This window comes from Pseudomonas sp. S4_EA_1b (assembly GCF_016307435.1).
In the GTDB taxonomy this organism is placed as follows: domain Bacteria; phylum Pseudomonadota; class Gammaproteobacteria; order Pseudomonadales; family Pseudomonadaceae; genus Aquipseudomonas; species Aquipseudomonas rhodesiae.
On the sequence record NZ_JAEILC010000016.1, the window covers coordinates 1 to 47003 of the forward strand.

50 protein-coding genes, 1 tRNA gene and 1 pseudogene are annotated in these 47003 nt (G+C 59.5%); 24 read left to right on the forward strand and 28 right to left on the reverse strand.

Translation table 11 applies throughout. The features are described 5' to 3' along the window. The first annotated feature begins 360 nt into the window (after nt 1–360). Nucleotides 361–1164: an IclR family transcriptional regulator gene (locus YA0848_RS06150; RefSeq protein WP_034099772.1), complete on the forward strand. Its 804-nt coding sequence runs from the start codon at nt 361–363 to the stop codon at nt 1162–1164. Here the strand turns inward: YA0848_RS06150 and YA0848_RS06155 are convergent, their stop codons facing one another. Further along, entirely contained in the window at nt 1165–2217 is a 1053-nt protein-coding gene (locus YA0848_RS06155) for an NAD(P)-dependent alcohol dehydrogenase (RefSeq protein ID WP_034099771.1), read from the reverse strand. 221 nt (nt 2218–2438) lie between these two features. Between YA0848_RS06155 and YA0848_RS06160 the strand changes: the two genes are divergently transcribed. Beyond that, nucleotides 2439–3332: an AraC family transcriptional regulator gene (locus YA0848_RS06160; protein WP_034099770.1), complete on the forward strand. Its 894-nt coding sequence runs from the start codon at nt 2439–2441 to the stop codon at nt 3330–3332. A 108-nt stretch (nt 3333–3440) separates the two neighbouring features. On the opposite strand, the gene YA0848_RS06165 is transcribed toward YA0848_RS06160, so the two are convergent. Then, nucleotides 3441–5105, reverse strand: coding sequence for an electron transfer flavoprotein-ubiquinone oxidoreductase (locus tag YA0848_RS06165; protein WP_034114854.1), 1665 nt, complete (start codon nt 5103–5105; stop codon nt 3441–3443). Between the two features lie 515 nt (nt 5106–5620). On the opposite strand from YA0848_RS06165, the gene YA0848_RS06170 reads away from it, so the two are divergent. From YA0848_RS06170 to YA0848_RS06235, 14 genes are all read left to right on the forward strand, one after another. Continuing rightward, nucleotides 5621–6370 carry an electron transfer flavoprotein subunit beta/FixA family protein gene (locus tag YA0848_RS06170; RefSeq protein WP_034099768.1) on the forward strand — a complete coding sequence of 250 codons (750 nt, stop codon included), beginning with the start codon at nt 5621–5623 and terminating at the stop codon, nt 6368–6370. Between the two features lie 2 nt (nt 6371–6372). After that, nucleotides 6373–7302 (forward strand): electron transfer flavoprotein subunit alpha/FixB family protein, encoded by a 930-nt coding sequence (locus YA0848_RS06175; protein ID WP_078825740.1) that lies wholly within the window; start codon nt 6373–6375, stop codon nt 7300–7302. 84 nt (nt 7303–7386) lie between these two features. Further along, nucleotides 7387–8205, forward strand: coding sequence for a substrate-binding periplasmic protein (locus YA0848_RS06180; protein ID WP_184315811.1), 819 nt, complete (start codon nt 7387–7389; stop codon nt 8203–8205). A 9-nt stretch (nt 8206–8214) separates the two neighbouring features. Next, nucleotides 8215–8577 carry a DUF4398 domain-containing protein gene (locus YA0848_RS06185; protein ID WP_034099765.1) on the forward strand — a complete coding sequence of 121 codons (363 nt, stop codon included), beginning with the start codon at nt 8215–8217 and terminating at the stop codon, nt 8575–8577. Continuing rightward, nucleotides 8574–9389, forward strand: a complete 816-nt coding sequence (locus YA0848_RS06190) for an OmpA family protein (RefSeq protein ID WP_034099764.1) — start codon at nt 8574–8576, stop codon at nt 9387–9389. The genes YA0848_RS06185 and YA0848_RS06190 overlap by 4 nt, the downstream gene beginning before the upstream one ends. 211 nt (nt 9390–9600) lie before the next feature. Then, nucleotides 9601–11040 (forward strand): aminotransferase-like domain-containing protein, encoded by a 1440-nt coding sequence (locus YA0848_RS06195; protein WP_034099763.1) that lies wholly within the window; start codon nt 9601–9603, stop codon nt 11038–11040. A gap of 115 nt (nt 11041–11155) precedes the next feature. Then, entirely contained in the window at nt 11156–11626 is a 471-nt protein-coding gene (locus tag YA0848_RS06200; protein ID WP_034099762.1) for a hypothetical protein, read from the forward strand. Nucleotides 11627–11786: 160 nt separating this feature from the next. Continuing rightward, a complete protein-coding gene (locus YA0848_RS06205; protein ID WP_034099761.1) occupies nt 11787–12041 on the forward strand; it encodes a YkgJ family cysteine cluster protein in 255 nt (84 codons plus the stop codon). Nucleotides 12042–12082: 41 nt separating this feature from the next. Beyond that, entirely contained in the window at nt 12083–12688 is a 606-nt protein-coding gene (locus tag YA0848_RS06210; RefSeq protein WP_034114851.1) for an START domain-containing protein, read from the forward strand. A 103-nt stretch (nt 12689–12791) separates the two neighbouring features. After that, nucleotides 12792–13028: a hypothetical protein gene (locus YA0848_RS06215; RefSeq protein WP_034099759.1), complete on the forward strand. Its 237-nt coding sequence runs from the start codon at nt 12792–12794 to the stop codon at nt 13026–13028. A 213-nt stretch (nt 13029–13241) separates the two neighbouring features. Further along, nucleotides 13242–13583 (forward strand): ribonuclease E inhibitor RraB, encoded by a 342-nt coding sequence (locus tag YA0848_RS06220; protein WP_034099758.1) that lies wholly within the window; start codon nt 13242–13244, stop codon nt 13581–13583. Between the two features lie 410 nt (nt 13584–13993). Next, entirely contained in the window at nt 13994–15403 is a 1410-nt protein-coding gene (locus YA0848_RS06225) for a circularly permuted type 2 ATP-grasp protein (protein WP_034114850.1), read from the forward strand. Nucleotides 15404–15407: 4 nt separating this feature from the next. Next, on the forward strand, nt 15408–16358 hold the full coding sequence (locus tag YA0848_RS06230) for an alpha-E domain-containing protein (protein ID WP_034099756.1): 951 nt from the start codon (nt 15408–15410) through the stop codon (nt 16356–16358). Then, on the forward strand, nt 16355–17158 hold the full coding sequence (locus YA0848_RS06235) for a transglutaminase family protein (RefSeq protein WP_034099755.1): 804 nt from the start codon (nt 16355–16357) through the stop codon (nt 17156–17158). The genes YA0848_RS06230 and YA0848_RS06235 overlap by 4 nt, the downstream gene beginning before the upstream one ends. A 50-nt stretch (nt 17159–17208) precedes the next feature. Here the strand turns inward: YA0848_RS06235 and YA0848_RS06240 are convergent, their stop codons facing one another. Then, entirely contained in the window at nt 17209–18012 is an 804-nt protein-coding gene (locus YA0848_RS06240; protein WP_169902509.1) for a c-type cytochrome, read from the reverse strand. 651 nt (nt 18013–18663) lie between these two features. On the opposite strand from YA0848_RS06240, the gene YA0848_RS06245 reads away from it, so the two are divergent. The 3 genes from YA0848_RS06245 to YA0848_RS06255 all read left to right on the forward strand — a co-directional run bounded on the left by YA0848_RS06245 (nt 18664) and on the right by YA0848_RS06255 (nt 22861). Continuing rightward, complete coding sequence (locus tag YA0848_RS06245; protein ID WP_034099754.1) at nt 18664–19869, forward strand: acetyl-CoA C-acetyltransferase; 1206 nt, start codon at nt 18664–18666, stop codon at nt 19867–19869. Between the two features lie 16 nt (nt 19870–19885). Beyond that, on the forward strand, nt 19886–22033 hold the full coding sequence (locus YA0848_RS06250; protein WP_169902499.1) for a 3-hydroxyacyl-CoA dehydrogenase NAD-binding domain-containing protein: 2148 nt from the start codon (nt 19886–19888) through the stop codon (nt 22031–22033). A gap of 84 nt (nt 22034–22117) precedes the next feature. Then, nucleotides 22118–22861, forward strand: a complete 744-nt coding sequence (locus YA0848_RS06255; RefSeq protein WP_040269192.1) for an amidotransferase — start codon at nt 22118–22120, stop codon at nt 22859–22861. Here YA0848_RS06255 and YA0848_RS06260 read toward each other — a convergent pair. From YA0848_RS06260 to YA0848_RS06270, 3 genes are all read right to left on the reverse strand, one after another. Then, a complete protein-coding gene (locus YA0848_RS06260) occupies nt 22839–23810 on the reverse strand; it encodes a magnesium and cobalt transport protein CorA (RefSeq protein WP_034099751.1) in 972 nt (323 codons plus the stop codon). The genes YA0848_RS06255 and YA0848_RS06260 overlap by 23 nt on opposite strands. Before the next feature lie 104 nt (nt 23811–23914). Continuing rightward, complete coding sequence (locus YA0848_RS06265) at nt 23915–24637, reverse strand: 1-acylglycerol-3-phosphate O-acyltransferase (RefSeq protein ID WP_169902498.1); 723 nt, start codon at nt 24635–24637, stop codon at nt 23915–23917. Nucleotides 24638–24849: 212 nt separating this feature from the next. Then, nucleotides 24850–25542, reverse strand: a complete 693-nt coding sequence (locus YA0848_RS06270; RefSeq protein WP_034099749.1) for a crotonase/enoyl-CoA hydratase family protein — start codon at nt 25540–25542, stop codon at nt 24850–24852. A 320-nt stretch (nt 25543–25862) separates the two neighbouring features. Between YA0848_RS06270 and YA0848_RS06275 the strand changes: the two genes are divergently transcribed. Beyond that, nucleotides 25863–25952: transfer RNA gene (locus YA0848_RS06275), tRNA-Ser, on the forward strand. A 318-nt stretch (nt 25953–26270) separates the two neighbouring features. Next, nucleotides 26271–26924 (forward strand): hypothetical protein, encoded by a 654-nt coding sequence (locus YA0848_RS06280; RefSeq protein ID WP_198712379.1) that lies wholly within the window; start codon nt 26271–26273, stop codon nt 26922–26924. Between the two features lie 104 nt (nt 26925–27028). On the opposite strand, the gene YA0848_RS06285 is transcribed toward YA0848_RS06280, so the two are convergent. From YA0848_RS06285 to YA0848_RS06350, 14 genes are all read right to left on the reverse strand, one after another. Next, nucleotides 27029–28195: an Arm DNA-binding domain-containing protein gene (locus tag YA0848_RS06285; RefSeq protein WP_102604815.1), complete on the reverse strand. Its 1167-nt coding sequence runs from the start codon at nt 28193–28195 to the stop codon at nt 27029–27031. A gap of 94 nt (nt 28196–28289) precedes the next feature. Then, nucleotides 28290–28499 (reverse strand): hypothetical protein, encoded by a 210-nt coding sequence (locus YA0848_RS06290; protein WP_198712381.1) that lies wholly within the window; start codon nt 28497–28499, stop codon nt 28290–28292. A 406-nt stretch (nt 28500–28905) separates the two neighbouring features. Then, nucleotides 28906–30897: a DNA cytosine methyltransferase gene (locus tag YA0848_RS06295; protein ID WP_198712378.1), complete on the reverse strand. Its 1992-nt coding sequence runs from the start codon at nt 30895–30897 to the stop codon at nt 28906–28908. Then, nucleotides 30890–31492 (reverse strand): hypothetical protein, encoded by a 603-nt coding sequence (locus tag YA0848_RS06300; protein ID WP_198712377.1) that lies wholly within the window; start codon nt 31490–31492, stop codon nt 30890–30892. The genes YA0848_RS06295 and YA0848_RS06300 overlap by 8 nt, the downstream gene beginning before the upstream one ends. A gap of 2 nt (nt 31493–31494) precedes the next feature. Beyond that, entirely contained in the window at nt 31495–31758 is a 264-nt protein-coding gene (locus YA0848_RS06305; protein WP_198712376.1) for a hypothetical protein, read from the reverse strand. A gap of 57 nt (nt 31759–31815) precedes the next feature. Beyond that, the gene (locus YA0848_RS06310) at nt 31816–32022 is read right to left on the reverse strand and encodes a hypothetical protein (protein WP_198712375.1); all 207 of its coding nucleotides are present in this window, start codon (nt 32020–32022) and stop codon (nt 31816–31818) included. Next, nucleotides 32019–32366: a DUF7673 family protein gene (locus YA0848_RS06315; RefSeq protein ID WP_198712374.1), complete on the reverse strand. Its 348-nt coding sequence runs from the start codon at nt 32364–32366 to the stop codon at nt 32019–32021. The genes YA0848_RS06310 and YA0848_RS06315 overlap by 4 nt, the downstream gene beginning before the upstream one ends. Nucleotides 32367–32391: 25 nt before the next feature. Next, nucleotides 32392–33210 (reverse strand): DUF5906 domain-containing protein, encoded by an 819-nt coding sequence (locus YA0848_RS06320; RefSeq protein ID WP_198712373.1) that lies wholly within the window; start codon nt 33208–33210, stop codon nt 32392–32394. A 25-nt stretch (nt 33211–33235) separates the two neighbouring features. Next, entirely contained in the window at nt 33236–35953 is a 2718-nt protein-coding gene (locus YA0848_RS06325; RefSeq protein WP_040269180.1) for a toprim domain-containing protein, read from the reverse strand. Nucleotides 35954–35965: 12 nt separating this feature from the next. Further along, nucleotides 35966–36199 carry a hypothetical protein gene (locus YA0848_RS06330; protein WP_040269179.1) on the reverse strand — a complete coding sequence of 78 codons (234 nt, stop codon included), beginning with the start codon at nt 36197–36199 and terminating at the stop codon, nt 35966–35968. A gap of 71 nt (nt 36200–36270) precedes the next feature. Next, a complete protein-coding gene (locus YA0848_RS06335; protein WP_040269178.1) occupies nt 36271–36642 on the reverse strand; it encodes a hypothetical protein in 372 nt (123 codons plus the stop codon). Then, nucleotides 36642–36929, reverse strand: a complete 288-nt coding sequence (locus tag YA0848_RS06340; protein WP_198712372.1) for an ogr/Delta-like zinc finger family protein — start codon at nt 36927–36929, stop codon at nt 36642–36644. Before YA0848_RS06340 ends, YA0848_RS06335 begins: the two co-directional genes overlap by 1 nt. After that, entirely contained in the window at nt 36926–37399 is a 474-nt protein-coding gene (locus tag YA0848_RS06345) for a YmfL family putative regulatory protein (RefSeq protein ID WP_198712371.1), read from the reverse strand. Before YA0848_RS06345 ends, YA0848_RS06340 begins: the two co-directional genes overlap by 4 nt. A gap of 29 nt (nt 37400–37428) precedes the next feature. Beyond that, the gene (locus YA0848_RS06350; RefSeq protein ID WP_082036869.1) at nt 37429–37629 is read right to left on the reverse strand and encodes a DNA-binding protein; all 201 of its coding nucleotides are present in this window, start codon (nt 37627–37629) and stop codon (nt 37429–37431) included. A 21-nt stretch (nt 37630–37650) separates the two neighbouring features. On the opposite strand from YA0848_RS06350, the gene YA0848_RS06355 reads away from it, so the two are divergent. From YA0848_RS06355 to YA0848_RS06365, 3 genes are all read left to right on the forward strand, one after another. Continuing rightward, nucleotides 37651–38073 (forward strand): XRE family transcriptional regulator, encoded by a 423-nt coding sequence (locus YA0848_RS06355; protein WP_416146527.1) that lies wholly within the window; start codon nt 37651–37653, stop codon nt 38071–38073. An 81-nt stretch (nt 38074–38154) separates the two neighbouring features. Beyond that, the gene (locus YA0848_RS06360) at nt 38155–38949 is read left to right on the forward strand and encodes a zinc ribbon domain-containing protein (protein WP_198712370.1); all 795 of its coding nucleotides are present in this window, start codon (nt 38155–38157) and stop codon (nt 38947–38949) included. Between the two features lie 136 nt (nt 38950–39085). Beyond that, on the forward strand, nt 39086–39250 hold the full coding sequence (locus tag YA0848_RS06365; RefSeq protein ID WP_198712369.1) for a hypothetical protein: 165 nt from the start codon (nt 39086–39088) through the stop codon (nt 39248–39250). Nucleotides 39251–39281: 31 nt separating this feature from the next. Here the strand turns inward: YA0848_RS06365 and YA0848_RS06370 are convergent, their stop codons facing one another. From YA0848_RS06370 to YA0848_RS35905, 8 genes and pseudogenes are all read right to left on the reverse strand, one after another. Continuing rightward, entirely contained in the window at nt 39282–40553 is a 1272-nt protein-coding gene (locus YA0848_RS06370; RefSeq protein ID WP_198712368.1) for a phage late control D family protein, read from the reverse strand. Beyond that, on the reverse strand, nt 40550–40990 hold the full coding sequence (locus tag YA0848_RS06375; RefSeq protein ID WP_198712367.1) for a phage tail protein: 441 nt from the start codon (nt 40988–40990) through the stop codon (nt 40550–40552). Before YA0848_RS06375 ends, YA0848_RS06370 begins: the two co-directional genes overlap by 4 nt. Nucleotides 40991–40995: 5 nt before the next feature. Further along, complete coding sequence (locus tag YA0848_RS06380; protein WP_198712366.1) at nt 40996–44433, reverse strand: phage tail tape measure protein; 3438 nt, start codon at nt 44431–44433, stop codon at nt 40996–40998. Next, the gene (locus tag YA0848_RS06385; RefSeq protein ID WP_198712365.1) at nt 44423–44542 is read right to left on the reverse strand and encodes a GpE family phage tail protein; all 120 of its coding nucleotides are present in this window, start codon (nt 44540–44542) and stop codon (nt 44423–44425) included. Before YA0848_RS06385 ends, YA0848_RS06380 begins: the two co-directional genes overlap by 11 nt. Nucleotides 44543–44550: 8 nt before the next feature. Further along, a complete protein-coding gene (locus tag YA0848_RS06390) occupies nt 44551–44886 on the reverse strand; it encodes a phage tail assembly protein (protein ID WP_198712364.1) in 336 nt (111 codons plus the stop codon). A gap of 49 nt (nt 44887–44935) precedes the next feature. Continuing rightward, nucleotides 44936–45451 (reverse strand): phage major tail tube protein, encoded by a 516-nt coding sequence (locus tag YA0848_RS06395; RefSeq protein ID WP_040269167.1) that lies wholly within the window; start codon nt 45449–45451, stop codon nt 44936–44938. Between the two features lie 57 nt (nt 45452–45508). Further along, nucleotides 45509–46602, reverse strand: a pseudogene (locus tag YA0848_RS06400) (phage tail sheath protein). 111 nt (nt 46603–46713) lie between these two features. Then, the coding region (locus YA0848_RS35905) for a hypothetical protein (RefSeq protein WP_232925049.1) at nt 46714–47003 on the reverse strand (290 nt) is incomplete at its 5' end.

Consider the following 47003-nt stretch of genomic DNA (forward strand, 5'->3'; position numbering starts at 1 on the left):
GACTCAATGTGGGAGGGGGCAAGCCCCCTCCCACAGTAAAGCGGTTCGATGTTGTTGCTGGCAGCGGTGATCGAGCCCATGAAACAGCGATGAGCCCTGGTCATGTGAAATCAAAAGCTGGGAGGGGGATCGATGCTGGTGCTGGCAGCGGTGACTGAGCCCATGAAACAACGCTGAGCCTTGGTCATGTGAAATCAAAAGGTGGGAGGGGGCTTGCCCCCGATAGCGGTGTGTCAGACCCGGATGTTCAAACTGACCCACAGCTATCGGGCAAAGCCCCCTACATAGATATCCGCACTGTGTTGCCCTCGGGTATTTGCCATAATGGCGCCCGTTTTCGTACTTCCCAATAGGCCCGATATGCAGGAAAACGCCCACACCCCCGTCAAAGACGCCGCCCCCACCGGCACCCAGACCCTGTTGCGTGGCCTGGGGGTGGTGCAGGCGGTGGCGGCGGGTGCGCGGGATCTGAAAGAGATCGCCAAGCGCATCGGCACCACTCGCAGCACCACCCACCGCCTGGCCAGTTGCCTGGTGGACGAGCGTTACCTGCGTGTGGTGCCGCAAGTCGGTTACCTGCTGGGGCCGAAGTTGATCGAGTTGGGGTTCCAGGCGCGCGAAGAGTTGCCGCTGGTCACCCTGGCGGTGCCGTACCTGGACGAACTATCGGCGCTGACCGGCGACACCATCCACTTGGCCATCCGCGAACACGATGATGTGCTCTACCTGCACAAGAACCCTGGCCGCTACGGCCCGGAAATGCGCTCGCGGGTCGGCCATCGCATGCCGTTGGCGCGTACCGGGGTGGGCAAGGCGATGTTGCTGGATGATTCGGTACAGGAATGGCAACGCTTGTACGACGCCAGCCTGCCAGCAGGCGGGAAGAATCTGCAGTGGCCCCACCATCCTGAGCAATCCTGGGCGCAGTTCGAGCAACGCATGCACGAGTACGTGGCGGGTGGTTATGCGTTCGATCTGGAAGACAACGAACCGTCGATCCGTTGCGTGGCCGCACCGGTGCGCGATGCCAGCCGGCGGATCGTCGCCGGCATCAGCATCGCCAGTACCGTGCCCTACATGCCGCTGGAAAAAATGGCCGAGCTGATCCCTGTAATCAAACAGGTCGCAGCACGGCTGTCGGCGGAGTTGGGCGCGAAGGCCTGATCAGACCTTGAGGGTCGCCATGTCGATGACAAAGCGGTACTTCACATCGCCGGCGATCATGCGGGTGTAAGCCTCGTTGATTTGGCGGATGTCGAGCATTTCGATATCGCAGGTGATGCCATGCTCGGCACAGAAATCCAGGACTTCCTGGGTTTCAGCAATACCGCCGATCAACGAACCGGCCAGCACTTTGCGCCCCAGCACCAGTTTGGCGGCATTGACGGGCGGGTCCACCGGCTCGATCAGGCCCACCAGAATATGCACGCCGTCAAAACGCAGGGTATCGAGGTAGGGGTTCAGGTCGTGCTGCACCGGGATGGTGTCCAGCAGGAAGTCGAAGTGCCCGGCGGCGGCTTTCATTTGCTCGGCGTCGGTGGACACGATCACATGATCGGCGCCCTGGCGACGGCCTTCTTCGGCCTTGCTCGCGGAACGGGTAAACAGCGTCACTTCCGCGCCCATGGCCTTGGCGAACTTGATGCCCATGTGGCCCAGGCCACCCATGCCGAGAATCCCGACTTTGTCGCCAGCCTTGACGCCGTAGTGTTTGAGCGGCGAGTAGGTGGTGATGCCCGCGCACAGGATCGGCGCAGCGCTGGCGAGGTCGAGCTTGGCCGGGATCTTCACCACAAAATGTTCGCTGACCACGATGCTGTCGGAGTAGCCGCCCATGGTGTTGCTACCGTCCACACGGTCGGGGGTGGCGTAGGTCATGGTCGGGCCTTCAAGGCAGTATTGCTCGAGGTCCGACTGGCAAGCCTGGCACTGGCGGCACGAATCGACCATGCAGCCCACGCCCACCAGGTCGCCGACTTTGTGCGCGGTGACGCTGGCGCCCACGGCGGTGACTTTGCCGACGATCTCGTGGCCGGGCATCAGCGGGTAGACGGCGATGCCCCACTCGTTGCGCGCCTGGTGAATGTCAGAGTGGCACACGCCGCAGTACAGAATCTCGATGGCCACGTCGTCGGCCCGTGGGCTGCGACGTTGGAAACTCATGGGGGCGAGGGGAGTGGTGGCCGACTGGGCGGCGTAACCGATGGCGGTGTACATGCAGAGAACCTCGCAAAAACAATGACAAGTGAGGCGGGCCATTGTCCCCATCGACTTGGTTGGCGGCCATGGCGATTGCTCCGAGTCTTATGCCTAAAGCTCCGGGGGAGCAGCTAAAAGCAGCAAGCTACAAGCCGCAAGCTATAAACTGCGCGCTCTCTTGCAGCTTGAGGTTGAAGCTTGCTGATGCTCAGATCTGAAAACTCCCGAGAACTGCTTTTATGCTATTGACCCGCCATCTCGACGCCAACGCCACGTTGGTTTCCTTGATCGAGGGCCTCACGACCCGTGACGGTTTCTCCCCGACCCACTTGCCTGGCGTACAGGTTTTGCGTGCCAGTTGTGATGTGGCACGCGGCCCGCAGATCTACGAGCCGAGCCTGATGTTCGTGGCCCAGGGCAGCAAAGTCGCGTACCTGGGCCCGCGTACGCTGGAGTACGGCGCCGGGCATTACTTGATCCAGGCGATGCCGGTGCCGTTCGAGTGCGAGACCTTTGCAATGGCGCCCGGCGCGCCGTTGCTGGGGGTGACGGTGGGGATCGACCGCGTGGTGCTCGGCGAGCTGGTCATGGCCATGGGTATTCAGGCCGGACCACCGCCCACTGCGCAGACATTGGCGTCGATGAGTTCGGTGGTGCTCGACGACGCGATGCGAGGTTGCGTCGAGCGACTGTTGCAGTGCCTGCACGATCCGCTGGAAAGCCGGATCATCGGCCCGTCGCGGGTGCGCGAATTGCTGTTCACCGCCTTGCGCGGGCCTCAGGCCGATGTGCTGCGTGCACTGGTGGAGCAGCAGGGGCAATTCTCGCGCATCGCCACCTCGCTAAATCATCTGCATGCCCATTACGCCGAGCCGCTGAATATCGAGACGTTGGCCGGCTTTGCGCACATGAGCGCGTCGACCTTTCACGAGCACTTCAAGCGCTGCACGTTGTTGTCGCCCGTGCAGTACCTCAAGCGTTTGCGGTTGTTGAAGGCGCAGCAGTTGCTGCTGGTGGACGGCATGGGCGTGGCGCAGGCAGCGCACAGCGTGGGATATCAGAGTACGTCGCAGTTCAGCCGGGAATATAAGCGCTACTTTTTGCGCAATCCGGGTGAAGAACGAGCTGCGTAGTGAGTTCAGGCGAAGACACAATCCAAAGGTGGTAGGCGGGCTTGCTCCCTTCCACACAGGACTGATGTTGACTATAAAAAAGGCTCCCATGTGGGAGCCTTCTCTGGCTTACATATTCGGGTAAGTCGGCCCGCCCGCGCCTTCCGGCGTGACCCAGGTGATGTTCTGCGAAGGGTCCTTGATGTCGCAGGTCTTGCAGTGCACGCAGTTCTGGGCGTTGATCTGGAAGCGCTTCTCGCCGTCTTCCTGGGTGATCACTTCATACACGCCGGCCGGGCAGTAGCGTTGCGCCGGTTCATCGTAGAGCGGCAGGTTGGTGCCGATCGGGATGCTTGGGTCTTTGAGCTTCAAGTGGCACGGCTGTTCTTCTTCGTGGTTGGTACCGGAGATGAACACCGAGCTGAGTTTATCGAAGCTCAGTTTGCCGTCGGGCTTGGGGTAGTCGATCTTCTGGCAGTCCTTGGCCAGCTTAAGGCAGGCGTAGTCCGGCTTGGTGTCGTGCAGGGTGAACGGCATTTTGCCGCCCAGGATGTTCTGGTCGAACCAGTTGAAGCCGGCACCGATGATCGGGCCGAACTTGTGCATCGCCGGGCCGAAGTTGCGGCTGGCGAACAGTTCTTCGTACAGCCAGCTGGCTTTGAAACTGTCGACGTAGTTGGTCAACTCGTCACCGCCTTCGGACTCGGCGAACAGACGCTCGGCCACGGCGTCAGCGGCAAGCATGCCGGACTTCATGGCGGTGTGGCTGCCTTTGATCTTGGCCACGTTCATCGTGCCCAGGTCGCAGCCGATCAGCGCGCCACCCTTGAAGACCATTTTCGGCAGCGAATTAATGCCGCCCTTGGCCAGTGCACGAGCACCGTAGCTGATGCGCTTGCCGCCTTCCAGGTACTGGGCCAGCACCGGGTGGTGCTTGAGGCGCTGGAACTCATCGAACGGCGACAGGAAGGTGTTGCTGTAGGACAGGTCAACGATCAGGCCGACGACCACCTGGTTGTTTTCCAAGTGATAAAGGAACGAGCCACCGGTGTTCTCGTTGCTCATGATATCCAGCGGCCAACCGGCGGTGTGCACCACAAGGCCTGGCTGATGCTTGGCCGGGTCGATTTCCCAGATTTCCTTGAGACCGATACCGTAGTGCTGGGCGTCGGCATCGCTGTCCAGCTTGAAGCGCTGGATCAGTTGCTTGCCGATATGGCCACGGCAGCCCTCGGCGAACAGTGTGTACTTGCCGCGCAGTTCCATACCGGGGGTATAGACGCCGTCTTTCGGCTTGCCTTCTCGGTCGACGCCGAGGTCGCCGGTGATGATCCCGCGCACCACGCCGTTTTCGTCGAACAGCGCTTCCTGGGCGGCGAAGCCTGGGTAGACTTCCACGCCGAGGTTCTCGGCCTGCTGGGCCAGCCAGCGGCATAGATTGCCCAGGGAAATAATGTAGTTGCCTTCGTTGTGCATGGTCTTGGGCACAAAGAAGTCAGGCACCTTGGTCGAGGTATCGCTGCTGCGCAGTACATAGATGTCGTCGCGCACCACGGGGGTGTTGAGTGGGGCGCCGAGTTCTTTCCAGTCCGGGAACAGTTCGTTCAGGGCGCGTGGTTCGAACACGGCACCGGAGAGGATATGGGCGCCGACTTCAGAGCCTTTCTCGACCACGCAGACGCTGATTTCCTTACCGGCTTCGGCGGCCTTCTGCTTCAGTCGGCAGGCGGCGGACAGGCCAGCCGGGCCAGCGCCGACGATGACCACGTCGAATTCCATGTATTCGCGTTCCACAGGCTATCTCCTACTCAAGGCTCAACAGGCTTTTTTTCTAATGGATGGAGGTTCGGCATCGTCTTACAGCAACGGTAAGACCCACCGTTCTCTCTAGGTGGCGCATTATATATAGACCACTGTCAGCGTCCAATACAAACGTTTGTTTGAATTGCCCGCAGGCTAGGTAAATCAAAGCAACGCGGCTTATGACTGACCATTTTGCCGTATTGACCAGAATAGGCGTTCCGGTCAAGATACGGTCGGTTTTGCGCTTACCGTAGGCAGACAGCGGGTTTCAAGAGCACGTCCAAAAGCAACGCAACGGTATAAACGGCAGGTATGCGTGCAAAGAATGGCACGCAGTCTACACGCCGCGATTAAGAATGACCTCCCAGTCACCCCTGACGAACGGTCGTCACTTGCGTCGGTTTGCCGCTGCTGAGGTTTTTGGAGGTGCCCTTGTGTGCCGATGAGCATCAACCGCCAGGTTCGCCTAGGCGACTTTCTTTTCACCGGAGAGTAACGAGGAATCCATGAAGGTTCTTGTAGCTGTCAAACGCGTTGTCGATTACAACGTGAAAGTTCGCGTCAAGGCGGACAATTCCGGCGTCGATCTTGCTAACGTCAAAATGTCGATGAACCCTTTCTGCGAGATCGCTGTTGAAGAAGCAGTGCGTCTGAAAGAGAAAGGCGTTGCGACTGAAATCGTCGTGGTGTCCATCGGCCCAACCACCGCTCAAGAGCAGTTGCGCACTGCCCTGGCCCTGGGCGCGGACCGCGCCATCCTGGTCGAGTCTGCCGAGGACCTTACCTCCCTGGCCGTGGCCAAGTTGCTCAAAGCCGTTGTCGATAAGGAACAGCCTCAGCTGGTGATCCTCGGCAAACAAGCTATCGACAGCGACAACAACCAGACCGGCCAGATGCTGGCTGCACTGACCGGTTACGGCCAGGGCACCTTCGCTTCCAAGGTCGAAGTAAGCGGCGACAGCGTTGCCGTGACCCGCGAAATCGACGGCGGCGCTCAGACGGTTTCCCTGAAACTGCCGGCCATCGTCACCACCGACCTGCGTTTGAACGAGCCGCGCTACGCGTCCCTGCCAAACATTATGAAAGCCAAGAAAAAGCCGCTTGAGTCGCTGACTCCGGATGCCTTGGGCGTTTCCACCGCCTCCACCAACAAGACCGTCAAAGTCGAAGCGCCGGCTGCACGCAGCGCGGGCATCAAGGTCAAGTCGGTGGCCGAACTGGTCGAGAAACTGAAAAACGAAGCGAAGGTAATCTGAACATGACTATCTTGGTAATCGCCGAACACGACAACAAGGTGCTGGCTCCGGCCACCCTGAACACCGTGGCTGCCGCCGCTAAGATCGGTGGCGACATTCACGTACTGGTCGCCGGCCAGGGCGCGGGCGCCGTGGCTGAAGCCGCTGCAAAAATCGCCGGTGTGAGCAAGGTTCTGAACGCTGACAACGCCGCCTACGCGCACCAGCTGCCAGAAAACGTTGCGCCGCTGGTCGCCGAGTTGGGCAAGGGCTACAGCCACATCCTGGCCGCCGCCACCTCCAACGGCAAAAACATCCTGCCACGGGTTGCCGCGCAGCTGGACGTTGACCAGATCTCCGAGATCATCTCGGTCGAAAGCGCTGACACCTTCAAGCGCCCAATCTATGCCGGTAACGCCATTGCCACCGTGCAATCGAGCGCTGCGATCAAAGTGATCACCGTGCGTGCCACCGGTTTCGACCCGGTCGCCGCCGAAGGTGGTTCGGCCGCTGTTGAAGCGGTTGCGGCTGCCCACGACGCCGGCACTTCCAGCTTCGTTGGTGAAGAACTGGCCAAGTCCGATCGTCCTGAACTGACCGCTGCCAAGATCGTCGTTTCCGGCGGCCGCGGCATGCAGAACGGCGATAACTTCAAGCACCTGTACGCCCTGGCCGACAAGCTGGGCGCTGCGGTTGGCGCTTCCCGCGCGGCCGTCGACGCAGGTTTCGTACCCAACGACATGCAGGTCGGCCAGACCGGCAAGATCGTTGCGCCACAGCTGTACATCGCCGTCGGTATCTCCGGCGCGATCCAGCATTTGGCCGGTATGAAGGACTCCAAAGTGATCGTCGCGATCAACAAGGACGAAGAAGCACCGATCTTCCAGGTAGCCGATTACGGTCTGGTAGCGGACTTGTTCGAAGCCGTACCTGAGTTGGAGAAGCTGGTCTAATCCAGTCGCTTCACTTATAAAGGGCCCGGTCGTATGACCGGGCTTTTTTATGCCCGGCTTTTTTGAAAATTGGAGAACCGTGCCATGGACCTGCGCCCTTGGACCGCACTGCTGGGTATCACACTGTTGCTGCCGACCCTGTCGCTGGCTGCCGGTAAATGTGATCGTCTGGTGATTACCGGCAGCCCGGATGCACCGCCGCTCTTATGGCGCGACCCGCAGGACCCCACGCACCTGATCGGTGCCACTGCCGATGTGTTGCAGCAAGTCGCCAGTGACCTGGGGCTGAAAATCGACCTGCTCTACGGCGGCAAGCGCACCCTGGCTTCGGATGAAGCACGCAGCGGACGCATGGATATGCTGGCCGATGCACCGCTTAATCTGGCGGAGCTGGACCACTTCGACTATATCCATCCGGCCCTGATGCAGACCGATTATCTGGTCTGGACGCGCAAGGATTCGGCGCTGGCCTATGCCACGGCCGCCGATCTTCACGGTCATAAAGGCGCCATTTCCGAGCGTGCGCGCCTAAGCCGTGAATTTGAAACCTTCGCCAATCAGCAACTGACCCTGCAACGCTTTCCCACGTTGACGCCTGCGTTTCAAAAGTTGTTGCTGGGGGAGGTGGAATATGTGCTGGCCGGTCGCTATTCCGGCACCGCCATGGCGCAGTCGCTGGGTATGAGCAGCGACCTGGTCGCCCGTGATGTGCCCGTCGATCAACCTGGCCTGTACCTGGCGATTTCCCACAACTCGGCCTGCAATGATCCATGGCTGCGCGGACAGCTGGCCAAAAAGATGACAGAATTGGCCGGGTCCGATGGGGTACAAGCCGTTCTGCAGCGCAATATCGAGCGCTGGAAGGCGCAACTGCAACAATCTGTCGGCACCCCAACAAAGTAGGGATTTTCAGTGACTCTTCGACCTCTTTTCGCGGCCCTCGCCGTTGTCGCTCTGGCGGGATGTGCAGCCGATCCTGCGCCGAATGAACAAATACGCCTCACCCAGCAAGCCCTGGAACAGGCCAGTGCCGTCGGCGCCAATGCCGATGAATCCCCCGAGTTGAAGCTGGCCGAGGACAAATTCGCCCAGGCCAAGGCCGATATGGCCGAGCAATCCTTCAAGGATGCGCGCATGCAAGCCGAACAGGCCGAGCTGGATGCGCGGCTGGCCGAAGCCAAAGTGCTGACTCGCAAGAGCCAGGAACAACTGAACGTGCTCAATACCCGTATCACGCGCCTGCGCAAGCAATTGCAATTGGGAGACGCCCAATGAGCCCGATGATCCGAGGTGTGAGCTGCGCAGTGCTGCTGGGCAGCGCGTTGCTGGGCGGATGTGCCAGCCACCCGAGTGGCGAGCAGGCCTTGCAACAGGCGGGGAGCGACTTTCAGAAGGTCAAGGAAGACGCCAATGTGTTGCGCATCGCGCCCAAGGACGTGATTCGCGCGGGTGAATCCCTGGCCCGCGCCGATCGCTTGTCCAGCTACTGGGGCAGCGGCGCCGACGTCGTGCACTACGCCTACTTGAGCCAGCGCTACAGCGCCATCGCCCGCGAACACACCGAACAGGCACTCAATGAAGAACGCGGCGCCAAGCTCGAACTGGAACGTCAGCGCCTGCAACTAGCCCTACGCGAAAGCAAACTGAGCAGCGTGCAGCAACAGGGCAAATGGCTCGAAGAGCAGATCGCCAGCCTGGCTACCACCCAGACCGATCGGGGCCTGGTGATGACCCTGGGCGATGTGCTGTTCGACACCGGCGAGGCGGAACTGAAAAACTCGGCCAACCGCACCGTGCTCAAGATCGTGCAATTTCTGCAACTGAACCCCAAGCGCGTGGTGCGCATCGAGGGTTACACCGACAGTACCGGTGGCGAGCAGGAAAACCTCAAACTGTCCCGTGACCGCGCGCAATCGGTAGCTGATGTGCTGGTAGACCTGGGCATCGACGAAAAGCGCATTCAGGTCGAAGGCTATGGCGACCAGTACCCGGTGGAAGCTAACGCTTCCGAGCGCGGCCGCGCGCAGAACCGTCGCGTAGAAATCGTGTTTTCCGATGCCAAGGGCCAACTGGGCGCCGCCCGCTAAAGCCTTACGCTGGTTAAAAATGTGGGATGGGGGCAACCCCCTACCCACATTTTTTTTGCACGAGCCTGAATATCCTCAGCACCACCCTTACAGTTTTTGCTATCACTGCCCGTCGTGCTCGACTATTGTGGCAACTGTCCCCGTACACTTCTAAACTGTGCCGGTATGTTTCACACAAAAATAAAATGCCCGTGAAATCGAGTGCTGCGACATGACCAATCTCTTGCTGTACCAACGTATCGCTCAGCAACTGGCTGAGGATATCCGGCGTGGTGTTTATCAACCGGGCGAACGCGTGCCTTCGGTACGTAAGATGAGTTCCCAGCTCAATGTGAGCCACGCCACGGTATTGCAAGCCTATGCCAACCTGGAGGACCAGGGGCTGATCAGGGCGCGACCGCAGTCCGGTTACTACGTGCATCAAACCCCCGCGCTCACCGCGCCCACGCCGGATATCGCACGGGTGGAGCGCCCGGGGCTGGTCACGCGCAGCAGCATTATCCAGCAGGTTTTGGGTGAGTCGCGCCGCGAAGGTGTGTTCCCGTTGGGCGCTGCGGTGCCGAGCGTCGACTACCTGCCGGTGCGCGCCCTGCATCAGCAATTGGCCAAGGTCACGCGTTTCCAGAGTCCGCGGGCATTCAGCTATATGTTCAGCCCCGGCTTCGAGCCGCTGCGCCGCCAGGTGGCGATCCGCATGCGCGATGCCGGCGTGGTGGTAGACCCTTCCGAAGTGGTGATCACCCACGGGTGCGTCGATGCGTTGCAGATGTCACTGCGTGTGCTGACCCGCCCCGGCGACCTGATCGCGGCGGAATCCCCCACTTATTACGGCCTGCTGCAACTGGCGGACCTGCTGGGCCTGAAGGTCATTGAGATCCCCAGCGACCCGGCCACCGGCATGAGCCTGGAAGCCCTGCAACTGGCGGCCAACCAATGGTCGATCAAGGCGCTGGTGCTCACCACGCGGCTGAGTAATCCCTTGGGTGGCACCATGCCTGAGGAGCGGCAGAAACACCTGCTGCGGTTGGCTTCGGATTTCGATATCCAGATCGTCGAGGACGATATCTACGGCGAGCTGATGTTCGAGCTGGGCCGCACCAAGGCCCTCAAAGCCTATGACCGCCTGGACCGGGTGATCTATTGCTCCAGCTTCTCCAAAACCTTATCCCCCGGCGTGCGTATCGGTTGGATGATTGCCGGCAAGTACCAGCAGGAGATCCAACGTTTGCAGATGTTCAGCACCCATTCGGCCTGTAGCGTGACCCAAATGGGCGTGGCGGCATACCTGGAGAACGGCGGTTATGACAGGCATTTGCGCTACATCCGCCAGGAATACCGCAAGAACCTCAGCGCCTTCCAGCTGGCGGTGCAGCAGTATTTTCCGGAAGGCACACAGATGACTCGTCCCACCGGCGGTTTTATCCTGTGGGTCAGTTTGCCCGGGCGGGTCAATACCCAGGAACTGCATGTGCGTGCCTTGCAGCAGGGCATCAGCATCGCGCCCGGGTTGATCTTCAGTAACACCGAGCAGTTCAACCACTGCATCCGGCTCAACTGCGGTACGCCGTGGAACCGCGAGGCAGAGCGGGCGTTGATGACCTTGGGAATGCTGGCCAGTCAGTTGTGCCAGGAGACCGCCGCCGGATTTTAAGGCACGGCCGACATACACAATGGGCACATTGCCGATAGCTGGCTAATCACCGAGCTTGTCATGTTGCCCTCAACAGGCGAGCATGTGGCCTTCTGCCGTTAATGCTGTAGGCGATATGACCTCGATGTTCCGAGCTGTTTTGGTGATTGGCCTGTTAAGCCTGTGTAACGTCCCCACGCTGCTGGCGGCGACTCCCGTGAGCGAAAGCAAGCCCGCGGCGAGCGCACAGAACACTAAGCCGGCGCCGGCTAAGACGGCCGCTTCTGTGAAGAAAAACGCCGCCAAGAAACGCGCGGCGGCCAAAAAGGCCAAGTCTGCCCACGAAGTGGCCGAGACCAAACTGCCGCCGGCCCAGTTGGACCTGTCATTGCCTTCGGACATGGTCAGGCACTTGCAGCCGCTGGGCACCATGCCCCAGCCCAAGAGCGTGCCGTTGCTGCCGCCGATGTTCGCTGAGAAGCCCACCGACAATAGCGCTTTCCAGATTAACGGTCGCCTGCTCAGCAACGAAATGCGCCTGCAATTGCGCAACGAAGAGCGGCGTGATGTTGAGGGCGCGGCGCTGGATTTCGAATTCAAGCAGTAAACTTTTCCTACCAAGTGACTCGACGTTTCGACCATCTGTCGCAGACTGGTCAGTCACTTTCGTTTTGTGTGAAAAACCGCTGTTGGACCATTTTAAAACGGCTGTTTAAGGGCGTACTCTAGCCCGGCCATCCTATTGAGTCGTCGAGGACCTGCTGGTCATGAAATGCCGTGAAGGCTGTGGCGCTTGCTGCATCGCCCCCTCCATCAGTTCGCCGTTGCCCGGCATGCCCAATGGCAAGCCGGCGGGTGAACGCTGTATGCACCTGTCTGTCGAATTGCTGTGTCAACTGTTCGGCCAGCCGGAACGGCCGGCGGTGTGCAGTGATTTCAAGGCTGATATCGAGGTGTGCGGCACCGACCAGGCCGATGCGATCCGTTTGATCGGCTGGTGGGAACATATGACGGCGGCTTGATGGGCTTTACTCTCGGAACTTGAACAATAAGGAATACAACAATGGGTTCGCTGAAACGAATGGCTGTGGTGTGCGGCTTTACCGTGTTATTTGCGGCCACCGCCCAGGCTGAAGAATGGGTGACCGCCAAAGACGACGACGGCATCAAGGTATCCCTGAGCGAAGTTGCAGGCTCCAAATACAAGGCGTATCGCGGTGTAACGGTGATCAAGGCGCCCGTGGCCAAGATCGTCGCTATCCAAGAGGACGTGGTTGGCGCATGTGCCTGGATTCATGAGTGCAAGTCGCAAAAGCTGATTGACAGCAAAGGCGACGAGGCCTGGACCTACACCCAGTTCAACACGCCATGGCCTGTGACGCCGCGTGACTCTTATACCCACGTCACCTCCACCAAAGCGGCTGACGGTAGCGTGACCCGCAAGCTGGAAGGCGTGCCGACTTACAAGCCTGAGGAAAAAGGCTTCGTACGTGTGGCCCAGGTCGAAGGTTTCTGGAAACTGGTGCCAAAGGGCGCTAACGAAACCGAAGTGACCTACCAGGTGCACACCGAGCCAGGCGGCAGCGTGCCTTCGTGGCTGGCCAACAAGTTCGTGGTCGACGCGCCGTTCAACACCCTCAAGGCGCTCAAAGCCCGCGCGGAAAAATAAGCGCGATTGATCGGGTGCTTCCTGCCTTGGGTGGAACGTTTGGCGAACCCCCAAGGTCCAGATAAAGGTGAGCCCACACACGGGTTTTATCGAGGAGGCACCGATGCAAACGTGGCAAATTACCTTCGTTGATGATCACGGCGAAAAATCCGTAGAGCAGTTCACCTGCGAACAAAAGCCCAGCCTCGAAGACGCTGCGCATATGATTCGCAGCAAACTGGTGCCGGTCGCCGCCGAACTCGACCTCAATGACCTTGAGGGGCGCAAGCCAGAGCCGACGGTCAAGATCCTCAAAGACCAGAACAGTATCCAGATTCTCGACATTTCTCCCGCCGCCTGAATATTCCCTGTCCTCCACCCAAGCGCCTCTGGTGGAGGCGATTGCTTCGCGCTACTCTGCAAACGAGATCAGCGAATGAATCGCTAAGGTCTGGTCTTGTCAGCTACATGCTTGTTTTCCAGCGGTGAAACCATTGCCGTAGTTCCCGTGCCAGTAAGGCGCGGGCTTCGGGAAGCACGGAAAGTCTATCCATCGTATTGAGGAGCACTTTTCATGAGCACAGCCTATCAAGAAGACATCAGCACCCACGTTCTGCGCCGCATGAAAGAAGGCGGTTTCGATTTTTCACGGTTTCATCCCATTGAGTTCTACGCGATTTTCCCGGACGAAGAACGGGCGCGCAGAGCAGCGGGCGAATTTCGTGGCGAATCCCTGAACGCTCAGGTCAGCGCGCGCGATGATGGCGCCTGGTACTTGGAACTGAGCAAGATCATGTCTGCAACCTACGACGGCATAGGAGACTTCGAGCAAGACTTTGAAGCAGTGGTCGAGCCCTTGGGCGGCATTATCGAGGGCTGGGGCGTCAAGCAGGAGGTGCGGGGCCGGCCGATGTAATTGTGCGTCTTCCACATCGTTAGCAACGCAGCGTATCGGCTGACCTTCGGGTCGGCCGATTTTGTTTGCGCCGGCGCGAACCCCGGCGGAACTTGCGGGCTCTTTTCATGCACCAAAAAAAAGCCACCCGAGTAGGGTGGCCGAAGGGAAGAGCGGAGCGCTGAAGGTCTGTTCAGCAGATGGTGGCGATTATCCGCAGCTATGGCGGGCCAGTGAAATCAACTCTGACTATGCTCTTGATAGTCAAAGCCCGCATTACGATGAAGCGCGCCACGACACACCAGGCATTCGACGCACCAGGAAGGTGCGATTAACTGCCTGGATCTATTCAACTCACTGATTTTTAAGTGTTTATGCCGATGGCACGGGCCTTGCGATGGTTCTTGCGTCCGGGTGACAAGGAGTACGGCATGATCCGCACTTATTACGACGAAATGTACGACGGGGCAGGGCAGGTCCGCCCCCATTACCGCGAGTTCGCCCGCTGGTTGGCCCAAACCCCTGATGAACTGCTGGCCCAGCGCCGGCGCGAAGCCGATTTGCTGTTTCACCGCGCCGGGATCACCTTCACCCTGTACGGGGACGAACAGGGCACCGAGCGCCTGATCCCTTTCGACACCATCCCCCGCAGCATACCGGCCAGTGAATGGCGGACTATCGAGCGTGGCTGTATTCAGCGGGTCAAGGCGTTGAATATGTTTCTCGCTGACCTTTACCACGAGCAACGCATCATCAAAGCGGGGATCATTCCCGCCGAACAGGTGCTGGCCAACGAGCAATACCAATTGGCAATGCAGGGCCTGAACTTGCACGGCAATCTGTATGCCCACATCGCCGGGGTCGATCTCGTACGCGATGGCGACGGCACTTACTACGTGCTGGAAGACAACCTGCGTACACCCAGCGGTGTCAGCTACATGCTTGAAGACCGCAAGATGATGATGCGCCTGTTCCCCGAACTGTTCGCCGCCCAGCGCATTGCGCCGATCGATCATTACCCCAACCTGCTGCTCGATACCCTAAAAAGCGCCAGCCCCCTGGATAACCCCAGCGTGGTGGTGCTGACCCCGGGCCGATTCAACAGCGCGTTTTTCGAACATGCGTTTCTCGCCCGGGAAATGGGCGTGGAACTGGTTGAAGGCGCCGACCTGTTCGTGCGCGATGACCGTGTATTTATGCGCACCACCGACGGCCCCAAAGCGGTGGATGTGATTTATCGCCGTCTCGACGACGCGTTCCTCGACCCCTTGGCCTTCAACCCGGAGTCCATGCTCGGAGTGCCCGGCCTGTTGGCTGCCTATCGTTCGGGCAATGTGGTGCTGGCCAATGCCATCGGTACAGGCGTCGCGGATGACAAGTCGGTGTACCCCTTCGTCACCGAGATGATCCGCTTTTACCTGGATGAAGAGCCGATCCTGCAGAACGTTCCGACCTTTCAATGCCGTAAGCCTGACGAGTTATCCCACGTACTGGCTAACCTGCCGCAGTTGGTGGTCAAGGAGACCCAAGGCTCCGGCGGCTACGGCATGCTGGTCGGCCCGGCCTCCACGGCGGCGCAGATCGAGGCCTTTCGCGCGCGCATCATGGCCAAGCCCCATGCCTATATCGCCCAGCCCACGCTGTGTCTATCCACGTGCCCGACCTTTGTGGAAAACGGTATTGCCCCGCGCCATATCGACCTGCGCCCGTTTGTGCTGTCCGGCAAGGAGACGCGTGTGGTCCCCGGCGGCCTGACTCGTGTGGCCCTGCGCGAAGGCTCGCTGGTGGTCAACTCGTCCCAGGGCGGCGGCACCAAAGACACCTGGGTGGTGGAGGACTGATGCCATGTTGAGTCGAACTGCTTCGGATCTGTATTGGATGTCGCGCTACCTGGAGCGTGCGGAAAACCTCGCGCGCATGCTCGACGTGAGTTATTCGCTGTCGCTGATGCCCCAGGACGGACGCGGCGATGGCCTGCATGAACTGGCGATGCCGTTGTTGATCACCGGCACCCTGGAGGATTACCACGAGCGCCACGGCCAGTTGCACGCCGAGCGCCTGCTGCACTTCTTTGCCCTGGACGCAGCAAACCCCGCCAGTATCTACAGTTGCCTGGGCGCAGCGCGGGCCAGCGCCCATGCGGTGCGTGGGCGAATCACCGCAGACATGTGGGAAAACATCAATGCCACTTGGCTGGACATTCGCGATATCGCCCAGCAAGGCCTGAGCCGTTATGGCATGAGCCGTTTCTGCGAGTGGGTCAAGGAGCGCTCCCACCTGTTCCGTGGCGCGACCTACGGCACCATCATGCGTAATGACGCATTTCGTTTCATTCGCTTGGGGACCTTTATCGAGCGCGCCGACAACACGCTTCGTCTATTGGATGCGCGCTATGAAATGGCCGGCGACCACGCCGACGCGGTCACCGATGGTACGGCTCACGCCTACTACCAGTGGAGCGCGTTGCTGCGTGCTTTGTCCTCGTTCGAGGCTTACACCGAAATCTATCGCGACGCCCCCGGTGCCCGGCAAGTGGCGCAGTTGCTGCTGTTGCGCGCCGATGTACCGCGCTCGCTGCGTGCGTGCAGCGAAGAGATCGACCAGATCCTCGCCAGCCTACCGGGCCTCAATGGCCGCCCGGCGCAGCGCCTGGCCGCCGAGATGGATGCGCGCCTGCGCTTCACCGCCATCGATGAAATCCTTGAAGAAGGCCTGCATGCCTGGCTGACCGACTTTATCCCCCTGGTCCGCCAATTGGGCGATGCCATCTACCATTCCTACTTGGAGGCGGCATGAGACTTTCCATCAGCCACGAAACCACCTACCACTATGAAGACCAAGTGCGCGCCAGCATCCAGTACCTGCGCCTCACGCCCCACGACAGCGAGCGCCAGCATGTGCTCAGCTGGCAACTGGATCTGCCGCGCCCGGTGCGCGCGCAGGTCGACCCGTTCGGCAATATCCTGCATGTGCTGACCCTGGATGAGCCCCACGACGCCATCATCATCGGCGCCCGTGGTCAGGTGGATATCGATGAGTTGCGCGAGGCCGAGCACGAGCAACAGTCGGCCTATCCATTCCTGCGCGGCACTCGCCTGACCGAGGCCGATGAAGCCCTGCGCGGGTTCGCCCAGCAGCAGTGCGGCCAACGGCGCGACCGCAGCGCCCTGATTGATTTGATGCACGCACTCAACGAAACCATGGTCTACACGCCTGGCGCCACTGAAGTCGACACCTGCGCCGCTCATGCTTTCGCTGGCCGTGCGGGGGTATGCCAGGACCATGCCCATGTGTTCCTGGCTTGCGCGCGCAGCCTGGGGATTCCTGCGCGATATGTGTCGGGGTATTTGTACAGCGAAGACAGCACTCACTTGGCCAGCCACGCCTGGGCCGAAGCCTGGCTTGACGACGCCTGGTACAGCTTCGACGTGACCAACCGTCTGGCACGTCCGGAACGCCACTTGAAACTGGCCGTGGGCCTGGATTATCTCGATGCCTGCCCGGTACGCGGCATGCGCCGGGGTGGCGGGCATGAACAGATGCACGCCAAAGTGTCCGTGGCGCCGATGCCGGTCATTTCAGTCCAGCAGCAATAACCAGCCTCCACCGTGAAGCTCACCCGCCAAACGAAGGTGAGCGCTGAGCTTTACGGCTGCTTACGCCCCGCCATGTGCTTCAGATAGCCCACCAGCAGGTCCAGTTCATGGTCCGGCAACACGCTGGCGGTGAACGCGGGCATTTTTGCCTGTGGCCAATGCCGTAGGCTTTGCGGATCACGGATGTAGCGCTTGAGGAAATCGGCGGCGAAATATTCCGTAGGGTTGAAGGGAATATTCAGGTCCGGTCCCACCTGCGCATCCCCCGCGCCATTGAGGCGATGGCACGCCAGGCAGTTTTTCTGGAACAGTGCAAAACCCTGATTGATCGGGTCATCGGCTGCGAGTTTCGGGTCGGGTAGGAGGGCGGGAAAGCGCTCCGCCACGGTTTTCAACTGTTTGATGCTGGAAATTTGGAATGGCCACTGTTCGGGGCTGATAGGCCCGGCCTGTGGGTCGGTCCACACCAGATAGAACGGACCTGCGCTAGGCTTGCCGTCGGCCAGTGCCGGCCATGGCTGCGCGGGGTCTTCCACGGCCAGCCAGGCGCGGGCACCGTGGGTTTGCAGCAGTGGGTCAGCGCTCAGCTCGGCGGCGAAGCCATCCAGTGCAACGGCTTGCACATGGTGTTCCGGCTTAAGACCCGGCAGGAGTAGCGCCAGCGGCACTGCGCGATACGTCATGGTGCGCTTGTAGGAAACGTCATCAACGATATGCACAGTTTGCGCAGCCGGATGCTTGAGCAGGTCGGCGCTCTGCCAGGTCTTGCTGGCGTGGTCGAGTTCGATGGTCAGGGACGCCGCCGTGACCGGCAGGGCAAACAGCACGAGGAGAAGGGCGAAGATCGGTTTCAAGAGGAAGGCCCGGTAATAAGAAATGGCGAAAGCGCTCACGATACCGGAAAACCGCGCGTAAAAAGACAGCCCCTGCCATAGGATCGCGCACGGCGAAGTCCCGGCAGGTGCTGCCAAAAGCTGCAATCCTGATGCGATAAATGCCCAGAATTCGGGGGCTGAAGGGTCACCCAATCACCTTGGTGAGGTTGGGTAGGATCAGTATCAATGTGGTGGCGAAGAGAATAAGTCCCGCCTGACGTACTTTCGAATGCTTGAACATGGCTGACTGCCTTTTGTTGTTATTCCTGAGCGTCAAATGCGTGCCGTGGTCGTCCAGTATGGCGCTATGACGTGTCGCTTTTCTTACAGCCGCTCCGGCAAAACCCGGCAGCAACGTCTTACTGATTGAACCTTAGAGCCCTCGTTCTTCGTGGCTTAGATCCATTTCGTATCAGCTAATACGAATTCGCGCTTAAAACGACATGAGGCATAACGCCATCTTGGCGCCAATGCCTTGGCTAGACAGCTAAAACGATTAATCCGGCAATTAGCTTAGGCACCTACCGTTCGTCCGAGCATGAGGGTCAAAGGCAATGAGCGCATCCGTCATTGAAACCGTGTCAATCGGGCTTAAGGTAAGGGCACACACGCACGCGGTTCGAGGACGTCATGACCCAAGCTTTGATCTTTGATGCCATACGCACACCCAGGGGCAAGGGCAAGGCCGACGGCGCCTTGCACAGTGTCAAACCGGTCAACCTGGCCGCCGGGTTGCTTACGGCGCTGGCGCAACGCAACGACCTCGACACCCAGCAGGTGGATGACATCGTGCTCGGCTGCGTCACCCCGATCGGTGACCAAGGCGCGGATATCGCCAAGACTGCCGCACTGGTCGCCGACTGGGCCATCAGCGTCGCCGGCGTGCAGATCAACCGCTTCTGCGCCTCAGGCCTGGAGGCGGTCAACCTGGGCGCGATGAAAGTGCGCTCCGGCTTCGAAGACTTGGTGGTGGTGGGCGGCGTCGAGTCCATGTCCCGCGTGCCCATGGGCAGCGACGGCGGCGCCTGGGTTCTGGACCCGCAGACCAATCTGCACAGCCATTTCACCCCCCAGGGTATTGGCGCGGACTTGATCGCAACGTTGGAAGGTTTCACCCGCGAGGACGTCGATACCTTTGCCTTACACTCCCAACAGAAAGCAGCCAGGGCCCGCGCGGACGGTTCCTTCAATAAGTCGTTGATCGCAGTGCAGGACCAAAATGGCATTGTGCTGCTGGATCACGACGAATTTATCCGCGCCGAGTCCACCCTCCAAGGGCTCGGCCAGCTCAAGCCCAGTTTCGAGATGATCGGGCAGATGGGCTTCGACGCCACCGCGTTGCGGGTCTACAGCCATGTGGAGCGGATCCAGCATGTGCACACACCGGGCAACAGTTCCGGCATCGTCGACGGTGCCGCGTTGATGCTGATCGGCTCAGAGGCCAAGGGCCGTGAGCTGGGCTTGCACCCACGGGCGCGGATTGTTGCCACTGCGGTGACCAGCACCGACCCCACCATTATGCTCACCGGTCCCGCGCCGGCCACCCGCAAAGCCTTGGTCAAGGCCGGTTTGCGCGTGGAAGACATCGACTTGTTCGAAGTCAACGAAGCCTTCGCCTCGGTGGTGCTCAAGTTCATCAAGGACATGGGTATCGACCCCGCGCGGGTCAACGTCAATGGCGGTTCGATCGCCATGGGCCACCCGTTGGGCGCCACCGGCTGTGCGATTCTCGGTACTTTGCTCGACGAATTAGAGGCACGCCAGCTGCGCTATGGCCTGGCCACCCTGTGTGTCGGCGGTGGCATGGGCATCGCCACTGTGATCGAACGTCTCTGAGCCCAAGGAATTAGTTATGACCGATGCCATTCGTTACGAAAAAGGCCAGGACCAGATCGTGGTGCTGACCCTTGACCTGCCTGGCCAGAGTGCCAACACCATGAATGCCGTATACCGCGAGGCCATGGCCGCCACCGTCGCACGTCTTGAAGAGGAAAAGGACCACATCGCCGGTGTGGTTATCACGTCGGCCAAGAAGACTTTTTTCGCCGGTGGAGACCTCAACGAGTTGATCGCCGTCGACAAGGCCGATGCCAAGGCGTTCTACGACGGCGTGCGAGTGCTCAAGGCGCAGTTGCGTCGCCTGGAGGCCCTTGGCAGGCCGGTGGTGGCCGCCATCAATGGTGCGGCGCTGGGCGGTGGCTGGGAGATTTGCCTGGCCTGCCATTACCGTATCGCGCTGGACGAGCCATCGGTGCAACTGGGGTTGCCGGAAGTCACCTTGGGTCTGCTGCCCGGAGGCGGGGGCGTGGTGCGTATGGTGCGTTTATTGGGCTTGGAAAAAGCCCTGCCGTATTTGCTGGAAGGTAAAAAAGTACGCCCGCAACAAGCATTGCAAGCCGGTTTGATCCATGCGCTGGCCACGGACCGCGACGCGATGCTGGCCCAGGCCCGCGCCTGGATTCTTGCCAACCCCGAGGCCAGACAACCCTGGGACAACAAGGGTTATCAGATCCCCGGCGGCACGCCGTCGCACCCCAAGGTCGCGCAGATGCTGGCGATTGCGCCGTCGATCCTGCGCAGCAAAACCCAGGGCTGTTTCCCGGCGCCGGAGAAAATCCTCTGTGCCGCTGTGGAAGGCGCTCAGGTGGATGTCGACATGGCTCACCTGATCGAAACCCGCTATTTCACTGAATTGGTCACCGGACAAGTGGCCAAGAACATGATCGGCACCTTTTGGTTCCAGCTCAATGACATCAATGCCGGGCGTTCGCGCCCCGCAGGTATTGCACCTTATGTGACACGCAAGCTCGGTGTACTCGGCGCGGGCATGATGGGGGCGGGTATCGCTTATGTCAGCGCCTGCGCGGGGATCGACGTGGTGCTCAAAGACATCAACCTGGCGGCGGCCGAGAGGGGTAAAGCGCACGCGGCGGCGCTGCTGGACAAAAAGCTTGGCCGTGGGCAAGTGAGCGCCGAACAGCGCGAAAGCATCCTTGCGCGGATTTTTCCCACCCAGGACGACGGCGACCTGGCCGGCTGTGACCTGATCATCGAAGCAGTGTTCGAAGACCGTGAACTCAAGGCCAAGGTGTCGGCCGCCGCCCAGCGCGTGGTGAGTGCCGATGCGGTGATCGCGTCCAATACTTCCACCTTGCCCATCACCGGCCTGGCCACGGCGGTGCCGGACCCCGCCAAATTTATCGGTCTGCATTTCTTCAGCCCGGTGGACAAGATGGCCTTGGTGGAAATCATCAAGGGCGCACATACCTCGGACGAAACCCTGGCCCGTGGTTTCGATTTCGTACTGCAGATCAAGAAAACCCCCATCGTGGTCAACGACAGCCGTGGATTCTTCACCTCACGGGTGTTCGCCACCTTCACCAATGAAGGTATCGCCATGCTTGGCGAGGGCGTGGCCGCGCCGTTGATCGAGACTGAGGCGCGTAAGGCCGGGATGCCGGTGGGGCCGCTGGCTGTGTCCGATGAAGTCTCACTCAGCCTGATGAGCCATATCCGACAGCAAACCGCCAAGGATCTGCTGGCCGAAGGTCAGGCGGTGCTGGCTCATCCAGCCACGGCGGTGATCGAGCGGCTCGTCAATGAATTCAAACGGCTGGGCAAAGCAGCTGGCGGCGGTTTTTATGAGTACCCCAGTGGCGGGCAGAAATACCTGTGGCCAGAGCTGAAACAGCGCTTCGAGCGGCCCGAACAACGGATCTCGGCGCAGGACGTGCGCGACCGGTTGCTGTTTATCCAAGCCATCGAAACCGTGCGCTGTGTGGAGGAGGGGGTGTTGATGTCCACGGCGGACGCCAACGTGGGCTCGATCTTCGGCATCGGTTTTGCGGCATGGAGTGGCGGCGCATTGCAATTTATCAATCAATACGGCCTGAACGACTTTATCGCTCGCGCCCGCTATTTGGCCGAACAGTACGGCGAGCGGTTCACGCCGCCGGCACTGTTGTTGCAAAAAGCCGCGCGAGGGGAGAGTTTCGTATAGGTGTGGCGGGGGCTTGCTTTGCAGGTAGGTTTGCAGGCAGGCTTGAGGTGTTCGATATTCCCATCGCCGTGTCAGGTATTTTTTATGTCGCTACGCGTCTGCATCCTGGAAACCGATATCCTGCGTCCAGGCTTGATCGATCAGTACCAAGGTTACGGGCAGATGTTCAAGCGCCTGTTCGCCAAGCAGCCGATCCCTGCCGAGTTTGTGGTGTACAACGTGGTGAACGGGGAGTACCCGCCGGACGATGAGCAGTTTGACGCCTATCTGGTCACCGGCAGCAAGGCAGACTCCTTCGGCACCGACCCGTGGATCCAGACGCTCAAAACCTACTTGCTCGAACGTTACCAACGCGGCGATAAACTGCTGGGCATCTGCTTTGGCCATCAGTTGCTGGCGCTGTTGCTGGGTGGTAAAGCCGAGCGCGCTACTCAAGGTTGGGGCATGGGCATTCATGATTACACACTGGATGCCCAGGCGCCGTGGATGAGCCCCGAGGTGCCTGAACTGACGCTGCTGATCAGCCATCAGGATCAGGTGACCACCTTGCCGGAGGGCGCCAAAGTCATTGCCTCCAGCGCGTTTTGCCCGTTCGCCGCGTACCACATCGGCGATCAGGTACTGTGCTTCCAGGGCCACCCGGAATTTGTTCAGGATTATTCGCGCGAGTTGCTGGAGATTCTTCAGACAACCTTGGGCGAAAAAGTCTACTCAAACGGTGTAGCCAGCCTGGCACGCGAACACCATGGCGTCACCGTAGCGGAATGGATGATGCGCTTTGTGGCGCACAAGCCCGAAGCCGAGGTTAAAGCCATCCCGACCGCTTGAAGCTGGCCCACAGGCTGGTGCACCCCACCGCGATCAGCCCGAGCACCGCAAAATAGCCGTAGTGCCATTGCAGCTCGGGCATGTTCTGGAAGTTCATCCCATAAATCCCCGCCACTGCGGTGGGGAACGCCAGGATCGCTGCCCAGGCGGCGAATTTGCGCTGCACTACACTCTGGCGCGACGCCTCCAGCAACACCCCGATTTCAATGGTCTGGCTGGCAATGTCGCGCAGGGTGGTGAGGTCTTCCATCTGCCGTGTGACGTGGATCTGCACATCGCGGAAATACGGACGCATGTTCTTGTCGATAAACGGAAAGCTCAGTTTCTGCAGCTCCTGGCTGATCTCTACCATTGGCGCCACATGACGCTTGAGCCGCAGCACGTCGCGGCGCAGGCTGTGGAGGTTCTGGATATCGCGTTCGCTCAACGAACTGCACAGCACATTGCGCTCCAGCTCATCGATCTCGGCATGGATTGCCTCACTGACCGGCTGGTAGTTTTCCGTGACGAAATCCAGCAGCGCATAGAGTACGAAATCTTCCCCATGCTCCAATAACAATGGTCGCGCCTCACAGCGCTGACGTACAAAACCGTAGGACGCCGAGTGACCGTTGCGTGCGGTAATCACGTAGCCGTTGCCGGCGAAGATATGGGTTTCGATAAACACCAGTTTGCCGTTCTCGCGCACCGGCGAATACGTGACGATAAACAGCGCGTCGCCAAAGGTTTCCAGCTTGGGGCGGCTGTGTTTTTCCAGGGCGTCTTCGATGGCCAGTTCATGCAGGTTGAACTGGCGTTGCAGGTTGGCCAATTCCAGGGCGTTGGGCTCTTCCAGGCCGATCCACACAAAATGCCCAGGTTTGGCGGCCCAGGCCGCGCCTTCGTCGAGGGTGATATCGGTGACTTTCTTTCCGGCGCTATACACGGCGGCCGCAACAACTCTACCCATGATGCTGATCACTTCTTATAAGAGGAGACAGATGTTGGGCAGCTTAGCGTGAATGGCGTTCCGTAGTAGGAGCGAGCACCCTCGCTCCTATAAGGAAAAGGGAATCAGGCCCTCTTGAGCTGCGCATCCATGCCCTCGATGCAGGCATCCATTTGTGCCTGACATGCCTGCATCAAGGCGGGGATATCATCCGACGTCATGCCGCAGGTAGGAATCGGCGGCAGAGAGCGTATAAGCACATCACCGCTGTTCCAGCGATTGAGCTGCATATGGGTGACGTAATTGCTGACGCACACCTGCACGATGGGCACCCCGGCGGCGATGGCCATATGAAAGGCGCCTTTCTTGAATGGCAGCAGACCCTTGCCCAGGTTGCGCGTGCCTTCGGGGAACACCCAGATCGAGGTGTCTTTATGTTGCAACGTATCGGTGGTCGTAAGCATGGCGCGGCGCGCTTTATGGGCATTGCCGCGGTCGATCAACACATTGCCCGCCAGCCAGAACAACTGGCCGAACAGCGGCACCCACTTGAGGCTCTTCTTGGCGATGCACACGGTGCGGTGGGGCACCACGGTACCGAACACGAACAAGTCATAGTTGGACTGATGGTTGGCGATAATCACGCAAGTGCCCGGCTTATGCCGCAGCGAGTCGACATCGGCTTTCACATTCAGCCCCAACAACCACATGGCGGGCACGGCGTATAGGCGGGCGCACAAGCGACTGTTATCCGGGTTGAACGGACGGCAAACGCCAATCAGCACACCCAACACACCAGCCACTATAAAGTGCAGGCCCATCAACACCATACGTAACAGAAAATGCATCCACCTGGCCTATCGAAACAAAAGGTGGCGCAGTGTACGGTTGTGCACTGTATTCGGCAATTGGCGCTATAGAGGTAGGAGATGGGCGATGTTTAAGCGCATATTTCGGTATTTGCCAGAGCCCCCAGCCTAGAGCGACTAAGGCTTCTTCAGATATGGCTGTAAGAAAAAGCCCGGCGCAAGGTCGGGCTTTGGCACAAGCAAGGTTGGGCTTAACTAAGAATATGGCCCTGATCCTGGATGATTGCCTCGTCCAGAGCTTCCAGCAGCGCTTTGCGCACTTTCAATTTGGTGTGCTTGTGGGCGTTCATATTGATCTTCTTCAATTGCCGCGCCGCCTCCAGAGCTGCTGCGTGCAGTTCTTCCGGGGCGACCACTTTATCGAGGAAGCCGGCCTGCAATGCACCCTGAGGGTCGAACATCTCGGCATTGATCACCGAGCGATGAAACGCCGACTTGCGCAGACGATCCCGTGCCAGCTCGATCCCGGCGTGGTGCATGGTCATGCCGATCATCACTTCGTTCAGGCCGATGCTGAACGGGCCTTCCACCCCGATCCGATAATCCGCCGACAACAACAGAAAGGCGCCCTTAGCCACCGCATGCCCAGGGCACGCCACAATCACCGGGAACGGGTGCGACAACAGCCGCCGCGCCAATGTCGAGCCCGACGTCACCAGGCCGATTGCTTCTTTGGGGCCGGCGGTCATCACCTTCAAATCGTAACCCCCGGACAGAATCCCCGGCGTGCCGGTAATCACTACTACCGCCCGATCCTTCTCGGCCTGGTCCAGCGCTTCGTTAAACGCACTGACCACCGCCGGGGAAATGGCGTTGACCTTGCCGTTGCTCAAGGTCAGGGTGGCGATACCGTCTTCGAGGTGGTAGGCAATCAACTCACTCATGACGCGGTTCCTTGTAGGGCTTGTTATAGAAGAATGCAGCAGACGTTACCCACCACGCCCGGCTCGGTAAAGCGCTATGACTGACTACCCAGTCAGCCTTTTCCCCCATGCCCAAGCCTAGACGGCCTGCGGCGTGGCGCGACAAAGCCTTGAGACAGGCGCCAGCGGTGCCTGAGAATGGCACAATCACCACCCCTCGCCGGACATGCTCAGGCATAACCGGCTAACCGCATGAATATTCTGAAAAAAACCTTTGCCATCAGAAAGGCTTTCGACTACATTAGCGCGCCTCGACAGACTGAACTGGTTTGACGAGATACGGTGAAGTGTCCGAGTGGCTTAAGGAGCACGCCTGGAAAGTGTGTATACAAGAAATTGTATCGAGAGTTCGAATCTCTCCTTCACCGCCAAATTTGAAACGACTAAACCCCTGAAAACGTTAAAGTTTTCAGGGGTTTTGTGTTTTCAGAGGGGCAAAAAAGGCCCATATGGGAACATCTATGGGAATGCGGGCATCGTCCCAGTAAGCTTTGTCGCCGCTTAGTGCAGGTGTGGTGTCTTTTTGTGAGGCCGAATTTCTACCGACGGAACTCTCTTGAATTCGAAGGCTTTTCCCGCAGCGTAGAAAATGCCGATGCTCAGCTGACAACCTGTCAAGGGAACCGCTTTTTAGTATCGAATCTGTGTCTAGAATACCTGCACGATCTTAATTAAGCGGAGAGCAAGTCATGGAGCCTGCCCATGTTTCAGCCATTATTTCAGCTATCGCGGGCATCACTGGGGTTCTACTCGGCAACGGTCTCGTCGCTTTTAAGGAACGGCGCGCGAACCATTCGAGAGAAATTCAAGAAACTACGTACCTGGGCGCTATCGTTGTTTCTCATTTGGACCGATTTGCCAGCGGATGTTGGGAGGTCGCCATGGACGATGGCACTGAGCAAGGTAGACCTGCAGGGGTGGGGGGTGAATATGTCACTGTTGCAAAACCGCCAGAGTTCAGGCCTTTAGATATCAACGTCAGTTGGAAGCTCCTGCCGAAAGACTTGATGTATTCGATTCTCAGACTTCCCGATGAGCAAGATCAGCTAAACGGGAACCTTGCTGGAATAAATGAATTCAATCCTGATCCACCAGATCATATCGAGTTCTTCCAAGCACGGCAGCGGGGATATGCTGTGCTAGGGCTCCACGCTTCTGATTTAGCGGAGAAACTTCGTTTATATGCTGGATTTCTGGCACCAGTGCTCGATCCCGGAGAGTGGAGTCGAGACAAGAGCATGAAAGAAGTAATTGAAGACATCGACGCGAAACGAGCTGCATACCAGCTCCGCCAAGCGGCTCGTAGCCAACTTTTCGATGCTGCCGATAACGAAAACGAATAGGTCTGCCTGCCTGGCCGATCTTGATCAGCTTATCCAGTATTCAGGCTCTGACTTCAACACCTTTGGGCAGGCCCGCGGCCTGCCTGCTGGAGTGCCCTTACGCGTCATAATTTAAGCGCTATCTGCAGCAAACCGATTACGTCCGGACCGTCTTCATTGATCCACATGCCGTAGTGCTGCCGGATCATGTTAGCGCTGGTGTGCCCCATCTGCTCCGCGATCCAGTCAACCGAAGCCACGCCGGTGGTGAGCAACTGGCTGGCGTAGGTGTGACGACACTGGCCAGGTCCGCGATAACGAACGCCGGCCGCTTTCAAGTGCGCTTTGAAGAACCTGTCTCTCACGACAAAGTCGCTCACGTGCGGCAGGCCGCTCTTGGTGTTCAGGAATACAAAGTGCAGCTTGTGCTTGCGGACGGTTTTATTGTCCCGCTCGACGACGTCGACAGTGTCCACAGTCTTGAGCTGGTTGATGGCGTCCAGTTTGCGCAGTGCATCCCACGCTGGCTCAAGCAGACGCACCTTGCGCGTAGAGCGCCGGGTTTTCGTCACTCGGTAGGCACCGCGCACCTTGGACCGGCGGAAAGTCACTGTCCCCTGTTTCAGATCGACGTCCTCCCAGGCCAGCGCAATGGTCTCCGACACACGTGGGCCTGCCCAAATCATGAACTGCACCATCAGCAGCTCTTGGGTCCGGCTGGTGGGTGTTTCGAGGATCTGCTTGATTTCCGCCCTGGTGAATGGGTCGGGCGCCTCGGGATCGGGTAGTCGGACGAATAACCCCTCGGTTGGGTCGTGCGCGACCTTCTTACGGGTGCGGTACAACCGGAACACCTGGCGCACATTACTGATGATGTCGCGGATGGTCTTGTTCTTCAGCCGCTTCGACAGCGGCCCCTGAATCCATTCCTGCAGGTCCAGGTGGTCAATTTGATCGATCTGAACATCACCCCAGCGCGGCCGCACATGAACCTCGGCCTTGTTCTTATATCCACGAAAAGAGGTAGCGGCCACGCTGTTGCTCTTGATCGTGAGCCAAAGGTCCAGGTAATGCCCGAAAGTGTTCTCGGCCAGCTTGGTCGACTCGGGAAAATGCCGGCGGTAATCGAAGGTGCCGGCCTGGATTTCGTACTCGATCACTGTGACCAGACGCTTTGCATGCTCCCGGTTTTCTGGTGTATTACCGCCGGGCACCAGCTCCCGGCACAGCTCGCCATTGAAACGAAAATAGACCCGTACCGAATTGCCACGGGCCTCTACGCCATCTGCCATATGCGTCCCCACGCGATGTATCGAAAGATTCTTCCAACAGGAAGAAAAAAGGCCCGTCGCCGGGCCAGATGTATTGCGGGTTTAGTGTTGCCGATCACTGCTGGCGAAGTAACCAGAACAGGCTGGCACTTTTTCTAGGTGCCGGTGTGACCCCGGCTTGGGCCTCCTCGGCCCGGCGCTTGGCATTGGCCGCTTGGCGCGCCTTGCTGCATTTCTGGTGGTTGCCGTGGGCGCGGGATTTACCGCATTGGTCACAGACGCCCGTCAGGTCGAGATTCCAGGGAAAGGATCTACCGTTATTCATCGATCCCTCCAAACAATGACAGGCGGTTCAACTGACTGTGGCAATGCGGGTTTATCCATATGCGTTCGGTTCGGGTTGCAGACCCGCGCGCCGCGCTGATCCGGGCGGACGTTCCGTAACTGGCCCAACCGGGCAGCAGGTCGGCGTACAGATCGCTGGGGTAACCGAAATGACTGATGAATGAGCTCTGGCTGAGCCTTATGTGCTGCGGGTTTCGCGCCGTCATCTTGGATCTCGCAGACGAACCGATGCAGCTCTCGGTTGGGGGCAGTCAGTGCTTTAGTGAGTCCAGGCACGGCGCCAATGCACCGCTCATAGGCACCTGCTCCGCTCCAGCTATCAACCTTCACAACGTGACAATCAGTTCGTGTTGCATCTACGCAAAGGTAAAGCAGCAGGGATACGCTCATGCGTTGATCTCCTGCTGCGAGACGCTCAGCGCAACCGCCACTGGCTGCACCCAAATCGACACATTGCTGAGCATGAAAGTCTCCCCAGCCTCGGATAGCAGCAGCGTCATGCCGAACACGTCGGCCATCGCTCTCGCTGCCGCGCGCGGTACAGCGTTCCCGATCCGTTCGCGGTGGTTGCCGTCGTTAATACCGTCAAGCCGGAAAACACCCGCCTGTTCAATCTTGCGTACGCGCTGCATCCGCTCGATTTCATGGGCCGTCTGGGGATCGGTTGACCAGTATTCTTCTGGATCAAAAAGCGATTGCAGCGCGGCCAGCTCCAGGGTGGTGAACGGGCGGTGCCAGGTGCCGTCGAGGCTGGTGATCATGCAGGTCAGTCGGTCGTTGGGCGCCGGCATACGCTGATCGGCAACCGACCAGCGGCCGTTGTCGTGGCAGGCACTGGCGGACACGGCAACGGCCGGCGTGTTGTAGTCGACGACTCCGTAATGCCCACCGGTCAGGTAGGCATCGCCCTTGGTGCGCGACATGCCTGGGCGCGGATCTGCGATCGATAAAGCCCCGCTCGCAACCTGCTGTGAGCCGGTCACGGTGTTGGCGCTCTCGCGCCAGGGCGTGATGCGCAGCTTTTGTGTGCTGGCTTTCGGGTGCCAGTTTTTGAAAGCGGGATCTGCCACGGCAAAAGCGCCTTGACCGGTGGTGCTGCCGGCAATGACGGTGCCGGCTGGCTTGCTGTAGTCGGTGACCAGGTACTTGCCGAACCCCTTGGACGGTTGCCGAGGATCTGCAACCGCCTGCCCGCCGGAGCTGGGACCGTGGCCTGCGGTAACCGTGCCGGCGGCTTGGTCATTACGTACCACGCGGAACACATTATTGTGGCGTTCGCCGCCCATGCGCGGGTCAGCAACGCTAAATGTCCCTTGTCCTGGGCTGCGCTGACCGGTGACCACACCGCAGTGGCGGTCAAAGGGCAGCACTCCGTACTGGGTGTATTCGAATTTGCTGGTCGGGCGCGGATCTGCCACGGAAAACTTGCCGTTCATGGGCCGGCTCGCACCTGCAACCACGCCGGCTGTATCGTCCCAATCGACAACCCCGAGCACGCCGTTGTGGTATTCCGGCACGATCACGAAGTCACGAAGATGACCGTCCTCAATCGCAAACCGACTCAGGCTGCGCCAATCCTTGCCCGCCTCAACAAGAGCCAGGCGTACCCAAGTTTTCCACTGCAATGCCGGCACCCGGTGCATCGGCCCCGCCTGATCGATATCGCCGGCCAGCGGCATGCGGCTTAGTACATCACCGACAGCGCGCAGGCTCCGCTTTTCAGGTTCATACAAGAACGCCGGGACCTGCTCGACGTGCCTGGCCACCAGCAAGAAACGCTTGCGGCTCTGTGCCAGCCCGCCAATTTCGCCACAGTCGTGGGTGCTTTCCGCCACCGCATAGCCGTAATGGCGGAGCAACTTGGTGATCTGATCCAGCAGGTAGCGGCCACGGGTTGCCAGGCGCGGCACGTTTTCGAACACGATCAGCTTCACCGGTTGGTGCTTCCAGGCTTCGCACATCAGCCACACACACCGCAACGTCAGCTCGTTGAGCGCTCGGTATTTGGGAGTCTGGCTCATTGTCTCCGAAAGGAGGCCCGATGCGCCCTTGCAGGGACTGCTGATGAATACCGCGTCCGGGTCTTCGTTGCCGGCGGCGCGGCGCAGATCCTCGGCGGTGGCCTCGACCCAACCGGCTGGTGGCTGCTGGCCGTGGAACGCTGTGTATTGTTCGCGTGTGAACAGGTCCATTAGCGTGCCAGGCACGCCGGTCATCATCTGGAAGTCGCGCAAGCCGGCGGGGTCGACATCGACGCCGCCCAGGCAGCGCCATTCAGCTTGCACGGGGCCCAGGACGGGTTTGGAGTCGCTGAAGCCAGCGGCGCCGCTGCCGAGGCCGCAGCAGAGGTGGAAGTGCGTGAGGGAGCGTTTAAGCATTGGACACCTCCATTGCCTTCAACTTCGCCACGCGTGCGGACTCGTATTCGCTCGCCAGGATCTCCACAGCGCCCTCGATCCACCCGCAGGATGGTTTTCCATCGGCTACATTGGCCCGGTGTTCGGCTTCATTGATTTGAAAGCCCAGGTGAAAGTACGCGGTGCCGTCGAGTTCAAACTTGACCCCGCCACTCATGAGCAAATTGCCCGTGTTTACCCCCAACCGCTGCCAATATTCATGAGTGCTGAGGCGTTTTGGGCAGTGCTCTGCCCACAAGGCAACGAGGCGCGCATGCTCCGCCCTGATTGCTGCGCGATCTTCCTTTGACATGCCTTTTGCAAGCTTGGCGGTGCTGCGCAGTGAGCGGTAGCCATAGTCGTCAGGGCGGCACCAGTGCGCATCCAGCTCAGCACCGCCTGTAAGTTTCACTCCACCAGCAAAGTGAGAAGTGATGTCCAGCATTGGCGCGACCGTGCCGCCGAACTTCGAGCCCAGCACCGCCAGCTGGGCTCTGTGCATGTCCTTCTGAATGTAAAAGTCGCGAACTATCGCTACGGTCGCTGGCTCGCTGGATTTGTAAAAGAAGTCAGACATGGTCACTGCCCTCCCATGAGCATGCGTGTGAGTGCGTTGGGCTGGCCGTCTGGTGTCAACTTGCTCAGCGGTTGCTTGGTGGTGCGGCCATTGGCGCTACGCAAGGTGGCGACGTTGCCGTCGATTGCCTGGATCACGGCTTTTCGCGCGCTGAACCGGTAGTTGCGACCGCCACCACTGATTGCGACGTAGCTGACCTTGTCGCCGACGGCGAGGGGGGTTGTGATAGCCTCTGCGGTGCTGCTCTGGGGTTGATTCGCTTGCATGGTGCGTCTCCTTTGGGTGGTAGGTGTCGGGGAGTTGGCGCTCCTCGACACCATCTTTCAGGCCGGTTTGGCCTGGTCTTGCTCAATGATCGCTATGACTTCGTCTCGGTCTTTCGCATAAGCGAAGGGCAGTTCGCCCCCTGGGCGAGTGATGGGGTAGCGCGACTCCGGCAACCGGCACAACGCGACGGTGTAGCCGCTGTCGGTAACCCAGCAGTTCTGCTGGACTTGCCCGTCCCTATTGCTTTTCGGCGCCCATTTCATGCCCACGTCCCTATCAGTTCTTCCCAAATGGCATCGCCATTGGGGATGTACGTGTGCACCTCTTGCTCTGGCGAGTAGTCCAGTTGCAGCACCGCCAGGCAGTCGTCGAACAGTGCGGTGTCGAGGCCGCGCAGACTGGTCAGGACAAAGGGGTAGTCGTGGCCGTTGTAGAGCCCGAGCAGGAAGCGACCGATCACCGCGCTCTGGCCTGTATCGCGCTGGGCGACAGGGACCAGCCGGGCCAACGCTTCAATACCGGCCTTACGGATGGCAGGGCGCTTGGCTTCGAACTCCCGCAGTTGCTGGAACCAGTTGGGCTGCTGTTTTTGGGCAGGCGTAGTCATGCGGATTCTCCTTTCGAAGGCCGGGTCAGTAGGGGATGGTGTCGAGGAAAGCGATGTCGTGAATCACCTTCCTGGTCTCAAGGCGGAGTCCTTCAGGAATCGAAAGAAGTAGGCAAAGCAGGTCAAGTAGAGCGAGCATTTGCGCGCAGTTGAGGGCAGTGCGCGAGTTCAAGCCCTGCCCATATTTACGCGTCAGTTGCCCCCGGAAGGCAGGTACGAGATTCATGAGGTTGCTGGCAATCCAGTCTTCGGACTGAGTCACCTTGATGGCGAACGTACTCGCATCGTCTGCGTTGATATCGACGATGGCCTCCGGCCGGACTCTGGGCCTGTGAGCGCCGTCAGCTGAGAGATCGAGCGTAACCATTCGGCTGACGACCGCGTCACTGCAGTCCAGCGGTTGGTTTGCGGTTATCACCAGAGCACCGCGGAATGTCACTTCTTCACTCCGACCGTCCCCCGAGCGCATACTCACGCTGCCCGAGCTAAAGAGCGGCTTCAATTCATCCCAATCAATGGACTGGCCTAACTCGCCTTGTTCCTCGCAAATGACAATCCGCTGCCCTGCGCTGGCAAACGTGCGCGCTCGCCCGGCTGGAGTGGAGTGCCCCAGAAAATTGGAATACGGCGTTTGCCCGTTCAGCTTTTGGAGGTAGTCCAGCAGCAGACTCTTGCCACTGCCGGCGGCGCCGACGATCTGCAGGAACGGGAAGCTGGTCTGTTCCTCACGAATTCGGCCTGCGTGCACAGCCCCCATCCACCAGGCCATAGCCAGTACTCCCCGAGCGCCGAAGTAGGCGACAAAGTCGTTAAAGCGAATGGCCGATTTGAGTTCGTTTTGCATGTTGCTGCTCCTGTTGTTGCGGTGGTTACACGCCCTGGAATACCCAGCAGCGAATGGTTTTAGGTTTGTCGAAGGCGTCGACCTGCCGCGCCGAGTTGACGGGCTTGTTCGATTCCAGAAATTTGGGTGACTTACTGGTCTTGAGTAGGCGTTTCAGGTCACTCAGCGGCGGTACCTGCTGGCGTTTATTGGCAGCCATTTCCACAAACTCGTTGAGGTTCACGGCGATCAGTCCATCGCGACGCGCATGGTTCAGCGCGGCTTTCTCGTCCATGCCATTCAGGAACTCGTACAGATCCCAAAACTCGCGCACGGTCGGGTGGTCGGCGTTGATTGCCTGCTGACGCTCGAGGGCCATGCGGCTGATTTCGGCGTGTGCGAGGGCTTTGCGCCGATCACCGAGCGGGACAACCCCGGCCAGTGCATCCACCAGACTGCGTAACTGGGCGTGGTTCTTGGCGATACGCACCGTGCGGATGCCGGGCTGGGCCAGCAGCTCCTGCTCGTAGCGGGAGGTATTTTCCTCCATCAGTCGCATCGTGTTGGCTTCGCGCTGCAGCGCCTTGACCAGGAAGCCGCTGATGTTTTCCATCGGCATGCGTTCCAGTTGCTCGGCAAAATGCTTGGTTTCCGGGGTGTGATGCTCCCGCGTCAAATGGACATGGCAGAGCCGCTGGAGGATGGGTTCGGAAGCGTTCACGGGATTGTTCTGTGCGATCAGCAGCGCCGCGCGGAACGGCGGTTCGTGAGTGTCGTTGCCGTTGTTCTTAACGCCGGTGGAGCGAACGCTGCGGCCGTTGTAGGCCGTTTTCAGTTCGTCCCAGTCGAAGTGCTTCACCGGCTGGCCTTCCTTTTGCTCGCGCTCCGATTCGATCAGTACCACCGGCAAGTTGGCGACCTGCGAAAAGTTTCGCGCACGGCTTGCGGCGGTCGCCTTGGATGGGTCGAAGCCTTCGTAGTCAGTGCGCCCGACCAGTTTCCAAAGCAGCTCTACCAATGTGGTTTTGCCCGAGCCGGCTTCACCCACGAGTTCTAGGAACATCAGCGACTTGTGAATCTGGCGGATCTGCTCGGCGTGCAAGGCGCCCAGCCACCAAGCGAGCACCACCAGGCCCTGCACGCCGAAGCAGCGCCAGTAGATGTCGAACCACCCTTCGTTGTAGGCGTTGAGGTCGGTGTTGATCTGCAGCACCGGTGACTGGCTCTGCGACTTAATGCTCAGCTTGCCGAGGTCGAAAAAGTCTTCCTTGTTGCGCTTCTGTACAGCTCCGCCGTAGAACGCCAGGTCATTGAAGACATACGCGCCATGCTCACGGCTGTAGCCGATCCATTCGATGGTGTTGACGGTCTTCAGGCAGTCCAGCTGGGGCGCCAGAATCCGCTTCAGTTGTTGGGCACTGCCCTCGAACATTGCGCCGTTGGAGACGTTGAGCAGGCGATTCGCGAACTCAGGCGCCGAGGTGAGTTGCTTGGCTGTAAACGTGCTTTTGATGGCCGGCCCTTGAGGGCGCTCAATGCGGAAGTAGTACCAGGCCTCGTCGGTCAGGTCGTTGCGCATGTAGTACAGCGCCTGGAAATTGCAATTGGCAATGCTCGTCACTGAGCCGGACTGACGCAGGGCCTTGTAGCGGCGCTGTTCCTCTGTGAGCAACTGGTCTTCATGTCGCTCAGAGCTTTCCAGATCGGTCATCGCGCGGTCGTACTTTTCAAGGTCCAACCGAAACCAATACAGGCGCTTGCGAAACGAGAAGTGGAACTCCTTGCGCTCGTTGCGCACGTAGATCAGGAACGCCTTTTCCTCCGCCGAATCAGCCAGCAACAAATCACCCTGGTGGCGCGCCTCGTCAAGGTCTTGCTCAATCCGTTCCGCGCGCTTGTCATCACCCTCGATCGATTTCCAACGCAGGTGTAGGTCATTCCAGTCGACCTTTTTTCCACTGGGTTGGGGGATCACGGCGGCTTTGCAGGTGAAGCCCAGGTCGCGTGCTTCCTTTGCCCAGCGGCGCATGTTGGCCTTGGCAACTGGTTCGTTGTCCAGTGCCCATACCAGGTGGGGCAGGCGCTTGCCGGCGTCCTGGCGCAACTTGACCAGGGCCTTGAGCGAGTCGATTGGGCAGGGGGCACTAGACATCATCGACACGGCTGGCACTTCGTTGTGCAGTAGTGCAATGGCGTCGAAAATCCCCTCAACTATGAACAGTTCGTCGACTTCCAGCAGGTCCAGGCTCGGTGGGCACCACCAGACGCCTTTGTAACCTGGCAGGCCTTCACCGGTGGGGCGAAAGCGTGCCTTCATCTTGCCGAACCGATCCGGCCTATCGATGAGGCGCTCCCAGTACCCGCCCTTTTCAAGCGGGAAACGCACCGTGGCGCTGCCGATGCTCAGTCGACTATCCCAGTAGTTATCCTGGGTAAACCAACCTGCGATCAGCTCAAATTTGAAGCCGCGCGCAAACTCAAAATAAGCGCGTGCCGTGGCGAGAGGGTTTTCCGGCGTTGACGGAGCGGTCTTGCTCCAGTCATTGAACAGATCGTCGTAGACGTCTTTCACGTAAACGCGGTGGTCGCACTTTTCCGGGCGCCCGCAAACCAACGTCCACGGCGACTCGGAAGAGGTGTAGAGCGTCTTCTGATTGCAGGCTGGGCATACGCCCTTACGCATGTATTTGGTGCCAGGCATTTGTTTGAGCTGGTAGTCCCGCTCAATGCGTTGGATGACATCGGCGCGCAGCCTTTCTTCCATTTCCATCGTGGCTTACTTCGCTTCGTCGAGACTGTGTTTAAGGGCGCCTATCAGGCTTTTTCGTGCGGCCAGCGCGGGGAAGGCCACCAGCAACGAGCCATGCCGCAAACCCTCGGGGATTCTGCGAAAGCGGTCGTCATACCAATGCTCGTTGAACAGCGCCGCGTACTGCGCGCGCAAGTCTTGGAGCAGTGCCTCGGCCTGGTCGCGGGGCAGTTTTGCGGTGATGGCGATGTCGATTTCCATGGTCCACCTCGGATTGCGGGCAAAGCTCACCCAAACCCATTGGAAATGGGGAGGGCGGGGTTAGTCGGGAGTTACTGAGTTACGAGACGCAGTCGGCGGTTTTCCGGTGCGTTGATGATGCGTTGATAGATCAGGCTGACCGGGACAGCCCAGGTCATGCCGCTGGCAGGGTCGGTGATGACGGCCACCATGCTGGAGCTGGCGTCGACGTCGAGCTGGTGGCGGTCATTGTTGGATTTCAGTTCGCCGTAGGCACGGCTGATCAGCTTTTCGGCCATGTGTAATGGCACCTCCAGGCTGCCGACTAGGTGCTGCACTGCGCGGCAGAACAGCAACTGGTCGTTGCCGAGGTGCTCGCCTTGGTGACGTTGTAGGAAGGACAGACCGGCGGCCTGCATCGCTGCCTGATATTCCTGGTAGTCGGTATGAGTAACGGTATTCATCACGCACGCTCCATTTCCATTTGGTCCAGCAGATCGGGTTGATCATTGGCGGTTTTCATTGCCTGGCGACGAATGACCACGTCCGCAATCGGCAGCTTCACCGCCGGGTTGGGCATGCCGCTGGGGCTCAATTCGTGGGTCATCTGAAATTCGGCGCGTCCAGCCCAGCCGCAGGCTTCATTGGTGCATTGCAGGTAGGTGATGCGCAGGAAGATGTGCTGGCCTTCGCTGGTACGAATGCGCATGCGGCCATGGCAGTGGGGGCAGACCAGCTTGTAGGTACTCACAAGGTGGCTCCCTGGCTGTACAACTGAATCGTCGCAAATACCTCGGCGTAACGGGCCGACATGTAGGTAATCAGGGCGGCGATGATTGCGTCGGCTTCACGCTTTTCAATAACACCGTCGTCCAGAGCTGCAGACATGATCTGATCGACCTTGCCCCGCTTGGCCGAGGCCTTGAGTGAGCGGCTGTACAACTCCACGTTGTCCAGGGTTTCCGGGAGGCTCAGCGGTACGAACATGCCGCCGTACAAGGAGGCGATGTAATCGGCCAGGAAGGTGGTGCCGGCGACTTGCTCCAGACGATGGATGTGTTCGTCGGCGAGCGGGCGGCTACCAGCGTTCTCGTAGGCTTGGTTGTCGAACTTCTTCAGCGGCATGCCGAGGTCTGCCGAGGCGTATTCCCGACCGCCTGGGTAGGCGCCGATGACGGCCATGACGACGCTTTTTCTGCTGTCTAGAACTGGGCGTTTCATCTTCTGGTTTCCCCTTGGAGCCAGAGGCCCTAGTTTGTGATCTGGCCGTCTTTGATCCCGAGCAATACAGCTGCTCGATGCGCTTCACCTCGACGGCCTTTTTTCCGGCCGTTCAGCAAGTCGCTGACCAAATTTTTGTTCAAGCCATGTTGGCGGCTAAATTCGGCAATGCTTTTACCCTCGCGATCAAGAAGCGCGCGGGCTTGCTCGGGGGTCTGTAGGGCATGCATAGTGTTCGTCCGTGTTTAATCGTGTTCGACGAGAAGGATTCTTGGGCAGATTTCTGTTCAAGTCAACTTATATTGATCAAAAAAATGCTCATTTCTTCAGGGGTCGGTGAACGCCTGCGGGAAGAACGCGAGCGGTTGGGTAAAAACCAGACCGACTTTGGCGTCACCGCTGGGGTAAGCCGTGGGACTCAAAAGGCCTATGAACTTGGGTCCAGCTCCCCCGACGTGCGCTACCTTTCTGGGCTGCAAGAGCTTGGGGTTGACGTGCATTACGTGTTGACCGGCGCTCGCGTCGATATCGATCTCAACAACCTCAGCGAGATTGAATCAGCCGTGTTGGGGAACCTGCGGCAGATGTCCGAGGACGACCGTAATGTGCTGTTGCGAACGGCGGCGGCATTTGCGAGTGCTGCGAGCCTGGCAGGCAACAAACCGCAAAAGTAGCGAATTGCACCCGGAAAGATGGATTTGAAACGCCGACCATGAAGGTCGGTTTTTTGTGTGAAAAAGAAAGGAGCTGTACGGATGGCGTTGAAACCCTGTAAATCCTGTAAGCACAACGTGGATGCCACCGCAAAAGTCTGTCCCAACTGCGGCGCTAAAAATCCCGGCCTGAGCACGGGCCAGAAGGTATTCAGGCTAGTGACATTGTTGGTCCTAGTCGTTGTTGCTGTTTCGATGTGTTCGATAGCGAGTAAAGACAACCCAGCTGAAATGACTGCGAAACAAGATGCTTCAACTGCTGCTTTGCCCACTGCCTACGTAATCACTAAAGATGACTTCCGCGAAGGCCGGCCTCGTAAAGTTGAAGTCCTGCTCCCTAAGCGCTTAAACAACGCTGACCTCGCGAAAGTGGCTGAAGCCGTTCGTGCCGATACTAAGTTCAAGGCTGACAGAACCTTCATAGGATTCCGCGTCGAGGGGCAATCCGATAGGGCCTTCTGGGCAAATGCCACGTTTGATCCCGACTATAAAGCCTCGCTTATAGGTTTGAGCCTACAGGATTACCAGACCCTGAAAGCGCTTGATCTGAAGGCCTACCCCAACAGGATTGGGAGCTGGTTACGGGATGGTGCGCCGGGATACGTGATGGTGTTGTTCAAACAGGGTGACAAGTACCTGATCGACTCCGTTTTTCCTAGTGGCGGGAAGAACACAGCAACGTATGTTGGCAAGCAGCTCCCGGACGGCGGTCTGCGTCTCGATGACCCGGAGACTGATTTCAACGAACATTATGTGGTTGATGCCAAAGGCAACTTGCAAGGCTGGGGTGAGAACGGCGTGTACATGACGCTACCCCCGTTTAAGCCAGCTCAGTGACGTAACAAAACACATAATTTATTTGCCCAGTGTCCGATGACACAGCAAAACGTGTTGGAAATTAGCTGTTCCCCGGGAAACTTTAACGGCGCCGTGTGGGCGCCGAGTCCCCGTTGCGTGTGAAAGGAGTATTCGCATGATGGAGAACAGCGGTGTATCAGTGAGCAAAGTGCAGATCGTAGATGCGAGCTGCCTTAGCGATCAGGAGGTGATGTTGCTGGCAATGTTCCGATTGATCAGCCACCAGCGCCAGAAAGATTTGCTGAGGTTGTTGGAGGTCTTCACTCAGGCAACAGATTAAACGCTAGCAGGCCCCGGACATGCTCCGGGGTTTATACCTGCTGGTCAGCTTGAACTCTCTTCCACTCCCGATCCACGGCCCGCTTGGCGGTTTTTTCTGTTGCATACAGCCAGTGCAGTCGCCTCGGCCTGCTCTGATCTCCTGCCGTAATTGTTTTTTCCTTCCCGGTTTTCTCATCGCGATAATGAGCAATGATCCCCGTGTAGTTGCCTTTATTCTCTTCCGCCATGTCCTCGACGTTGTCTTCTGGCAGTTTGCTTTCCAACTCCAAACTCACGGTGTAGCCACCGTCAGCGGTGAGGCTGTGCTGCACGTTCCCGCCATACCAAATGATTTCGTCAATCTCCGCCTTCACGCCCTGGAGCGTATAGGTCAACTCTGGGATCAGGTCCGGCCGGCCCATTGCCAGGCTGTAGCTGAGCGTGGCGCTGCCGCGTTGCAGGCGCCGAAACTCCGCACGAGCTGCACGCAGCGCTGACTGCTGATCGCTGTACGTATGGCGCAGGTCCTTGAGGTTGTCGCCGCCGCCAGCAATGGCTTCCTGTTTTTTGGCGCTGTTCACATCGTAGTAATAGGCCCGCACACCGTCGTAACTGTCGCGTTCGGCTTGCAGGTACCGGTGCTGGTCGCCGTCTGCGCGAGTGAGGGTGATGTGCGGCAGATCCAGCCCGCTGGCAGTCTTACCGCCGCCCGCCGGCAGGCACAGCAGGCACCCGGCTTTAACGCTGGCCACCGCATCGAACTCTTCGCCCAGGCGGCTGATCAGGTTGGCGTCGGATTCGTTGGCCTGGTCGAGCTGCAGGATCGGCAGGCCGTCCAGTGCGCCAGCGATGGTGGCTGTGAGACCGTTGCCAATGGCGATATCGGCCAGCACTTCGCCGAGAGTGGTGTTGCTCCAGCTGCGCTCGCGTTTGGTTTTGAGGCCCTTTCGCAGGTCTGCTGATCGCGCGCGGATGCTGAGTACGTCCGGCGCGCCGCTGTGTTCGGTTTCGTCGACGGTGTAGGTGCCTTTGTCCACCAGGCCCGTGTCGCTCCAGCCCAGCCACAAACGCAGCACGGCGCCCTTGGGTGGAATCGACAGCAGCCCGTCGTGGTCGCTGAGGGTGATAGTGAGCTGATCGGCCTCGACGCCACGGTTGTCGGTCAGCTCCAGGCTCATCAGCCGCGGGCTTATCTTCTGAGCGATATCGTTGCCGTCTACCATCAGGCGGAACGCCGGCACGGGGTAAGCGGCGTCCCGAACGAAACGCTCCGCTGTGTCCCTGAGGAAACCGGTGACCTTGGACAGCGCGGCGTCAATCACAGCAGCCCCCTCAGAATGCTGAGGCCAGTACTGGTCGCGGCACCGAGCAGATCGATACGGTCGTTATCGGTGCGCTTTAAAGTCAGCGTGAACTCAATGCGCCGTGGCGTGCCGTCGCGGAAAAACAGCGTCTTGGTCTCGCTCAAGCTTTCGATGACCCACAAGCCATAAATTCGACCTGTGCCCTCGACCATCGGCCAAGCCTTACCGGTGTTCGCCATCAGGCGCAGGGCGTCCAGACTCAGAGTACTGCCGGCCAGCTCCGGCAGTAGGATGCCGGGCAGGGTGATGGTGTCCTCACCGCGCCCGACAAATTGCAGCGCAGGCGCCGCGCCGACACGGCTGTTGCTGGCATGGCGCCAATTCGTTTGGCGCTGCAGCTCCTGGTAAGCGAGGGTCGATAGGCTGAATACGAACATGCCGAGGCTGAGCATCATGGTGATTAATCCCGGTCCGATAATTTGCTGCGCTGACGGGCGCGCTTCTCGTTTTCAATCTTGCTCAGCATCGCGCGCAGGCTTTTTTCCATGGCTTGTACGTCCATGCCCGGCGCTGCTTGGATTGTGATTTGGTAGGTGTCGTGGCTGTCGTACACCGCTGGTGCGCCCGCGCTGCTGATGGGGGGACGATCATCGACTGCCAGCGCAGGCATGGCGGTCGCACTGAGAGCCAGCGTACCGGCGGCTGTGAGTTGTTTGCCCATGCTCGACAACGCGTTGAGCGGGCCTTTTTGTCCACCCTCCAGGCCCTTTGTCAGCCCTTCCATGGTAAAGCCACCCAGCTCAGCGAACACCCGCGATGGGCTGTGGATGCCGAGCTTTTCCTTGAACCAGCCGATGCTGGAATCGCCGATGGATCCGATGGCACCTTTCACGGCACCGAGGCCGGCGGTCAGGCCGTTGACCAGGCCGTTGACGATCATCCCACCGAACTCGGCGAATTTCCCCGGCAGCTCCACGCCGAAGTAATTCATCACGCCGGCGAACGCCTGGTAGAACATGCCAAGCGGGCTGAAATTCATGATCAACTGCAGGATGCCCGCAAGCCCCTGGTCAAAGCTGGCTTTGATGCTGGTCCATAGGTTGACCGCGCCGGTGGTGATTGAGCTGATGCTCTGCAACAAAGTCATGATCATGTTGCCGATAGCGGCGCCGAAGCGCTGGCCCATCGACTGCGCGGCGCCGCCCACGTCTTCGACCGGTTGCAACAAGTCGCTGAACCAACCGATTACGCCGCTGATGCCTGAAGAGATCATGTTGAACAGCGGACGTACGATACTGCCGAGCAGCCGCAGTGCAGAGCCCACGACCGGAATGGAGTAGGCCGCTTTCGCCAAGCTGGCCAGCAACTCGCCGAACTTGCTGAAACCGGAAAGCACCGGCTGCAGGGCTTCTGTGAGTCCCTGCCAGAAGCCGAGGAAGAAGCCCTTAATCGGCTCCCAGTATTTGTAAATCAGCAATGCAGCAGCAACCAGGCCTGCGACAGCGGCGATCAGCCACCCGACCGGGGTAGCCAGTATGGCCGCGCCTACCGTGCTGATTGCGCCGCTGAGCATTGGCAACACGCTGACCGCCGCTAGCCGTGCGGAACTGATCAACGTCGGGATGACGCTCACCATGCCGCCGGCGGCCCGGCTGGCCGTGACGGTTTTCCAGATCCTTCCCATCCGGCCGACTTCTACACCGGCGCCTGCGGCCGCGATGCGGGTGCCGATCAATTGAGCCTTGATACTGCCCAGGCGTATGCCGAACATCGCCATCCCATAACGCAGCACCGCGAAAGGGCCGAGCATGCTTGCCATGGTCAATGCCAATGTGCCGAAGACCACGGCTGCAACGGCTACAGCCGCCACGACTTTGACCAGGCCCCCGGCCAACTTAGGATTTTCCCTGGCCCAGGCACCAACACCGTTGGCAAGTTCGCCCAGTGTGTTGATCAGCTCCTTTAGCTCGGGAGCGACTGCCGCGCCGAACTCGGCCATGGCGTTGGTGAAGCTGCCCTCGGCCGCTTCCATGACGTTGGTCAGTGTGCCGAGCTGCTCGTTGACGCGGGTGCGCAGGTCGGCCTGGCTCTGCAGCTTCTGTTGCACCTCCTGATACCCAGCAAGCCCCTTGTTCATCATCGTGTTCAAGGTGGTCAGGGTTTCGGCATCGTCACCGAACAGCTTGGAGATTACGGCGGTCCGGTCGGTGTCATTCAGAACCTTGAGCTTTTCCACCTGCGCGTACAGGTTCTCCAGCCCCGCGAAGTTGCCGTCGTCGTTGGTGAACTTCAGCGAGATACCCTTGTTGGCACCCGCTGCGATTTTGTTGGCTTTGTCGACCTTGTCCTTGTCCAGTCCTGCCTGGAAGATCTTGCGGAAGGCGTTGCCGGCGGAACCACCCTCCATGCCGGCCTGGTCCATCATAATCAGCAGCGGTGCCAGTTCCTTGGCTGCATCGATTCCTGATTTTTTAATGACGTCCATCACCGGCGCGATTTTGCTGAAGCCCTGCAGCATGTTGCCGGGGTCCACACCCGCGTAAAAGCCACGCTGGATGGTGTCCATCAGCCCCATCATGTCTTTCTCGGTGGTACGGGTGGCGTCTTGCATCTTGGCAGCGAACTCGGCCGCTTCGGTGGCTTCCATCTTGAGTTGGACGCCGAGGTAGGCGGCTGCCTCACCGGTGCCACCCAGGATGCTCTGCGCGCTAAGCCCCTGGCGCCGGAGCATGGTCATCATGTTCTGAAAGTCGGCCGTGGTGCCTGGCAGCCGGTCGCCAAGCTTGGTGGCCAGGTCCGTGATTCTCTGGAAGTCCTCCGACACTTTGCCGGTGTCGCCCATCATCGACACCTTGAGCTGCGTGGCCGAGTCCTCGTTCGGGGCGAAGGCTTTGATTGCCGACACCACGGGGCGGCTGGCGGCGTAGCCCGCACCGAGGCTACCGGCGCCAGTTGCAGCAACGCTGCCGGCCAGGGCCTGGGTTCTGTCGTAGGTGGCCCGCGCCTTTGCCAGGCTGTCCTGCTTGCGCTTCAGCGCGTCCAGGTGCTCCATCTGCAATTTCATGGCCTGGGTGGCTGTGTCGATATCCCGTTTGAGCTTCAACTCGTGGGCGCCCAGGGCACTGGTGTTGATGCCGGCTTCCTTAAGCTGCGCGCCGAGGTTGGCAAGTTTTACTTGTTGCTGGCCGTACTGCTCACCCAAGCGTTTCGATTCGGCGGTGTGCTGTTTCAGCAGTGCGAGCTGGTCCTTGAACGGTGTTTCCAGCCGGCGGATCTCGTCGCGCAGGCCTGCATGTCCTGCGCGACTTGTGCGCAACTGTGCGTTATTGAGGGTGAAGCGGTCGGCCAGGGTTTTTTCTTTGGCGGCGAGCTGATCCAACTGGGACTTACGCTCCCGCTGTGCCGCTGTGAGGCGGGTGTATTCGTCCCGCTGCTCGCGGGTCAGGGCATTACCCTTCTGCATTACCGCATTGAGCGCGGCGATCCTACTGCCGGACTGCCGGTGTTCGTCGCTCAACAAGCCCAGGGCATTGCGTGTCCCGGTGAGTTCGCGCTTGAGGTCGACCTGGCTGACTTTGAGCGCGTCGACCTTCTGACGGGACTTCTCGAAAAGCGCTTGGGTCGGTGCGAGCTGCTGGCGAACCTTGGCGGTTTCGCGGGCGAGTTCGCCCACCTTGGCGTTGTTGGCCGCGAGCGCCTCAGACGTCGCGCGCGTGGCGGCTTGCTGCTCGCGCCAGGCGCTCACGTCGCGTTGCTGGGTGTTGAGTTCTTTGAGGCGGTCACGAGCGGCTTTGAGGGCGCGTGCGGTTTCCTTGCTCCCGCCCGTGATTTTCGTCAGCGGACCTGTGGCCTTGTCGATGGCGCTGAGCAGCACCTGAAGTCTCAGATCATTCGCCATCGGTGGAGCTCCGCACCCTGGCGCGCTCGCGCCAGTCCATCAGGTCTTGCAGGCCCAGCTGATTCATGTCAGCCGGTGCCCAGTGAAAAACCACGGCCAGATCGGCCATGGCGTCTTCTACGCGACGAGGGATGCATCCGTCTTCGCCGACTTCTGCAACAAAAAACCAGAGACCTTGCTGCTCAAGGCCAGCAGGTCGGCCGGGTCCATGCCGGCAACCTCGATGGCGGTGATGCTCGGCGAGCTGATGCGCGGCAGAACCTTGATCAGGCTGCCTACGTCCATCTGCAGCAGCTCCACCAGGCTTACGCCGCGTAACTCACCTGAGTTCGGTTTGCGCAGGGTGATGCTGTCGATGCTGGTGGTACCGCGACGGATTGGCGTGTCGAGGATGACGGTGTTGTCGTCGGCCAGCTGCTGCACATCGGGCTGTTCGATGGTTTCGTTCTTCATTGGGTTTGCTCCTGGTGATTGAAGTGTGGGGCTTGATCGAGTGGGCGGGTCAGATGCCCATGGCGGTGCGATGCTTCTCCAGCATGTCCACGCCGTTGACCTTCTCGACGAAGTTGAGCAGGTCGATTTCGATGATTTCTTCACCGTCCACGGTCAGCTTGTAGTAGCTGCAGGTGGTGGTCATGGAATGTTCGGTGTCCTCACCGGGCTGGGCGTCGCCCATTTCGATGGTTTCGTGGCGACCACGCACGACCACCTCCACGTTGCTGACTTCGCCGGTATCGTCCTGCTGATAAGGGCCGGAGAAGCGCAGGGCCACGCTGGAGGCATTGACGGCGCCGAATTGACGCAGTGAGATCAGATCCAGACCGCCAGTCTTCCATTCGAACTGGATACCGTCGTCCGAGAAGCCGAGGTCGGCCTTGACCGGGCCGTTCATCCCGCCGCCGCGATAGGCTTCCATCTTGCGGCCCAGGGCGGGCAGGGTGACGGTTTTCGCCACGCCGAGGTAACTGTTGCCGTCATTGAACAGGTTGAGGTTTTTGAGCTTGCGTGGCATTGCCATGGCGGTGTTCTCCGGGATACGGGGTCAGGGTGGACTCCTCTTGCGGGGAGGCCCGGTTTAGCTGTTGATGCCCTTGGCGAAGTCGATCAGATAACGGTCGGTGATTCGCTGGCGGAAGGTGAGGTCTTCCAGGGGCGGCACGGGGGTGTAGTCGTAATCCACCCAGAGCTTGCCGGCCTTGAGGGTGTCTTTGGTGTTGATGTCGTCCGGGTACCAGCAGCTGCCGCCGATCAGGTAGCCCTGCGATTTCATCTCGCGCATCTTGGCGTTCACGCCTTCGACCAGGTCGCGGACCAGTGAGGCGTGCATCGGGCGGTCAATCGCCCACATGTGCGCCTCGGCCATGGTGTCGGCGAGGATCTGCGCGGTGCGGGTGTAGTTTTCGAAGGCGAACAGCGGATCGTCGCTGCAGGTGCGGCTACCCCAGAAGCGGAAGCCGTTGGCGTTGATCAGCGTGGTCACTTCGTTGCTGTTGAGGTAGTTGGCGTCGGTGGCTGGGTTCTGCAGATCCCAGAACACGTCGGCGCTGATACCGGTCACACCGCTTACAGCCACGTTGGAGAGCGTTTTGTGCCAGCCCGTTTCCTGATCGATCTTGGCACGCAATCCCAGGGCACGCGCAACGGCCGAAGCCGTGGTGGTCTTGTTGGCGACGGTGTCCCAGTTCAGGAAGTCCGGCCAAATCACCATCATTTCGCGCGCGCCGAAGTTTTCGCGGTACGCCACGACCTCTTCCTTGGTCTTGCAGTTCCAGGCGCTGACGTACGCAAAGGCGCGCAGGTCTTTGGCGATTGCGCCGAGGGCGGTGGCCACCGGCAAACTGTCCAGGCCCGGCACGCCGAGGATGCGCGGCGNNGGGCGCTGGTGGTGGCCGCAGCATCGGCGCCTTCTTTGACGCGCACCACGATGACGTAGGGCTTTGTCTGATCGGCGATGCCCTGCAGGCTCGCCGCGAGCGTCCCCTTGATGCCGGCTTTGCCGACGGCGCTTTGCACGTTGGTGAGCAGGACGGGCGTATCCAAAGGGAAAACGAATGGGTCCGCATCTTCAGCCGTGCAAACCATGCCGATAACTGCGGTGGGAATAGTGCGAATGGGGCGGGTGCCGTCGTTGAGTTCGATGACCCGCACGCCGTGGAGATAATCGGCCATGGGTTGGTGCCTGCGCTGTGATGGAATGACAGTGCAGAGGTTGCCGCGCGCGCGCCTGCTGGGCGAGCGCGGGGGGTTGTAGAAGGGCGTATTACAGGGCGAGAGAGTAAGTTATCTCGCGACGTGGTCTTCAGGCCACGGATATCGCGTTTGGATTTCGTTGAAGCGAGCAATACCAGCGTCCCTTACTGTTTCCCAACCTTCCTCTCCCATAACCTGCATGCGATTGGCTTCGGCGAAGTAACGGTCGGATCCCACAACGGGCTCAGCATACGCAGCAAGCCGCAGGCGCTCGACGTCTTCACGGGTCTGGGGGGGGGCGGGCAACAACTGCTTAGTCATCCTCCCGTCAGCACCAATCGCCCAGATGCCGACGTTCTCGCGTATGAGCCTTAGCCATA

Bases quoted from the DNA above. Each gene is read 5' to 3' on its own strand.
- YA0848_RS06220 (WP_034099758.1), top strand. From the start codon at position 13,242: ATGAGCACAGCCTATCAAGAAGACATCAGCACCCACGTTCTGCGCCGC.
- YA0848_RS06280 (WP_198712379.1), top strand. From the start codon at position 26,271: ATGGAGCCTGCCCATGTTTCAGCCATTATTTCAGCTATCGCGGGCATC.
- YA0848_RS06315 (WP_198712374.1), bottom strand. From the start codon at position 32,366: ATGACTACGCCTGCCCAAAAACAGCAGCCCAACTGGTTCCAGCAACTG.
- YA0848_RS06395 (WP_040269167.1), bottom strand. From the start codon at position 45,451: ATGGCAATGCCACGCAAGCTCAAAAACCTCAACCTGTTCAATGACGGC.
- YA0848_RS06230 (WP_034099756.1), top strand. From the start codon at position 15,408: ATGTTGAGTCGAACTGCTTCGGATCTGTATTGGATGTCGCGCTACCTG.
- YA0848_RS06170 (WP_034099768.1), top strand. From the start codon at position 5,621: ATGAAGGTTCTTGTAGCTGTCAAACGCGTTGTCGATTACAACGTGAAA.
- YA0848_RS06350 (WP_082036869.1), bottom strand. From the start codon at position 37,629: ATGCATGCCCTACAGACCCCCGAGCAAGCCCGCGCGCTTCTTGATCGC.
- YA0848_RS06180 (WP_184315811.1), top strand. From the start codon at position 7,387: ATGGACCTGCGCCCTTGGACCGCACTGCTGGGTATCACACTGTTGCTG.
- YA0848_RS06200 (WP_034099762.1), top strand. From the start codon at position 11,156: ATGACCTCGATGTTCCGAGCTGTTTTGGTGATTGGCCTGTTAAGCCTG.
- YA0848_RS06285 (WP_102604815.1), bottom strand. From the start codon at position 28,195: ATGGCAGATGGCGTAGAGGCCCGTGGCAATTCGGTACGGGTCTATTTT.
- YA0848_RS06295 (WP_198712378.1), bottom strand. From the start codon at position 30,897: ATGCTTAAACGCTCCCTCACGCACTTCCACCTCTGCTGCGGCCTCGGC.
- YA0848_RS06175 (WP_078825740.1), top strand. From the start codon at position 6,373: ATGACTATCTTGGTAATCGCCGAACACGACAACAAGGTGCTGGCTCCG.
- YA0848_RS06255 (WP_040269192.1), top strand. From the start codon at position 22,118: ATGTCGCTACGCGTCTGCATCCTGGAAACCGATATCCTGCGTCCAGGC.
- YA0848_RS06305 (WP_198712376.1), bottom strand. From the start codon at position 31,758: ATGCAAGCGAATCAACCCCAGAGCAGCACCGCAGAGGCTATCACAACC.
- YA0848_RS06365 (WP_198712369.1), top strand. From the start codon at position 39,086: ATGATGGAGAACAGCGGTGTATCAGTGAGCAAAGTGCAGATCGTAGAT.
- YA0848_RS06215 (WP_034099759.1), top strand. From the start codon at position 12,792: ATGCAAACGTGGCAAATTACCTTCGTTGATGATCACGGCGAAAAATCC.
- YA0848_RS06390 (WP_198712364.1), bottom strand. From the start codon at position 44,886: ATGAAGAACGAAACCATCGAACAGCCCGATGTGCAGCAGCTGGCCGAC.
- YA0848_RS06250 (WP_169902499.1), top strand. From the start codon at position 19,886: ATGACCGATGCCATTCGTTACGAAAAAGGCCAGGACCAGATCGTGGTG.
- YA0848_RS06160 (WP_034099770.1), top strand. From the start codon at position 2,439: ATGCTATTGACCCGCCATCTCGACGCCAACGCCACGTTGGTTTCCTTG.
- YA0848_RS06300 (WP_198712377.1), bottom strand. From the start codon at position 31,492: ATGTCTGACTTCTTTTACAAATCCAGCGAGCCAGCGACCGTAGCGATA.
- YA0848_RS06190 (WP_034099764.1), top strand. From the start codon at position 8,574: ATGAGCCCGATGATCCGAGGTGTGAGCTGCGCAGTGCTGCTGGGCAGC.
- YA0848_RS06155 (WP_034099771.1), bottom strand. From the start codon at position 2,217: ATGTACACCGCCATCGGTTACGCCGCCCAGTCGGCCACCACTCCCCTC.
- YA0848_RS06335 (WP_040269178.1), bottom strand. From the start codon at position 36,642: ATGAATACCGTTACTCATACCGACTACCAGGAATATCAGGCAGCGATG.
- YA0848_RS06385 (WP_198712365.1), bottom strand. From the start codon at position 44,542: ATGGCCGATCTGGCCGTGGTTTTTCACTGGGCACCGGCTGACATGAAT.
- YA0848_RS06245 (WP_034099754.1), top strand. From the start codon at position 18,664: ATGACCCAAGCTTTGATCTTTGATGCCATACGCACACCCAGGGGCAAG.
- YA0848_RS06290 (WP_198712381.1), bottom strand. From the start codon at position 28,499: ATGAATAACGGTAGATCCTTTCCCTGGAATCTCGACCTGACGGGCGTC.
- YA0848_RS06360 (WP_198712370.1), top strand. From the start codon at position 38,155: ATGGCGTTGAAACCCTGTAAATCCTGTAAGCACAACGTGGATGCCACC.
- YA0848_RS06345 (WP_198712371.1), bottom strand. From the start codon at position 37,399: ATGAAACGCCCAGTTCTAGACAGCAGAAAAAGCGTCGTCATGGCCGTC.
- YA0848_RS06235 (WP_034099755.1), top strand. From the start codon at position 16,355: ATGAGACTTTCCATCAGCCACGAAACCACCTACCACTATGAAGACCAA.
- YA0848_RS06310 (WP_198712375.1), bottom strand. From the start codon at position 32,022: ATGAAATGGGCGCCGAAAAGCAATAGGGACGGGCAAGTCCAGCAGAAC.
- YA0848_RS06325 (WP_040269180.1), bottom strand. From the start codon at position 35,953: ATGGAAGAAAGGCTGCGCGCCGATGTCATCCAACGCATTGAGCGGGAC.
- YA0848_RS06195 (WP_034099763.1), top strand. From the start codon at position 9,601: ATGACCAATCTCTTGCTGTACCAACGTATCGCTCAGCAACTGGCTGAG.
- YA0848_RS06210 (WP_034114851.1), top strand. From the start codon at position 12,083: ATGGGTTCGCTGAAACGAATGGCTGTGGTGTGCGGCTTTACCGTGTTA.
- YA0848_RS06320 (WP_198712373.1), bottom strand. From the start codon at position 33,210: ATGCAAAACGAACTCAAATCGGCCATTCGCTTTAACGACTTTGTCGCC.
- YA0848_RS06150 (WP_034099772.1), top strand. From the start codon at position 361: ATGCAGGAAAACGCCCACACCCCCGTCAAAGACGCCGCCCCCACCGGC.
- YA0848_RS06265 (WP_169902498.1), bottom strand. From the start codon at position 24,637: ATGCATTTTCTGTTACGTATGGTGTTGATGGGCCTGCACTTTATAGTG.
- YA0848_RS06260 (WP_034099751.1), bottom strand. From the start codon at position 23,810: ATGGGTAGAGTTGTTGCGGCCGCCGTGTATAGCGCCGGAAAGAAAGTC.
- YA0848_RS06380 (WP_198712366.1), bottom strand. From the start codon at position 44,433: ATGGCGAATGATCTGAGACTTCAGGTGCTGCTCAGCGCCATCGACAAG.
- YA0848_RS06375 (WP_198712367.1), bottom strand. From the start codon at position 40,990: ATGATGCTCAGCCTCGGCATGTTCGTATTCAGCCTATCGACCCTCGCT.
- YA0848_RS06205 (WP_034099761.1), top strand. From the start codon at position 11,787: ATGAAATGCCGTGAAGGCTGTGGCGCTTGCTGCATCGCCCCCTCCATC.
- YA0848_RS06270 (WP_034099749.1), bottom strand. From the start codon at position 25,542: ATGAGTGAGTTGATTGCCTACCACCTCGAAGACGGTATCGCCACCCTG.
- YA0848_RS06225 (WP_034114850.1), top strand. From the start codon at position 13,994: ATGATCCGCACTTATTACGACGAAATGTACGACGGGGCAGGGCAGGTC.
- YA0848_RS06330 (WP_040269179.1), bottom strand. From the start codon at position 36,199: ATGGAAATCGACATCGCCATCACCGCAAAACTGCCCCGCGACCAGGCC.